Source organism: Streptomyces sp. NBC_00076 (genome assembly GCF_045041235.1).
Lineage (GTDB): Bacteria > Actinomycetota > Actinomycetes > Streptomycetales > Streptomycetaceae > Streptomyces.
The window spans coordinates 2,620,803-2,677,912 of sequence record NZ_CP108242.1; the positions used below are offsets into that span (position 1 = coordinate 2,620,803).

At 69.9% G+C, this 57,110-nt stretch carries 49 protein-coding genes and 1 tRNA gene (1 of these 50 only partly in view); 23 read left to right on the forward strand and 27 right to left on the reverse strand.

Annotation, left to right across the window (positions count from 1 at the left end; translation table 11 throughout):
• Positions 1-208 precede the first annotated feature (208 nt).
• From OHA64_RS11990 to OHA64_RS12000, 3 genes are all read right to left on the reverse strand, one after another.
• A complete protein-coding gene (locus OHA64_RS11990) occupies positions 209-676 on the reverse strand; it encodes a DoxX family protein (RefSeq protein ID WP_405611987.1) in 468 nt (155 codons plus the stop codon).
• 155 nt (positions 677-831) lie between these two features.
• Positions 832-1,509: a class I SAM-dependent methyltransferase gene (locus OHA64_RS11995; RefSeq protein ID WP_405611989.1), complete on the reverse strand. Its 678-nt coding sequence runs from the start codon at positions 1,507-1,509 to the stop codon at positions 832-834.
• 121 nt (positions 1,510-1,630) lie between these two features.
• The gene (locus OHA64_RS12000; RefSeq protein ID WP_405611991.1) at positions 1,631-2,530 is read right to left on the reverse strand and encodes an acyltransferase domain-containing protein; all 900 of its coding nucleotides are present in this window, start codon (positions 2,528-2,530) and stop codon (positions 1,631-1,633) included.
• A 97-nt stretch (positions 2,531-2,627) separates the two neighbouring features.
• Here OHA64_RS12000 and OHA64_RS12005 point away from each other — a divergent pair, with 97 nt between their 5' ends.
• Complete coding sequence (locus tag OHA64_RS12005) at positions 2,628-2,894, forward strand: DUF6343 family protein (protein WP_405611993.1); 267 nt, start codon at positions 2,628-2,630, stop codon at positions 2,892-2,894.
• Between the two features lie 111 nt (positions 2,895-3,005).
• Here the strand turns inward: OHA64_RS12005 and OHA64_RS12010 are convergent, their stop codons facing one another.
• The 4 genes from OHA64_RS12010 to rpsA all read right to left on the reverse strand — a co-directional run bounded on the left by OHA64_RS12010 (position 3,006) and on the right by rpsA (position 6,890).
• Positions 3,006-3,386 carry a tetratricopeptide repeat protein gene (locus OHA64_RS12010; protein ID WP_405611995.1) on the reverse strand — a complete coding sequence of 127 codons (381 nt, stop codon included), beginning with the start codon at positions 3,384-3,386 and terminating at the stop codon, positions 3,006-3,008.
• A gap of 50 nt (positions 3,387-3,436) precedes the next feature.
• Entirely contained in the window at positions 3,437-4,054 is a 618-nt protein-coding gene (gene coaE, locus OHA64_RS12015; RefSeq protein WP_405611997.1) for a dephospho-CoA kinase, read from the reverse strand.
• Between the two features lie 55 nt (positions 4,055-4,109).
• On the reverse strand, positions 4,110-5,048 hold the full coding sequence (locus OHA64_RS12020; RefSeq protein WP_356766967.1) for a PAC2 family protein: 939 nt from the start codon (positions 5,046-5,048) through the stop codon (positions 4,110-4,112).
• A gap of 324 nt (positions 5,049-5,372) precedes the next feature.
• Positions 5,373-6,890, reverse strand: coding sequence for a 30S ribosomal protein S1 (gene rpsA / locus OHA64_RS12025; protein WP_405612000.1), 1,518 nt, complete (start codon positions 6,888-6,890; stop codon positions 5,373-5,375).
• A gap of 319 nt (positions 6,891-7,209) precedes the next feature.
• Between rpsA and OHA64_RS12030 the strand changes: the two genes are divergently transcribed.
• Entirely contained in the window at positions 7,210-8,079 is an 870-nt protein-coding gene (locus tag OHA64_RS12030) for a class I SAM-dependent methyltransferase (RefSeq protein ID WP_405612002.1), read from the forward strand.
• A gap of 80 nt (positions 8,080-8,159) precedes the next feature.
• Positions 8,160-10,805, forward strand: coding sequence for an ATP-dependent helicase HrpB (gene hrpB, locus OHA64_RS12035; protein WP_405612004.1), 2,646 nt, complete (start codon positions 8,160-8,162; stop codon positions 10,803-10,805).
• On the opposite strand, the gene OHA64_RS12040 is transcribed toward hrpB, so the two are convergent.
• The 3 genes from OHA64_RS12040 to OHA64_RS12050 all read right to left on the reverse strand — a co-directional run bounded on the left by OHA64_RS12040 (position 10,795) and on the right by OHA64_RS12050 (position 13,856).
• Positions 10,795-11,790 carry a DUF3068 domain-containing protein gene (locus tag OHA64_RS12040; RefSeq protein WP_405612006.1) on the reverse strand — a complete coding sequence of 332 codons (996 nt, stop codon included), beginning with the start codon at positions 11,788-11,790 and terminating at the stop codon, positions 10,795-10,797. The genes hrpB and OHA64_RS12040 overlap by 11 nt on opposite strands.
• 21 nt (positions 11,791-11,811) lie before the next feature.
• Positions 11,812-11,946 carry an SPW_0924 family protein gene (locus OHA64_RS12045; protein WP_405612008.1) on the reverse strand — a complete coding sequence of 45 codons (135 nt, stop codon included), beginning with the start codon at positions 11,944-11,946 and terminating at the stop codon, positions 11,812-11,814.
• A gap of 137 nt (positions 11,947-12,083) precedes the next feature.
• Positions 12,084-13,856, reverse strand: coding sequence for a lytic transglycosylase domain-containing protein (locus tag OHA64_RS12050; protein WP_405612010.1), 1,773 nt, complete (start codon positions 13,854-13,856; stop codon positions 12,084-12,086).
• A 396-nt stretch (positions 13,857-14,252) separates the two neighbouring features.
• On the opposite strand from OHA64_RS12050, the gene OHA64_RS12055 reads away from it, so the two are divergent.
• On the forward strand, positions 14,253-15,107 hold the full coding sequence (locus OHA64_RS12055; RefSeq protein WP_405612012.1) for a DUF4184 family protein: 855 nt from the start codon (positions 14,253-14,255) through the stop codon (positions 15,105-15,107).
• Between the two features lie 444 nt (positions 15,108-15,551).
• On the opposite strand, the gene polA is transcribed toward OHA64_RS12055, so the two are convergent.
• Complete coding sequence (gene polA, locus OHA64_RS12060) at positions 15,552-18,278, reverse strand: DNA polymerase I (RefSeq protein ID WP_405612014.1); 2,727 nt, start codon at positions 18,276-18,278, stop codon at positions 15,552-15,554.
• A 256-nt stretch (positions 18,279-18,534) separates the two neighbouring features.
• Between polA and OHA64_RS12065 the strand changes: the two genes are divergently transcribed.
• From OHA64_RS12065 to OHA64_RS12100, 8 genes are all read left to right on the forward strand, one after another.
• Positions 18,535-20,829: an FdhF/YdeP family oxidoreductase gene (locus OHA64_RS12065; RefSeq protein ID WP_405612016.1), complete on the forward strand. Its 2,295-nt coding sequence runs from the start codon at positions 18,535-18,537 to the stop codon at positions 20,827-20,829.
• A gap of 47 nt (positions 20,830-20,876) precedes the next feature.
• The gene (locus OHA64_RS12070) at positions 20,877-21,365 is read left to right on the forward strand and encodes a PaaI family thioesterase (protein WP_405612018.1); all 489 of its coding nucleotides are present in this window, start codon (positions 20,877-20,879) and stop codon (positions 21,363-21,365) included.
• Between the two features lie 39 nt (positions 21,366-21,404).
• Entirely contained in the window at positions 21,405-21,860 is a 456-nt protein-coding gene (locus tag OHA64_RS12075; protein WP_405612020.1) for a hypothetical protein, read from the forward strand.
• Between the two features lie 569 nt (positions 21,861-22,429).
• A complete protein-coding gene (locus tag OHA64_RS12080) occupies positions 22,430-23,644 on the forward strand; it encodes a branched-chain amino acid ABC transporter substrate-binding protein (RefSeq protein ID WP_405623947.1) in 1,215 nt (404 codons plus the stop codon).
• A gap of 113 nt (positions 23,645-23,757) precedes the next feature.
• Positions 23,758-24,687 (forward strand): branched-chain amino acid ABC transporter permease, encoded by a 930-nt coding sequence (locus OHA64_RS12085; RefSeq protein ID WP_405612022.1) that lies wholly within the window; start codon positions 23,758-23,760, stop codon positions 24,685-24,687.
• A 5-nt stretch (positions 24,688-24,692) separates the two neighbouring features.
• Positions 24,693-26,513 carry a branched-chain amino acid ABC transporter permease gene (locus OHA64_RS12090; RefSeq protein ID WP_405612024.1) on the forward strand — a complete coding sequence of 607 codons (1,821 nt, stop codon included), beginning with the start codon at positions 24,693-24,695 and terminating at the stop codon, positions 26,511-26,513.
• Between the two features lie 5 nt (positions 26,514-26,518).
• A complete protein-coding gene (locus OHA64_RS12095; protein WP_405612026.1) occupies positions 26,519-27,379 on the forward strand; it encodes an ABC transporter ATP-binding protein in 861 nt (286 codons plus the stop codon).
• Positions 27,376-28,092, forward strand: coding sequence for an ABC transporter ATP-binding protein (locus OHA64_RS12100; RefSeq protein WP_405612028.1), 717 nt, complete (start codon positions 27,376-27,378; stop codon positions 28,090-28,092). The genes OHA64_RS12095 and OHA64_RS12100 overlap by 4 nt, the downstream gene beginning before the upstream one ends.
• Before the next feature lie 77 nt (positions 28,093-28,169).
• Here OHA64_RS12100 and OHA64_RS12105 read toward each other — a convergent pair whose 3' ends face one another.
• On the reverse strand, positions 28,170-28,826 hold the full coding sequence (locus OHA64_RS12105; RefSeq protein WP_405612030.1) for an ANTAR domain-containing response regulator: 657 nt from the start codon (positions 28,824-28,826) through the stop codon (positions 28,170-28,172).
• A 98-nt stretch (positions 28,827-28,924) separates the two neighbouring features.
• Here OHA64_RS12105 and OHA64_RS12110 point away from each other — a divergent pair.
• Positions 28,925-29,008, forward strand: a tRNA-Leu gene (locus tag OHA64_RS12110).
• A gap of 81 nt (positions 29,009-29,089) precedes the next feature.
• Positions 29,090-29,878, forward strand: a complete 789-nt coding sequence (locus OHA64_RS12115) for a helix-turn-helix domain-containing protein (protein WP_405612032.1) — start codon at positions 29,090-29,092, stop codon at positions 29,876-29,878.
• 4 nt (positions 29,879-29,882) lie between these two features.
• Here OHA64_RS12115 and pyk read toward each other — a convergent pair whose 3' ends face one another.
• Both pyk and OHA64_RS12125 read right to left on the reverse strand, forming a co-directional pair.
• Complete coding sequence (pyk, locus tag OHA64_RS12120; protein ID WP_405612034.1) at positions 29,883-31,313, reverse strand: pyruvate kinase; 1,431 nt, start codon at positions 31,311-31,313, stop codon at positions 29,883-29,885.
• 226 nt (positions 31,314-31,539) lie between these two features.
• Positions 31,540-32,256, reverse strand: a complete 717-nt coding sequence (locus OHA64_RS12125) for an SIMPL domain-containing protein (protein ID WP_405612036.1) — start codon at positions 32,254-32,256, stop codon at positions 31,540-31,542.
• Positions 32,257-32,394: 138 nt separating this feature from the next.
• Here OHA64_RS12125 and OHA64_RS12130 point away from each other — a divergent pair, with 138 nt between their 5' ends.
• Complete coding sequence (locus OHA64_RS12130; RefSeq protein ID WP_405623949.1) at positions 32,395-34,224, forward strand: bifunctional metallophosphatase/5'-nucleotidase; 1,830 nt, start codon at positions 32,395-32,397, stop codon at positions 34,222-34,224.
• A gap of 59 nt (positions 34,225-34,283) precedes the next feature.
• On the opposite strand, the gene OHA64_RS12135 is transcribed toward OHA64_RS12130, so the two are convergent.
• The 6 genes from OHA64_RS12135 to OHA64_RS12160 all read right to left on the reverse strand — a co-directional run bounded on the left by OHA64_RS12135 (position 34,284) and on the right by OHA64_RS12160 (position 41,873).
• Positions 34,284-35,705, reverse strand: a complete 1,422-nt coding sequence (locus OHA64_RS12135; protein WP_405612038.1) for a lysine N(6)-hydroxylase/L-ornithine N(5)-oxygenase family protein — start codon at positions 35,703-35,705, stop codon at positions 34,284-34,286.
• Positions 35,702-37,060 carry a pyridoxal phosphate-dependent decarboxylase family protein gene (locus tag OHA64_RS12140; RefSeq protein WP_405612040.1) on the reverse strand — a complete coding sequence of 453 codons (1,359 nt, stop codon included), beginning with the start codon at positions 37,058-37,060 and terminating at the stop codon, positions 35,702-35,704. Before OHA64_RS12140 ends, OHA64_RS12135 begins: the two co-directional genes overlap by 4 nt.
• A 228-nt stretch (positions 37,061-37,288) precedes the next feature.
• Complete coding sequence (gene pepN / locus OHA64_RS12145) at positions 37,289-39,790, reverse strand: aminopeptidase N (RefSeq protein ID WP_405612042.1); 2,502 nt, start codon at positions 39,788-39,790, stop codon at positions 37,289-37,291.
• A gap of 56 nt (positions 39,791-39,846) precedes the next feature.
• Positions 39,847-40,428 carry a two-component system response regulator gene (locus OHA64_RS12150; RefSeq protein ID WP_405612044.1) on the reverse strand — a complete coding sequence of 194 codons (582 nt, stop codon included), beginning with the start codon at positions 40,426-40,428 and terminating at the stop codon, positions 39,847-39,849.
• Positions 40,429-40,629: 201 nt separating this feature from the next.
• Entirely contained in the window at positions 40,630-40,971 is a 342-nt protein-coding gene (locus OHA64_RS12155) for a chorismate mutase (RefSeq protein ID WP_405612046.1), read from the reverse strand.
• An 11-nt stretch (positions 40,972-40,982) separates the two neighbouring features.
• Positions 40,983-41,873, reverse strand: coding sequence for a helix-turn-helix domain-containing protein (locus tag OHA64_RS12160; protein ID WP_405612048.1), 891 nt, complete (start codon positions 41,871-41,873; stop codon positions 40,983-40,985).
• 152 nt (positions 41,874-42,025) lie between these two features.
• Between OHA64_RS12160 and OHA64_RS12165 the strand changes: the two genes are divergently transcribed.
• On the forward strand, positions 42,026-43,786 hold the full coding sequence (locus OHA64_RS12165; RefSeq protein ID WP_405612050.1) for a glycoside hydrolase family 35 protein: 1,761 nt from the start codon (positions 42,026-42,028) through the stop codon (positions 43,784-43,786).
• 143 nt (positions 43,787-43,929) lie between these two features.
• Positions 43,930-44,808, forward strand: a complete 879-nt coding sequence (locus OHA64_RS12170; RefSeq protein WP_405612052.1) for a hypothetical protein — start codon at positions 43,930-43,932, stop codon at positions 44,806-44,808.
• 69 nt (positions 44,809-44,877) lie between these two features.
• Here the strand turns inward: OHA64_RS12170 and OHA64_RS12175 are convergent, their stop codons facing one another.
• A complete protein-coding gene (locus OHA64_RS12175; protein ID WP_405612054.1) occupies positions 44,878-45,783 on the reverse strand; it encodes an SDR family oxidoreductase in 906 nt (301 codons plus the stop codon).
• A 1-nt stretch (position 45,784) separates the two neighbouring features.
• Positions 45,785-46,525, reverse strand: a complete 741-nt coding sequence (locus OHA64_RS12180) for an SDR family oxidoreductase (RefSeq protein ID WP_405612056.1) — start codon at positions 46,523-46,525, stop codon at positions 45,785-45,787.
• 54 nt (positions 46,526-46,579) lie between these two features.
• Here OHA64_RS12180 and OHA64_RS12185 point away from each other — a divergent pair, with 54 nt between their 5' ends.
• From OHA64_RS12185 to OHA64_RS12200, 4 genes are read left to right on the forward strand one after another with little or no spacing between them, the layout of a single operon-like run.
• On the forward strand, positions 46,580-47,338 hold the full coding sequence (locus tag OHA64_RS12185) for an enoyl-CoA hydratase family protein (protein WP_405612058.1): 759 nt from the start codon (positions 46,580-46,582) through the stop codon (positions 47,336-47,338).
• Positions 47,339-48,175: a CoA transferase subunit A gene (locus OHA64_RS12190; protein ID WP_405612060.1), complete on the forward strand. Its 837-nt coding sequence runs from the start codon at positions 47,339-47,341 to the stop codon at positions 48,173-48,175.
• The gene (locus OHA64_RS12195) at positions 48,172-48,915 is read left to right on the forward strand and encodes a CoA-transferase subunit beta (RefSeq protein WP_405612062.1); all 744 of its coding nucleotides are present in this window, start codon (positions 48,172-48,174) and stop codon (positions 48,913-48,915) included. The genes OHA64_RS12190 and OHA64_RS12195 overlap by 4 nt, the downstream gene beginning before the upstream one ends.
• The gene (locus OHA64_RS12200) at positions 48,915-49,964 is read left to right on the forward strand and encodes an NAD(P)H-dependent flavin oxidoreductase (protein ID WP_405612064.1); all 1,050 of its coding nucleotides are present in this window, start codon (positions 48,915-48,917) and stop codon (positions 49,962-49,964) included. Before OHA64_RS12195 ends, OHA64_RS12200 begins: the two co-directional genes overlap by 1 nt.
• 2 nt (positions 49,965-49,966) lie before the next feature.
• Here the strand turns inward: OHA64_RS12200 and OHA64_RS12205 are convergent, their stop codons facing one another.
• Genes OHA64_RS12205 through OHA64_RS12215 form a run of 3 tightly spaced genes read right to left on the reverse strand, consistent with a single transcriptional unit; the run spans position 49,967 to position 52,607 of the window.
• The gene (locus OHA64_RS12205; RefSeq protein ID WP_405612066.1) at positions 49,967-51,124 is read right to left on the reverse strand and encodes an acetyl-CoA C-acetyltransferase; all 1,158 of its coding nucleotides are present in this window, start codon (positions 51,122-51,124) and stop codon (positions 49,967-49,969) included.
• Positions 51,125-51,159: 35 nt separating this feature from the next.
• Positions 51,160-51,795: a TetR/AcrR family transcriptional regulator gene (locus OHA64_RS12210; RefSeq protein ID WP_405612068.1), complete on the reverse strand. Its 636-nt coding sequence runs from the start codon at positions 51,793-51,795 to the stop codon at positions 51,160-51,162.
• 26 nt (positions 51,796-51,821) lie between these two features.
• The gene (locus OHA64_RS12215; RefSeq protein ID WP_405612070.1) at positions 51,822-52,607 is read right to left on the reverse strand and encodes an SDR family oxidoreductase; all 786 of its coding nucleotides are present in this window, start codon (positions 52,605-52,607) and stop codon (positions 51,822-51,824) included.
• Positions 52,608-52,666: 59 nt separating this feature from the next.
• Here OHA64_RS12215 and OHA64_RS12220 point away from each other — a divergent pair, with 59 nt between their 5' ends.
• Complete coding sequence (locus OHA64_RS12220) at positions 52,667-53,806, forward strand: acyl-CoA dehydrogenase family protein (protein WP_405612072.1); 1,140 nt, start codon at positions 52,667-52,669, stop codon at positions 53,804-53,806.
• Positions 53,806-54,831, forward strand: coding sequence for an acyl-CoA dehydrogenase family protein (locus tag OHA64_RS12225; protein ID WP_405612074.1), 1,026 nt, complete (start codon positions 53,806-53,808; stop codon positions 54,829-54,831). The genes OHA64_RS12220 and OHA64_RS12225 overlap by 1 nt, the downstream gene beginning before the upstream one ends.
• On the opposite strand, the gene OHA64_RS12230 is transcribed toward OHA64_RS12225, so the two are convergent.
• Complete coding sequence (locus tag OHA64_RS12230) at positions 54,819-56,477, reverse strand: cytochrome bc complex cytochrome b subunit (RefSeq protein ID WP_405612076.1); 1,659 nt, start codon at positions 56,475-56,477, stop codon at positions 54,819-54,821. The two genes, OHA64_RS12225 and OHA64_RS12230, sit on opposite strands and share 13 nt — an antisense overlap.
• A gap of 70 nt (positions 56,478-56,547) precedes the next feature.
• Positions 56,548-57,110 carry the 3' portion of a vWA domain-containing protein gene (locus OHA64_RS12235; protein WP_405612078.1) on the reverse strand. Its footprint extends 163 nt past the window's final position, so only the last 563 of its 726 coding nucleotides appear in the window; its start codon lies beyond the right edge, outside the window — the gene reads right to left on this strand; its stop codon occupies positions 56,548-56,550.

Sequence of the window (57,110 nt, forward strand, 5' to 3'; positions counted from 1 at the left end):
TCACCGGCGGCGATCTGACGACGAACGTGACCGTCAGGCACAGCGAACAGCGACCCGGCGGAGCAACCCCAACAACAGCGGCGACGGTGGCTTCCGGGGAAGAGAAGACCCGGACACCACCGCCACCGCCGTCACCGTCGCCGTACGGTCGTCGCACAGCCGCGGCTCGCCCCCCCCAGATCACGGGGATCGCGGGGCTCACCCTGCCTCACGCCTGTCGTCGCACCAGCCGCAGCAACCGCGTGTTGCTGTCCCGCCGCGCCCAGGCGATCAAGGCGAGCGGCACGATCAGGATCAGCGGTGTCGCCGCGTTCTCTCCGCCGAAGACGGTGACCTGCACGACGAACGCGCCCACCATCAGCGCACTCAGCGCCACGGCCGCCACCGACTGGAGCACCGGGATCAACAGCGCGATTCCCCCGGCCAGTTCGAGGACACCGATGGTGTACATCCCCGCACTGCCCCAGCCCATCTTGTCGAAGCCCTCGACTGCCGACGGGTGCGCGATCAGCTTGGGCAGCGCGCTCGCGATCACGTAGAAGAGGGCGAGGACCACCTGAAGGCTGCGCAGGGCGATCCGGGCACGGCGCCCGCGGGCGGTCGGGGACTCGGCGACGACTGTGCCGGAGGTGGCGGCGGGGGTGACGGCGGGGACGGGGGCGGTGGTCTCGGACATCGGGTTCTCCTGTGGGAAGCGGTTCGTTGTGCTGTCACAGGGATAGACCGAGCCGTACTCCGAAACTCATCGCTGTACCGTGCCCCGAACCCCTGTGCAGTGCCCCGAAAGCCTTCGCCGTCTCGCGCGCGAACTCACCGCCGCTGCCCCCGAACTCACCGCCGCACGGCACGCACCCAGATCCGGTCCTCCGTCAGATACCTGTCGACCTTCAGTCCGGCCTCCGCGAGCGCCTCCTCGAACTGTTCCTTCGTCAGCGGACGGGCCCGGAACGTCTGGGTCCAGCTCGCGTCCGGAAACTCGTACTCCGCGTGGACCGCGTTGACCCCGTCGCCGAGCGGCTCCGAGGAGGCGATCCGTATGGTGAAGCCGGAGGGGTCGATCCGTTCGCGCGGCACGTTCGTGTGGTAGTCCTCGCCCTCCCGCTGGATCAGCACGCAGCCGTCCGGTGCGACATGTCGGACGCAGGTACGCAGCAGCCCCTGCCGCACCCGGACGTCTCCGGTGTGCACGAGGAACGACGCGAGCGTCACCACGTCGAACGTCTCGCCCAGGTCGAGGTCTTCGATGGGGCTGCGTATCGTGCGCGCGCCTTGGACGCGCTCCAGCATCTCGGCGGACTCGTCCACCGCGGTGACCGTGAAACCCCGCTCCAGCAGGGGGTGGGTCATGCGCCCGACGCCGCTGCCCAGTTCCAGGATGCGCGCCCCCGCCGGCACGGCACCGGCGATGATGTCCGGCTCGGGCCCCACCGGAAGCCGTGCGTAGAGCTCGACCGCACAGCCGTCCGGAGTGATCGCCCCGGGGCCGGTCCCCTCATGTCCCGCTCGCATTTTCAGCTCCATGCCCGCCCAACGGCCCGCATGGGCACGGCCGTTCCCGCCTCGCACACATTCACCCGTCCGAGTGGCGCTCAGGGGCATCGGCACCAACTCGCCCTCACCGTGCGGTGGTTCACATCGGGAACCAGCCGTGCCCGATGTACCAGTGCCCGCCGGCCCGCAGGTGGTCGCCGACGGCCCGTTCCACGGACGTCCGCCGCGGCAGGCTCTCGACCGGCAGCTCCGGGTCACCGAACACGAACTGGACCGGTTCCGTGTCCGCCGGCGCCGTGTCTTCGCGGGCGACCCGGAAGCGCTCCTGGAACCGGACGACGTTCGAGTCCTCGGGCAGGTAGCTCCGCAACTGCGGGTCGAGCAGCCAGGAGTGGCAGAGCACGGTCCGGTACGTCTCCTCGGGGTAGTGCCGCGCGAAGAACTCGCCGGCCCGCGCCAGCGAACGGTCGCAGGCGGCGGGTGACAGCGGGCCACGGAAGTCGGGAACATGCAGGTTCAGACAGGGCGTGCCAGGGGCCACGTCCAGTCCGGCCGCCGCGAGCACCGGAGCCGTACGCTCCCCGTGCCGCGCCCGTTCGAACTGCAACCGGCCCAGTTGGTACAGCTCACCCCGGAAGTGGTGGATGAGCCACCGCGGGGCCTGCACCCCGGCTCGTCCGTGCCGCCTGCGGTACACGGCCATGTTCCGCCCGAGGTCGGCGAGGGTGCGCCGGGAGACCTCGGCGGGGATGCCCCGCTCACGGTGGTGGGCGCGGGTGTGGGGAAGCGCCGCCACGAACACGTACGCGGGGAAGCAGCGCCGCAGGGCGCCCGAGGCCCAGTCGAGCTCCGGCACGTCGACCGCGGCGCCGATCTCCCCCATGTCACGGACGAGTTCCTCGACCGACGCCTCCAGGAACCGTCGCAGCTCCGGGTCGTCGGTGACCCTGCGGCCCATCCGGACGAGGTCGTTGATGTCCTCGTGCGGAACGGCCAGGTCCAGCAGCACCTCGGCCAGCTCATCGGCATCCGGAAGCACGCGACGACCCCCTGTTCGGACCTTGTGGTGAACGGTTCGGACGCGGTGGTGCACGCCCGTTCCGAAGGGTACGTTGCAGAGAGGAACGGTGATCGGTATGCGTACGGGCAGTGAGCCGACGACCGCGCGCAGTGCGCTGCGAGCGCGGTTCTGGCTGAGCGTGTGGGGTGTCGTCTGGGCGCTCTTCGGTACGGCCGCGTTCGCGCTGGCCGGGCGGCCCGGGTGGGCGATCGCGTGCGGGGTGCTGTGGCTGGTGATCACCGCCGACCTGGCCCTGATCGTCAGGCACATGCGCCAGGGGCCGCACTACCAGCCGGGCCCCGACATCCCGCCGTACCGGCCCCCGGGCAAGGGGCGCCGTTAGCGAAACGGACCGCTGCCTGACTGGCCCCCACGGGACGTCACTGCGGGGCACGTCCACGAGTCCCGCAGCAGACGGAGCCGTGCCGTGTCCGCGCAAGTGTGCGCGCACGCATTACGCCTCGAAGCGTGCCGCCTTCAGGAACTCCGGCTTCGGGTCCAGCGCGGCGGCCAGCCGGAAGTGACGCCTGGCCTCCTCGGGCCGGCCCTGACGCTCGTAGGTCCGGGCGAGCGCGAAATGCGCGAACGCGTTGTCCGGCTCACGCTCCAGGACGATGGTGAACTCCAGCTCCGCGGGTCTCAGTTGTGCGGCGGCGAAGAAGGAACGCGCGCGCAGCAGCCGGGCCGCGGTGTTCTCGGGGTGCGCGGCGATGACACCGTCGAGCAGCTTCACCGCGCCCCGTGGGTCCCGCGCGGCGAGCAACTGCTCGGCGGCACGGAAGTCGATGACATGCGTCTCCGGAGTACGTCCGGTCGATCCGCTGGTCTCGGGCACGGCTGAGTCCTTCCCTCACTCCAAGGGTTCAACGCCCGGGCGGGGGGCCGCTATTCCTGAGGGCCCTGGGCCGCGTGGGCTCTGCGGACGAGGTCGGCCCACACGTCCAGGACCCTTCGCCGCAGGTCTTCCAGGGCGACGTCGTTGTCGATGACGATGTCCGCGATCTCCAGGCGCTTCTCCCGCGTTGCCTGGGCCGCCATGCGCGCGCGTGCGTCCTCCTCGGTCATGCCGCGCAGCCCGACGAGGCGGTCGAGCTGGGTCTCGGGGGCGGTGTCGACGACGACCACGACGTCGTACAGCGGCGCGAGGCCGTTCTCGGTGAGGAGCGGGACGTCGTGGACGACGACGGCGTCCTCGGCGGCGGCGGTCTCCAGTTCGCGGGAGCGGACGCCCACCAGGGGGTGGACGATCGAGTTCAGGACGGCGAGCTTCTCGGGGTCGGAGAAGACGATCGAGCCGAGCCGGGGCCGGTCCAGGCCTCCGTCGGGCGTGAGTACGTCGGTGCCGAAGGCCTCGACGACCGAGGCCAGGCCCGGCGTTCCCGGCGCGACGACCTCGCGCGCGATGCGGTCGGCGTCGACCAGCACGGCACCGCACTCCACGAGCAGCCGTGACACCTCGCTCTTACCGGCACCGATTCCGCCGGTCAGGCCCACCTTCAGCATGAGCGGTAGCTTAGGGCCTGGCACCGACAACGCACCCCTTGGGCCTCGGCCCGGTTCAGCCGTCGCCCTCCCGCTCCGCCAGGAACTTCTCGAACTCGAGGCCGATCTCGTCCGCCGAGGGGATCTCCACGGGTTCGGCGAGCATGTTGCCGCGGGACTCGGCGCCGGCGGCGGCGTCGTACTGGTGCTCAAGGCCCTGGACGAGCGCGACGAGTTCCTCGTCGCCCTCCTGGACCTGGCGGTCGATCTCGGTCTGCGTGCGGTGCGCGTCCGTGCGCAGGGCGTGCGCGATGCCCGGAAGGACCAGACCGGTTCCCGCCGTGATGGCCTCCAGGACGGTCAGCGCCGCGTCCGGGTACGGGGAGCGGGCGATGTAGTGCGGGACGTGCGCGGCGACACCCAGGACGTCGTGGCCGGCCTCCATGAGGCGGTATTCGACCAGGGCCTCGGCGCTGCCTGGCACCTGCGCCTCCTCGAAGGGGCTGCGGTGGCCGGGGACGAGCTCCGTGCGGTTGCCGTGCGGGGTGAGGCCCACCGGGCGGGTGTGCGGGACGCCCATGGGGATGCCGTGGAAGTTCACCGACAGGCGGACGCCGAGCCGCTCCACGATCTGCTGGACGGCCGCGGCGAAGCGTTCCCACTCCACGTCCGGCTCTGGCCCGGACAGCAGCAGGAAGGGCGCACCGGTGGCGTCCTGGACGAGCCGCACGTCGATGGTGGGCTCCTCGTACTCGGCCCAGCTGTCGCGCTTGAACGTCAGCAGCGGGCGGCGTGCGCGGTAGTCCACGAGCCGGTCGTGGTCGAAGCGGGCGACGACCTGGTGGGGCAGCGAGTCGAGGAGCCGGTCGACGATCTGGTCGCCGGTCTCGCCCGCGTCGATGTAGCCGTCGAAGTGGTAGAGCATGACTAGTCCGGCCGACTCCTGGGCGAGCGCCATGTCTACGACGGCGAGGCCCTTCGGCTCCCATGCGTACAAACCCTGCGGATCAAGCACTGTGACCGCTCCTCCTCGTGTTCGTACTCAACAACGCGGCGCAGGACATGGGCATTCCCGTCCGAGGCCCTGATCAGGCACCTCGGACCGGGTTTTCATGAGACGAGGGCGAGGCCAACTCCCCGAGCCGCGCGGGGAACCGGGCGACAAGCCCCCGCCGACCACGGCCGGCACGACGAACTCGCGCCGTGCCAGACCTGCTCCTGACCTGCTCCTGAACTACCCCGCGAGGGCCGCACGACGAGCCCGCCCCGGGCAACGCTGAAGGGCCGCACCTCGAAAGGTGCGGCCCTTCAGTTACCGGTCAATCCCAGCGGAGAGCGTTCAGCTCTGGCCGCCGGCCAGCTTCTCGCGCAGCGCGGCAAGCGCCTCGTCCGAGGCCAGCGCGCCGGACGTGTCGGCACCCTCGGAGGAGTACGAACCGCCACCGCCGCCGCCGCCACCGGAGCCGGACGCCGCCGGAGCCGCGGCTTCGCCGCCACCCTCGGCAGCGGCCTTCTCGTCCGCCTCACGGGACTTGATGACCTGCGCCTGGTGCTGCTCGAAGCGCGTCTGCGCCTCGGCGTACTGGGTCTCCCACACCTCACGCTGGGACTCGAAGCCCTCGAGCCAGTCGTTGGTCTCGGGGTCGAAGCCCTCGGGGTAGATGTAGTTGCCCTGGTCGTCGTACGACGCGGCCATGCCGTACAGCGTCGGGTCGAAGTCGACCGTGGACGGGTCGGCACCAAAGGCCTCGTTGGCCTGCTTCAGCGAGAGGCTGATGCGACGACGCTCGAGGTCGATGTCGATGACCTTGACGAAGATCTCGTCGTTGACCTGGACGACCTGCTCCGGGATCTCCACGTGGCGCTCGGCCAGCTCGGAGATGTGGACCAGACCCTCGATGCCCTCGTCCACGCGGACGAACGCACCGAACGGAACCAGCTTCGTGACCTTGCCGGGCACGACCTGGCCGATCTGGTGGGTGCGGGCGAACTGCTGCCACGGGTCTTCCTGGGTCGCCTTCAGCGACAGGGAGACGCGCTCGCGGTCCATGTCCACGTCGAGGACCTCGACGGTGACTTCCTGGCCGACCTCGACAACCTCGGAGGGGTGGTCGATGTGCTTCCAGGACAGCTCGGAGACGTGGACCAGACCGTCGACGCCACCCAGGTCCACGAAGGCACCGAAGTTGACGATCGAGGAGACCACACCGGAGCGGACCTGACCCTTCTGGAGGGTCGTGAGGAACGTCTGGCGGACCTCGGACTGGGTCTGCTCCAGCCAGGCACGGCGGGACAGGACCACGTTGTTGCGGTTCTTGTCCAGCTCGATGATCTTCGCCTCGAGCTCCTTGCCCACGTAGGGCTGGAGGTCGCGAACGCGGCGCATCTCGACCAGGGAGGCCGGGAGGAAGCCACGGAGGCCGATGTCGAGGATGAGACCACCCTTGACGACCTCGATGACGGTACCGGTGACGATCCCGTCCTCTTCCTTGATCTTCTCGATGGTGCCCCAGGCGCGCTCGTACTGGGCGCGCTTCTTCGAGAGGATCAGGCGGCCTTCCTTGTCCTCCTTCTGGAGAACAAGGGCCTCGATCTCGTCACCGACGGCGACGACCTCGTTCGGGTCGACGTCGTGCTTGATCGAGAGCTCGCGGCTCGGGATAACACCTTCGGTCTTGTAACCGATGTCGAGCAGGACCTCGTCCCGGTCGACCTTCACGATGACGCCGTCGACGATGTCGCCGTCGTTGAAGTACTTGATCGTCTCGTCGATCGCGGCGAGGAAGGCTTCCTCGTTACCGATGTCGTTGACCGCAACCTGCGGGGTCGTTGCGGTGGTCTCGGTGCTGCTCGTCATGTGGGAAAGGGCTCCGGTACGGACATTGAAGTCGTAGGTACTGCTTACGCCGGGAGCCCGTTTCGCTCTGAAGAAGCCGGACAGCCTAGGAAGCGCCACACCAGAAAACTCTGGCGGCGCCTCGACAACCGAGGGGACATACAACAGATGCGAGCGCAGCCTGCTACGTCTGAGGAGCGCAAGCTCGCAGCGCAACTTGTAGCATACGGGGGCAGCCGGACAGGGTCAATGCGCGAAGGCGCACACCCGGGGCGGATCGCCGCATACCCGGCACAAATCCTGTCTCACGAGGCCACGCGGGCCCGATGACGTCCCAGTCGTGGCGTCACCGCGACAGCCGGGGCGGGCGGGCCCGCACATTAATACGAGGGAGCCGATCATCCAAGAGCCCGAAGCGTCCGAGCCGGAAGCCACCCGGCGCACGGCCGGTGTCACGGAGAGTTCCCGGGCCAACCGGGGCTGGTGGGACCGCAACGCGGACGAGTACCAGGTCGACCACGGCACGTTCCTCGGGGACGACCGTTTCGTGTGGTGTCCCGAGGGCCTCGACGAGGTGGAGGCCGAGCTGCTCGGTCCGCCGGAGGAACTCAAGGGCCGGGACGTCCTGGAGATCGGCGCCGGCGCGGCCCAGTGCGCGCGCTGGCTGGCCGCCCAGGGCGCCCGTCCGGTCGCCCTGGACCTCTCCCACCGCCAGCTCCAGCACGCGCTGCGCATCGGCGGCTCCTTTCCTCTGGTGTGCGCCGACGCGGGCGCGCTGCCCTTCGCGGACGGCTCCTTCGATCTGGCGTGCTCGGCGTACGGGGCGCTGCCGTTCGTCGCCGACCCGGTGCTGGTCCTGACGGAGGTGCGCCGGGTGCTGCGTCCCGGCGGCCGCTTCGTCTTCTCGGTGACCCACCCGATCCGCTGGGCGTTCCCGGACGAGCCGGGCCCCGAGGGGCTGTCGGTCGCCTCCTCGTACTTCGACCGCACTCCCTACGTCGAGCAGGACGAGGAAGGGAACGCGGTGTACGTCGAGCACCACCGGACGATCGGCGACCGGGTGCGGGACGTGGTGGCCGGGGGCTTCCGCCTCGTCGACCTGGTCGAGCCGGAGTGGCCGGCCTGGAACACGTCCGAGTGGGGCGGCTGGTCACCGCTGCGCGGGAACCTGATCCCCGGGACCGCGATCTTCGTCTGCGAGCGGGACTGAGCGCCCGCGTGCGCGCGTAGGAGGGGACGGAACGCACGCGCGCGTGGGGAGACTTTTCACGGGCGTACGACACTGGGGGCGTGATCCGTTACGACGCTCTGGACGCCCTCCCCGTACGTGGGGCCCTGCCCGGCCTGAACGACGCCCTTGAGGGGCACGGCACCGCCGTGCTCGTCGCGCCGCCCGGTACCGGCAAGACGACGCTGGTGCCGCTGGCCCTGGCGGGGCTGCTGGGCGAGGGGTCCGCGCGGCGGGTGGTCGTGGCCGAGCCCCGCCGGATCGCGGCGCGGGCGGCGGCGCGACGGATGGCGTGGCTGCTGGGCGAGAAGGTCGGCGACAGCGTCGGGTTCACCGTGCGCGGGGAGCGGGTCGTCGGGCGCCGCACGCGCGTGGAGGTCGTCACGACGGGGGTGCTGCTGCAGCGGGTGCAGCGGGACCCGGAGCTGGCCGGTGTCGACGTGGTGGTGCTGGACGAGTGCCATGAGCGGCATCTGGACGCGGACACGGCGGCGGCGTTCCTGTGGGACGTGCGCGAGACGCTGCGGCCGGAGCTGCGGCTGGTGGCCGCGTCCGCGACGACCGACGCGGACGGCTGGGCGCGGCTGCTGGGCGGGGCGCCGGTGGTCGAGGCCGCCGGTGTCTCGTATCCGGTGGAGGTGGTGTGGGCCGCGCCGGTGCGTCCGGTGCGGCCGCCGCACGGCATGCGGGTCGATCCTGCGCTGCTGACGCATGTGGCGTCGGTGGTGCGGCGGGCGCTGGCCGAGCGGGAGGGGGACGTGCTGTGTTTCCTTCCCGGGGTGGGCGAGATCGCGCGGGTCGCCGGGCAGCTGGGTGGTCTCGGTGCGGTCGACGTGCTCCAGGTGCACGGGCGGGCGCCGGCGGCCGTACAGGACGCGGTGCTGGCTCCCGCTCCGCGGCGTCGGGTGGTCCTCGCGACCTCGGTGGCCGAGTCCTCGCTGACGGTTCCCGGGGTGCGGGTGGTCGTCGACTCGGGGTTGGCGCGGGAGCCGCGGGTCGATCACGCGCGCGGGCTGAGCGCGCTGACGACGGTGCGGGCGTCGCAGGCGGCGGGGCGGCAGCGGGCGGGGCGGGCCGGGCGTGAGGCGCCGGGGGCGGTGTACCGGTGCTGGGCCGAGGCGGAGGACGGGAGGTTGCCGCGCTTCCCTTCCCCGGAGATCAAGGTGGCCGATCTGACGGCGTTCGCCCTACAGTCGGCGTGCTGGGGGGACCCGGACGCTTCCGGGCTGGCGCTGCTGGATCCGCCTCCGGGCGGGGCGATGACGGCGGCGCGGGGCGTGTTGACGGCGATCGGAGCGGTCGACTCCGCCGGGCGGGCCACGGAGCGGGGCCTTCGGCTGGCACGGCTGGGGCTGCATCCCCGGTTGGGGCGCGCGTTGCTGGACTCGGCCGAGGTGGTGGGGGTGGAACGAGCGTCCGAGGTGGTCGCGTTGCTGAGCGAGGAGCCACCTCGCGAGTACGGGGACGACCTGGCGGCCGCCGTGCGGTCCGCGCGGCGTGGAGGCGACGCCTACGGAGGGCGGTGGCGTGCGGAGGTCCGACGGCTGCGTGCCCTCGCCTCTGAAGCCACGAAGGCCACGGGGGCTACGAAACCCATGGAAGCCGAAGAAGCCGCAGACGCTCCGGAGACGAGGCACGCCAGGGAAGCCACAGGAGCTCAGGGAACTACGAGCGCCTCGAGGTTCGCCCCGCCCCACCGGGTTCGTCTTCCGGTGGATCCACCGATGAACGCCGGGGAGGACGGTCTTGTCGGGTTCGTCGCCGCGCTGGCGTTCCCGGAGCGGGTCGCCAAGGCCGACGGCGCTTCCTACCTCATGGTCTCCGGCACCCGCGCCGAGGCCGGCGAGGGCACCGCCCTGCGCGGCGCCCCCTGGATCGCCGTAGCGGTCGCCGACCGGCCCGTCGGCAAGGGGCACGCGCGCGTGCGGCTCGGGGCCGCCGTGGACGAGGGCGTGGCCCGGCTGGCGGCGGGCTCACTGGCCGACGTGCGGGACGAGGTGCACTGGGCCGACGGGGATGTCGTCGCGCGGCGGGTGGAGCGGCTGGGGGCCGTCGAGCTGACGGTGCGTCCGCTGCGCAACGCCGATGCCGGACTCGTACGGAAGGCGCTTCTTGAGGGGCTGCGGCTCGAAGGGCTCGGCCTGTTGCGGTGGTCGGCCGAGGCGGTCGCCCTGCGGCAGCGGCTGGCCTTTCTGCGGCTGCGCCTCGGGGAGCCGTGGCCCGACATGTCCGACGAGGCGCTGCACGCGCGCGTGGACGAGTGGCTGGAGCCCGAACTGGGCCGGGCCCGGCGGCGCGCCGACCTCGCGCGGATCGACGCCGGTGCGGGGCTCGCGCGGCTGCTCCCCTGGTCCTCCGGTGACGCCGCCCGGCTCGACGAGCTCGCACCCGAGCGGATCGCCGTACCGAGCGGGTCCAGGATCCGGGTCGACTACGGGGATCCCGCACAGCCCGTGCTGGCCGTGAAGGTGCAGGAGATGTTCGGGCTGCAGGAGTCGCCCCGGGTCTCGGGGATGCCGTTGCTCGTGCACCTGCTGTCCCCCGCCGGACGGCCCGCCGCCGTCACGGCCGACCTCGCGTCCTTCTGGAAGGACGGCTACAAGGGCGTACGGGCGGAGTTGCGCGGCCGGTATCCGAAGCATCCGTGGCCCGAGGACCCGGCCGCCGCCGAGCCGACGCGGCACACCAACGCCCGGCTCAGGCGGTGACCGGCTCCGGTTCGGTCGTCTCGGCCGGGGCCGGGTCGCCCGGACGTCGGCCGCGGGCCTCCAGATACAGCGACAGCGACAGCAGCAGGACGCCCAGGGCGAGGAAGCCCCAGGGCAGGTACGAGGTCAGCAGCAGGACGAGGGTGCGGTTGGACTTGACCAGGTCGACGGTGCTTTCGATGTAGTCCTCGCGCATCTTCACGTGGCCGGCGAACGCCGTCACCTTCTCCCGGCCGCCCAGCAGGGTGCCGCCGCGCAGTTCCTCCTTGTGGATCTCCTCGCCGTAGACGGGGGCGCCGGTCAGCGGCTCGACCCAGAACTTGCGGACCGTGGTGTACCAGCGGGTGGTGCCGGTCTTGGCAACCGTCTCGGGGGTGATGCCCGCGACGGGCATGACCTTGGGGAACGCCACCTTGGTCCAGGGGATGGTCTGCTCGAAGTAGTAGACCTCGACGCCCCGGAAGTCCTGGGTGCCCCGGTAGTGGATGGGCGACGTGACGCGGGCCTGCGCGTCGAAGTACTCGTAGTCCCGTTTCTCGGTCAGGAACGGCCACTTGAACTCGATGCCCTCGCGTTTCACCGGGTCGCCGTCGACCATCTCGCCGGTGGCGTGGACGGGTTCCTGGCTGTGGGCGTCGAAGATGTACCGCTCGGTGATCTTGGAAACCATCTTGCCGTCGGGACCCTGGACATAAGAGAGGCCGTCCCAGACGACGACGTCCTTGCCCGCGGTCTGCTCGATCCGCTCGGAGGCCTCCACGTTGCCCTTGAGCGTCTGCACGATGGTGACCTTGGGGACCTTCTTCTCCTTCATTCCGTCGTTGTAGTCGAGGAGGGTCGCGTCCTTCGCCTCCAGCACCATCTCCTGGTACTGGTTCGCCGGGATCTTGGCCAGGCGCGGGAAGGCGTACCAGCGCAGCAGCGGGGACAGCGCCGCGAAGAACACGGCGAGGGCGAGCAGGACGAGACTGGTCTTACGGCGCATCTCGGTCTCCCTCCCGGGGCGTTACGGGCGTGCGGGCACCGTCGTCAGCATCGGTTTCGGGGACGTTTTCCCGGTCGGGGAACCCATGGCCGTGATGGTCAGGACCAGGGCGAGCGCGACGGCGAGGCCGGTCGCGGCGGCGATCAGTGCGCGCATGCCTGCCTCCGGGCGAGCTGGAACTGATGCATCGTCAGGTCCGGCACCGTAGCAACGGGCGGGTGAGATGAGAACACCGCGCACACACAACGGCGGCGCCCGTCCGAAGAGGGGCGCCGCCGTGAGGGTCGTAGACGCTACGCGCTGGGACTGGCCGATGCGCTGTCCGAACCGCTTGCGGACGGGGACGGGCTCGGTGAGGACGTCTCGGCCGCCGCGACGGTGAGCGGGACGTTGATCGCCGCGCCGCCCGGGGTGGTGATGCGGAGCATGTACGTGCCGGCGGTGTCGTCGGCGTACAGCTTCGGCAGTTTCAGCAGGCCGTCCTTGTCCGTCTCAAGGCCCGTGAGGGTGCGTACGGTCTTGCCGTCCGCGTCCTTGAAGTAGGGGCCCTTGTCGTTCTCGGTGGGGTCGAGAGCCGACTTGATCAGGGTGGCGGTGGCCGCGACCTGGTCGGCGACCTTGCCCTTGTAGGTGGCCTTCACCTCGACCTGGTCGGCGAACTCGCCGCCCGGGGTGCAGGTCAGCGCGGTGTCGCTGGTGCGGGTGAGGGTGTCCGCGGTGCGCTCGGTGACGGTGGCCTTGTAGTCGAGGGCACTGATGGTGCGGCCGACGACGGTGGCGCGGACGGTGAAGTCCCCCGTCTTCTCGCCCGCCTTCAGCGCGGGCGCCACGGCCACGCCGGTGTTGTTGGTGACGACCGTGGCGACGCTCTCGCCGCCGGTGAAGGTGGTGTCGGTGTCGCCGACGACACTGAAGCGGACGCGGACCTTGGCCACGGCTACGCCGAGCTTGGTCTCGGCACGGGTGCTGATCTTCTGGGTGAACGCGTCACCGGCGGCCGCGGTGAGCTTGGCGGTGCCCGCGTCCTCCAGGTGGTCCACCGTGTCGGTGGGGGTCGGGGGGGTGGTGGGCGGTGTGGACGGCGGCGTCGTGGCCGGCGGCGTCGTGGCCGGCGGCGTCGTGGCCGGCGGCGTCGTCGCGGGCGGCGTGGGGCTCTGAGTGCCGCCACCGGGCCTGTTGCCGGGCCTGGTCGGCTCGCCCGAGGCCGGCGGGGACCACTCGGGGGTCGACTCGCTGCGGCCGTCGCTGCGGTTGCCGGGAACGGTGCCCGTGCCGTCCGGGATCTCGTGGGTGCCCTTGCGGTAGTACTCCAGCCACGTGCGGACCGTGTTCAGGTAGTCCTGCGAGTGGTTGTAGCTGAGGACCGCGCTGTCGAGGTCGGCGTCGGTGGACAGGTCCCAGCCGAAGCGGCACAGGTAGTGGCCGGCCGCGAGCGCCGCGTCGTAGACGTTGTTGGGGTCCTTCGTGCCGTCGTCGTTGCCGTCGCGGCCCGCCCACGCCCAGGTGGACGGGATGAACTGCATGGGGCCGACGGCCTGGTCGTAGGCGCTGTTGCCGTCGAAGGCACCGTTGTCGGTGTCCTTGATCAGCGCGAAGCCGTTGCCGTCGAGCTGCGGTCCGAGGATCGGCTTGAGCGTAGTGCCGTCCGCCCCGACCTTGCCGCCGCGGGCCTGGCCCGACTCGACCTGGCCGATGGCGGCGAGGAGCTCCCAGGGCAGGTTGCAGCCGGGCTTGGACCCCCGCAGTTCGGCGGCGGCCTTCTTGTAGGCGTCGAGGACGGTCGCGGGAACGCCGGCGGTGGTGTCCTGGGGGGCGGGCGTGCCGACGGTCGGCGAGGGGTTCGGGCTGTTGAGCGGCGGCAGGTCCGTGTAGTAGGGCGAGTTACCGGTCGCGCCGTCGTCGGCGGTCGCGTCGGGTGCGGTCTCCGCGCCGGTGGTGGCTGGTCTGCCCTGGTCGCCGGCCGTCACCCCCGGGGCCTGAGAGGCGGACAGAGCCGCGACCGCGGCCGCGGCCACGGCGGTGGTTGCCGCCCCCTTGCGCAGCCTCCTGCCGAATTGCGCCGCCATAGAGTGAGCCCCTCCCGTGGACGCCGAGCGCCCGTCTTCGTCTGCCGGTATCGCCACGTCGTTGCCGTCAGTCGTTCTCAAAAGCTGTTGTCAAAAGCCGTTGTCAAAAGCCGTTGTCGACAGTTGCTCTCGATCTGTTGTGACGAACGGCCCGTGGTGCGGGTTGCCCTCGTTCCGCTTTTGCGTGCTTTGTCCGCGTGTTCGGCCGCGCGCCGACGCGGCGACCCAGGCGACCCTACGACAACTTCCTTTCCGCGGGCACCCGTTCGTGCCCGACTTTCACCAGTTGGCCACGTGCGGTGGCGCCCCGTTGCCTGCGCGCCATGTCCCGCATACTTGGCTTCGCTGATCACCGGGCCCACCCGCCCCTGCCAACGTCTGCCGCGAGGAGCCCAGTTGCCGTTCACTTTGAGCCACGCGGCGGCCGTCCTGCCCGCCGTACGCGGCGACGGGAGCGGCCGCGGGTCACTGGTACCGGCCGTACTGGTGGCGGGTTCCTTCGCGCCCGACTTGACCTATTACGCGGCGAGTGCGGTGTCCGGGGCCATGGAGTTCGGCGAGGTGACCCACTCGTTCCCCGGCGTCTTCACGATCGACGTGCTGCTCGCCTGGGCGTTGGTCGGGCTGTGGCTGCTGGTGCGTGAACCACTGGTGGCACTGCTGCCACGGGCACGGCAGAGCCGCGTGGCGGAGCTTCTGCGCTGCGGGGCGCCACGCGCGCGGGTGGGGCGGTCCGCGGTGCTGTGGTGGTACGTCTCCGCCGCGCTCGGCGCGCTGACCCATGTGGTGTGGGACGCGTTCACGCATCTCGACCGGTGGGGGATGCGGCTGTTCCCCGTCCTGGGACGGGAGGTGGCGGGCTCCCCCTTGTACTGGTATCTGCAGTACGGCGGCTCGGCGGTCGCCGCCGTCGTCATCGCCGTGTTCGTGGTGCACGCGCTGCGGCAGTCGTCCGGTACGGCCCCGGTGGTGGGGGTCGCGGCTCTGTCGGTACGGGACCGCTGGTGGGCCGGTGCCGTGATCGGCGGCTGTGCGGTGGTCGCGGCGGCGCAGCGGCTGACGCGCTGGTGGGACTACTGGGGGTCCACGGCGAAGCCCTGGGAAGTGATTCCGACGCTGTGCTTCGGAGCGGGCGCGGGGCTCGTCCTCGGCCTGCTGCTGTACGCCGTGGGAGTCAGGGTGTGGCGCCCGGTCCGGGTCGCTCACGATCCGGGAACAGCGGCCGGAGAGCGGAGCAGGTCCGCTCGCTGACGGCGGTGAACACCGTGGAAGCGGGCAAGGGTCCTGACCGTGGCGGCAGGCCGGGGTCAGGGCAACGGCGTACGACAGTGCCGAGGCGCAACGGGGACGAGCCCTGCACCGGCCGACGCGCACGCCCCAAGCCCCCGGCCGACGCACGACCCAAGTCCCGGGCCGACGCACGCCCCACGACCCGTCCGACACGCACCCCAACACCCGTCCGGGGCCCGGCACACGACCGGGCCTGGCTGCGCCCCAGCCCACGCTGCCGTGGGACGACGTGCGCAAGGCCGCGGCCTCCCGGCTGCCGTGGGACGGCGTACGCGAGGCCGCTGCCTCCCTGCACACGACCGAGCCCGGACCCGGCAACCCGCGCCCAGGACGGGCCCCGTCGCACCCGCGCGCCGGGGGCCGATTGCCGCCGGCCCCCTGCTCGGTTCCGCGACTCTCCGGGCCCTAGTGGGCCGCCGATTCCCAGTCGGCGCCGGCGCCCACCGACACGCCCAGAGGGACGGTGAGCTCGACAGCGGCCGCCATTTCCCGGCGGACCAGTTCCTCCGTGGCCGCCCCTTCGCCCGGGGCGATCTCCAGGACGATTTCGTCGTGGACCTGGAGGAGCATCCGGGACTTGAGGCCGGCCTCGCGCAGGGCCTTGTCCACGTTCAGCATGGCGATCTTGACGATGTCCGCCGCGGTGCCCTGGATGGGGGCGTTGAGGGCCATCCGCTCAGCCGCCTCACGCCGCTGGCGGTTGTCGCTGTTGAGGTCGGGGAGGTAGCGGCGGCGCCCGAAGAGTGTCGCCGTGTAACCCGTCGCCCGCGCCTCGTCGACCGCCCTGCGCAGATAGTCCCGTACCCCGCCGAACCGCTCGAAGTACGCGTCCATCAGGGCACGGGCCTCCGCCGCCTCGATGTTCAGCTGCTGGGAGAGGCCGAACGCCGACAGGCCGTACGCCAGTCCGTACGACATCGCCTTGATCTTGCGCCGCATCTCCGCGTCGACCGCGGTCGGCTCGACCGCGAAGACCTGCGCGGCGGCCGTGGTGTGCAGGTCCTCGCCGGAGGTGAACGCCTCGATCAGGCCCGCGTCCTCGGAGAGGTGGGCCATCACCCGCAGTTCGATCTGGCTGTAGTCGGCGGTCATCAGCGACTCGAAGCCCTCGCCGACGACGAAGCCACGGCGGATCGCCCGGCCCTCGTCCGTGCGGACCGGGATGTTCTGCAGGTTCGGGTCGGTGGACGACAGGCGGCCGGTCGCGGCAACCGTCTGGTTGAAGGTGGTGTGGATACGACCGTCCGCCGCGATCGCCTTGATCAGGCCCTCGACGGTGACGCGCAGCTTCGCCTGCTCGCGATGCCGGAGCATTATCACCGGCAGTTCGTTGTCGGTCTGGGCGGCCAGCCAGGCCAGCGCGTCGGCGTCGGTGGTGTAGCCCGTCTTGGTCTTCTTCGTCTTCGGCAGTCCCAGTTCACCGAAGAGCACCTCCTGGAGCTGCTTGGGCGAGCCCAGGTTGAACTCGTGACCGGCCGCCGCGTGCGCCTCCTTCACGGCCTGCTGCACGGCACCCGCGAACATCTGCTCCATGGCCTCCAGGTGGGCCCGGTCGGCGGCGATGCCGTGCCGCTCCAGCCGGGCCAACAGCACGGAAGTGGGCAGCTCCACGTCACGCAGGAGGCCCGCCGCGCCGACCTCCTCGAGGCGGGCCTCGAAGGCCTCACCCAGGTCGAGGACGGCACGGGCCTGGATCATCAGGGCCTCCGCCTCGGCACCGTCGTCCGCGCCGAAGGTGAGCTGGCCGTCGGCCGCGGCGGCGGGGGCCAGCTCACGGTGCAGGTACTCCAGGGACAGCGCGTCCAGGTCGAAGGAGCGGCGGCCCGGCTTGACCAGGTAGGCGGCGAGTGCCGTGTCCATGCCGACGCCCGCGATCGTCCAGCCGTGTTCGGCGAAGACCCGCATCGCGCCCTTGACGTTGTGGAAGACCTTGGGCCGGCCGGCGTCGGCGAGCCACGCGGCGAACGCCGTCTCGTCGGCCTCGTCCAGCTGGGACGGGTCGAACCACGCCGCCGCTCCCCCGGCCGCGGCGAGCGCCACCTCGGCCACCGAACCGGTGCCCAGCGCCCAGGTGTCGACGGTGGCCACACCGAGGACCTCGCCTGAGTGCTCGGTGAGCCACGGAGCCAGCTCACCGGTGCCGAGCACCGAGCCGTCGAGCTCCACACCGCTCTCGACGACCGGCGTCGACTCGGCCTCCTCGGCGCCGGGGTCGACGGCGAGCAGCCGTTCACGCAACGACGGGTTGCGGATCTCCAGGGTGTCCAGGACCACCGCGACCGCCTTGCGGTCGTACGGAGCGCGCTCCAGGTCGGGGACCGTCCTGGGCAGCTCGACGGTACGGACCATCTCGGTCAGCCGCCGGTTCAGCTTGACGGCCTCGAGGTGCTCGCGGAGGTTCTGCCCGGCCTTGCCCTTGACCTCCTCCACGCGCTCGACCAGCTCCGCGAAGGAACCGAACTGGTTGATCCACTTCGCGGCCGTCTTCTCGCCGACGCCCGGGATGCCCGGCAGGTTGTCGGACGGGTCGCCGCGCAGGGCCGCGAAGTCGGGGTACTGCGCGGGCGTCAACCCGTACTTCTCGAAGACCTTCTCCGGAGTGAACCGGGTCAGCTCCGAGACGCCCTTCGTCGGATACAGCACGGTCGTGTGCTCGCTGACCAGTTGGAAGGAGTCACGGTCGCCGGTGACGATCAGCACCTCGAAACCCTCGGCCTCGGCCTGCGTGGCGAGAGTGGCGATGATGTCGTCCGCCTCGAAGCCGTCGACGGCGAAGCGCTGCGCGTGCATCGCGTCGAGCAGTTCACCGATCAGCTCGACCTGCCCCTTGAACTCGTCCGGGGTCTTGGAGCGGTTCGCCTTGTACTCCGTGAACTCCTCGGAGCGCCAGGTCTTGCGGGAGACGTCGAACGCCACCGCGAAGTGAGTGGGCGCCTCGTCACGCAAAGTGTTGGCCAGCATCGACGCGAAGCCGTAGATCGCGTTCGTCGGCTGGCCCGTCGCGGTCGTGAAGTTCTCCGCGGGCAGCGCGAAGAACGCACGGTAGGCCAGCGAGTGCCCGTCCATGAGCATCAGGCGGGGGCGCGCGCCGTCGGCGGTCTTGTCGGTCTTCTTCGATGCTGTTTCTGCCACGACCCCGATCCTGCCACGTGCCACTGACAGTGCGGCCCGCCCGCCCCCGACGGCCGCCCCCGAGACGGCGCCGCCCACCGCGATCGTCGCTCGTGCCGCCGCCTCGCCCGGCCTCGATCGTTGTCACAGGCTCGTGCGAGTATTTCGGAGAAGTGCTGGGGTCCGGGACACCACCCGGAAAAGACACCGCACAGGTGTACGCGGCCAGGAAATCCCAGGAAATCCCAGGGAACCCAGGGAACAAGGAGAGCGCGCGATGGCAACGAAGCCGCCCAAGGCAGATCCCGTCCAGGACGCGCCGCAGGTCGCCGAGCCGAAGCACGCGGCCGCGGGGATCCCGGCCGTCGGACACAGCCTGCGCATGGCGCAGCAGCAGATGGGCGTCAGGCGCACCGCGCTGACCCTCCTGCGCGTGAACCAGAAGGACGGCTTCGACTGCCCGGGCTGCGCCTGGCCGGAGCCGGAGCACCGGCACGCGGCGGAGTTCTGCGAGAACGGCGCGAAGGCGGTCGCCGAGGAGGCCACCCTGCGCCGGGTCACCCCCGAGTTCTTCGCCGCGCACTCCGTCGCCGACCTCGCGACCAGGAGCGGCTACTGGCTGGGACAGCAGGGCCGGCTCACCCACCCCGTGTACCTCCCCGAAGGGGGAACGCACTACGAGCCGGTGACCTGGGAACGGGCCTTCGACATCGTCGCCGAGGAGATCACCGCCCTCGCCTCCCCCGACGAGGCCCTCTTCTACACCTCCGGCCGCACCAGCAACGAGGCCGCCTTCCTCTACCAGCTCTTCGCGCGCGAACTCGGCACCAACAACCTGCCGGACTGCTCCAACATGTGCCACGAGTCGTCCGGCTCGGCCCTGTCCGAGACGATCGGCATCGGCAAGGGCAGCGTCCTGCTGGAGGACCTCCACAAAGCAGACCTGATCATCGTCGCCGGCCAGAACCCGGGCACCAACCACCCGCGCATGCTCTCCGCTCTGGAGAAGGCCAAGGAGAACGGCGCCCGGATCATCAGCGTCAACCCGCTGCCCGAGGCCGGCCTGGAGCGCTTCAAGAACCCGCAGACCCCCAAGGGCCTCACCGCCGGCGCCGCACTCACCGACCTGTTCCTGCAGATCCGCATCGGCGGCGACCAGGCCCTCTTCCGCCTCCTCAACAAGCTGATCCTCGACAGCGAGGGCGCGGTCGACGAGGAGTTCGTACGCGAACACACCCACGGCTACGAGGAGTTCGCGGCGACCGCCCGCGCCGCCGACTGGGACGAGACACTCACCGCGACCGGCCTGTCCCAGAGCGAGATCGAGGAAGCCCTGCGCATGGTCCTCGCCTCCGAGCGCACCATCGTGTGCTGGGCGATGGGCCTCACCCAGCACAAGCACTCCGTGCCGACCATCCGCGAGGTCGTCAACTTCCTTCTCCTGCGCGGCAACATAGGCCGTCCGGGCGCGGGCGTGTGCCCGGTGCGCGGCCACTCGAACGTGCAGGGCGACCGCACGATGGGCATCTTCGAACGCCCCGCCCCCGCGTTCCTCGACGCCCTGGAGAAGGAGTTCGGCTTCGCACCGCCCCGCGAGCACGGCTACGACGTCGTACGGGCCATCCGCGCCCTGCGCGACGGCGAGGCGAAGGTCTTCTTCGCCATGGGCGGCAACTTCGTCTCCGCCTCCCCCGACACCGACGTCACCGAGGCGGCCATGCGGCGCGCCCGGCTGACCGTGCACGTGTCGACCAAGCTCAACCGCTCGCACGCCGTCACGGGCGCGCGCGCCCTGATCCTGCCGACGCTCGGCCGCACCGAACGCGATCTCCAGGTCGACCCGAACGGGAAAAGCACCGCGCAGTTCGTGACCGTCGAGGACTCCATGGGCATGGTGCACGCCTCCCGAGGCCGCCTGGATCCCGCGAGCACCCATCTGCTGTCCGAGCCGGCGATCGTGTGCCGCCTCGCCCGCCGGGTGCTCGGCGAGAACAGCAAGGTCCCGTGGGAGGAGTTCGAGAAGGACTACGCCACCATCCGCGACCGCATCGCCCGCGTGATCCCCGGCTTCGAGGACTTCAACGCGCGCGTCGCACACCCCGGGGGCTTCGCGCTCCCCCACGCCCCCCGCGACGAACGCCGCTTCCCGACCGCCACCGGGAAGGCCAACTTCACCGCCGCGCCGGTCGAGTACCCGAAACTGCCGAAGGGCCGCCTGCTCCTGCAGACCCTGCGCTCGCACGACCAGTACAACACCACGATCTACGGCCTCGACGACCGCTACCGGGGCATCAAGAACGGCCGCCGGGTGGTGCTGGTCAACCCCGACGACGCGCAGTTGCTCGGGGTGACCGACGGGGCGTACGTCGATCTCGTGAGCGAGTGGCGGGACGGCGTGGAACGGCGGGCTCCCGGCTTCCGGGTCGTGCACTACCCCACCGCGCGCGGGTGCGCCGCCGCGTACTACCCCGAAACCAACGTCCTCGTGCCGCTGGATGCCACGGCGGACACCAGCAACACCCCGGCCAGCAAGTCCGTCGTCGTACGTCTGGAACAATCGGCGACCGACTGAGCGTTTGCTCAGCCACCAGGTTGGCATGACGAACGGAGCCGGGCCCCATGGGTGAGCAGCAGCACGTGAAGTTCCCGCAGGAGGTCATCGACGAGTACGCCGCACTCGGCGTCGACCTGCAGGCACTGTTCTCCGCGGGACACCTCGGCACGCGCATGGGCGTGGAGATCGTGGAGGCGTCGGCGCAGCGCGTCGTCGGGACCATGCCGGTGGAGGGCAACACCCAGCCGTACGGACTCCTGCACGGCGGCGCCTCCGCGGTGCTCGCCGAGACACTCGGATCCGTGGGGTCCATGCTCCACGGAGGAAGCTCCAAGATCGCGGTCGGCGTCGATCTCAACTGCACCCACCACCGAGGCGCGCGCTCCGGACTGGTGACCGGAGTGGCCACACCCGTGCACCAGGGGCGGTCCACGGCCACGTACGAGATCGTGATCAGCGACGAGGACGGACGACGGGTGTGCACCGCACGCCTGACCTGTCTGCTGCGGGACGTACGGCCCGCCGACGAAACCCGGATGCGCGCGACCGACTGAGCCCTGGCCCGACCCCCCATACCGGCCTAGCGTCGAAACATGACCGCGGGAGGAACCCCAAGGACGGCGGCACTACTCGGATTCGGCCTCGGACTGGCGCTCCTGACGGGCGGCCTGCTCACCGGATGCGGCGACTCCAGCGCACCCGACGGGGCGCCGGGCGAAGCGCCGAGCGGGATGGCGGGCGTGCCGGGCGGCGCCACCACCGGAACCCGCTCCCCCACTCCCGAGACCACGTCGCCACAGGACCTGTGCACCCGGATCGTCACGTACTGGTCCCGCCGCCAGTTGAAGGACGACACCTACGGCGACTACCAGTCGATGGGCCTGTCCAACGGCCAGTACGAGATCCTCATGGACGCCGTGGACGCCGCCCGCGCCGAGTGGAAGCGCGGCGACACCAAGGCCGCCGAACGGTCGATCGACCGCACGGCACGCACCGGCTGCGAGAAGTGGTACCGCAACGGCGGCCCCGGCAAAGGCCCATGGCAGTGAACGGTGCCAGGCGATCCGTGATCCGTGATCGGCAATCGGCGCCGTGACCGGTGACCGGTGACAGACAACCGGTGACCGGTGATCGCCGCGCACGTCACGGAATGCGCGCATGTACCGGCAAACGCCGGACCCACTTCCCTGAGCGTAACTCTACGTAATACGCGCGCAACGAAGGCCCCTGACCCCACCGCGGTGGCCCCTCGCACCCACACCACCCCACACATCGCCCGCGCCATCGACATCAGCTATTTCCTGTCATCACCAAAAGCCCAGAACGCTACTGAAACCATCACGGCCCACCCTGCGGGTTCTCAACATGCGGACTGGTCGAATCCGCACAAATTCCACGCAATCACCCAACTGCGTACCGCTCTGCATTACGTCGTGTCATAACAAGAGCGTCACAGCCTTGGCCAGACACTCCTCCGCGTTCCCCCCACCCGCTTAGAGTCACGCCCAGTCACCGCGCCAGCGGATTCGAAGTCATTTCGACCCCAGCGCCCGACTCGGTGCGTTCCACGGGGAGCCGCCGTGCCAGGGAAAGGACCTGATTCGTGCGTCAACGTTCGATCATCGCTATCACCGCCGCACTCGCGGCGGGATCGCTGACACTCACCGCCTGTGGCTCGCGTGACGACGACGGCAAGAGCACCAGCGGCGACAAGACCACAGTTGTGATCGGTGTCGACGCCCCCACCACCGGCGACCTGTCGGCGCTGGGCCTCGGCATCAAGAACTCCGCCGACCTGGCCGCCAAGACGGCCAACAAGGACGAGTACGTCAAGGGCGTCGAGTTCAAGATCGAACCCCTCGACGACCAGGCCCAGCCCTCCGTCGGCCAGCAGAACGCCCAGAAGTTCATCAGCGACAAGGACGTCCTCGGCGTCGTCGGCCCGCTGAACTCCAGCGTCTCCCAGCAGATGCAGAAGCCGCTCAGCGACGCCGGACTGACCCAGATCTCCCCCGCCAACACCGGCACGGAACTCACCCAGGGCGACGGCTGGAAGACCGGCAAGTCGGTCCGCCAGTTCAAGACCTTCTTCCGCACCGCCACCACGGACGAGATCCAGGGCGCCTTCGCCGCCGAGTACCTGTACACCAAGGCCGGCATCAAGAAGACGTACCTGATCGACGACCAGAAGACCTACGGCGCCGGCCTCGCCGCCTCCTTCAAGGCGAACTACACCAAGCTCGGTGGCAAGATCGTCGGAAGCGACCACATCAACCCCGACGACCGCGACTTCAACGCCGTCGTCGCCAAGATCAAGAAGACCGGCGCCGAAGCCCTCTACTACGGCGGCGAATACCCCGCCGCCGCCCCCCTGAGCCAGCAGCTCAAGGACAGCGGCCAGAACATCCCGCTCATGGGCGGCGACGGCATCTACTCCGGCGAGTTCCCCAAGCTCAACAAGAAGGCCGACGGCGACCTCGCCACCAGCGTCGGCAAGCCCGTCGAGCAGCTCCCGTCCGCCAAGGAGTTCATCGCGAACTACAAGAACGCGGGCTACAAGGACGCCTACGAGGCCTACGGCGGCCTCACCTACGACGCCACCTGGTCCATCATCGAAGCCGTCAAGCTGGCAGTCGAAGGCAACGACGGCAAGCTCCCCAGCGACGGCCGCAAGGCAGTCCTCGACGCCATGGCCAAGGTCAAGTTCGACGGCGTCACCGGAGCCATCTCCTACGACGAGTTCGGCGACACCACCAACACCCTCATGACCGCCTACAAGGTCAAGAACGGCGCGTGGACGCCCGAATACAGCGCCGCCCCCAAGGTCGGCTGAACGAAGCCCAGTAACCAGCCCTCCCAACGCACACATTGATCCAGGCCGCGCGGGAGCGCCCACCAGCGCTCCCGCGCGGCGCCATATCCGAACCACTCCACGGAGGCCCTGCGGTGAACGAACTGCCGCAACAGCTGGCCAATGGACTCATCCTCGGCGCGATGTACGGACTCATCGCGATCGGCTACACGATGGTCTACGGCATCGTCCAGCTCATCAACTTCGCCCACGGCGAGATCTTCATGGTCGGGGGCTTCGGGGCCCTCACCGTCTATCTCTGGCTCCCCGAAGGCTTCGCCCTCGGCGCCGCAGTACCCCTCATGATCCTCGGCGGCATCCTCGTATCCGTCGCCGTCGCCACCGCCGCGGAACGCTTCGCCTACCGGCCCCTGCGCACCGCACCACGCCTGGCACCCCTCATCACCGCCATCGGCCTGTCCATCGTCCTGCAACAGGTCGTCTGGATGTGGTACCCCGACGCCAAGAAGGACCGCCCCTTCCCCCAGTTCGACGGCGGCCCCTTCGACGTCTTCGGCGCCAACATCCAACGCGGCGACCTCTTCGTCCTCATCGCCGCACCCCTCTGCATGATCGCCCTCGGCCTCTTCGTCACGAAGACCCGCTCCGGCCGCGGCATGCAGGCCACAGCCCAGGACCCCGACACCGCCAAGCTGATGGGCATCAACACCGACCGCATCATCGTCATGGCCTTCGCCATCGGCGCCGCGTTCGCCGCCATCGCCGCCGTCGCCTACGGCCTCAAAAACGGCCAGGTCGGCTTCCGCATGGGCTTCCTCATGGGCCTCAAAGCCTTCACCGCCGCCGTCCTCGGCGGCATCGGCAACATCTACGGCGCCATGCTCGGCGGCCTCGTCCTCGGCGTCGCCGAATCCCTCGCCACCGGCTACATAGGCGACATACCCGGCATGGACCTCTTCGGCGGCGGCGCCTGGAAGGACGTCTGGGCCTTCGTCCTCCTCATCCTCGTCCTCCTGATCAGGCCACAAGGCCTGCTCGGCGAACGCGTCGCGGATCGGGCGTGATACCCATGACCACCAACACGAACACCGCCACCAGCACCACCACCAAGGCGCCCCACGCGACCCCCCTGATCCCGCTGCCGCCCACCGCGGCACGCGCCATCACCGTCGCCGGCTCCGCCACCGCCCTCGTCGGCACCTTCCTCGCCTGGACCTGGACCGAGGAATTCCCCGGCAACCTCACCGTCACCGGCTACCCCGGCGGCCTGCAGATCCTCACCCTCGTCGGAGCCATCCTCACCCTCCTCTTCACCCTCTCCGGCCAAGGCATCCGAGGACTGAACTGGCTCACCCCCGGCGGCACCAACAGCCCCGTCCGCCTCCTCACCCTCGGCGTCCTCGGCACCACCGGCTACTCCATGGGCGCCATCAGCGACGAACTCGGCGGACTCGTCAACCTCGAACCCGGAGCCTGGGTCTCCGGCATCGGCTCCCTCATAGCCGCCATAGGCGCCTTCGGCCTCCCCGCCGACCAGCCCTACGACGACAACGACCCCACACCAGGCCTGTGGGGCAGGATCCGCCACACCCTCGCCGCCCCCGACCCCAGCCGCGCCAAGGACCTCCCCAGCTGGGCCGAGATCCTCATCATCGCGGCCGGCTTCGGCGCCGGACTGTACGTCTTCGCCTACGGCATCGGCACCGAATACTCCGAACTGTTCATCGGCTTCCTCATCATCGCCGCGTTCGGATTCACCGCCCTCACCCGAGCAGGCCTCCTCAAACGCCTCTCCACACTGACGGCCAAACACCGCAACGTCACCCTCACGGCAGCCTTCGTCGCCGCGATCTGCTTCCCCTTCACCCAGGGCAACGACCAGTTCGCCCTCATCGGCGCGAACATCCTCATCTTCGCCACCGTCGCCCTCGGCCTCAACGTCGTCGTCGGACTCGCCGGCCTCCTCGACCTCGGATACGTCGCCTTCCTCGGCGTCGGCGCCTACGCCGCCGCCCTGGTCTCCGGCTCACCCCAGTCGACCATCGGCGTCCACTTCCCGTTCTGGGCAGCAGTCCTCACCGGAGCCCTCGCCTCACTGATCTTCGGCGTCGTCATCGGCGCCCCCACCCTGCGGCTGCGCGGCGACTACCTCGCCATCGTCACCCTCGGCTTCGGTGAGATCTTCCGCATCACCATGAACAACCTCAACGGGAACAGCGGCCCCGACGTCACCAACGGCTCCAACGGCGTCCCGAACATCCCCGACCTGGAGATCTTCGGCTTCAACCTCGGCCTCCCCCACGACGTCCTCGGCCACGAACTCACCCGCAGCGGCAACTACTACCTGCTGATGCTGCTGTTCACCGCCATCGTCGTCATGGTCTTCCGCCGCTCCGCGGAATCCCGCATCGGCCGCGCCTGGGTCGCCATCCGCGAAGACGAGACCGCCGCCACCGCCATGGGCATCAACGGCTTCCGCCTCAAACTCCTCGCCTTCGCACTCGGCGCCTCCCTCGCCGGCCTCGCCGGCACCGTCCAGGCCCACGTGTCCTACAGCGTCACCCCCGAGCAATACCAGTTCGCCGGCCCCGTACCACCCAACTCCGCCTTCCTCCTCGCCGCCGTCATCCTCGGCGGCATGGGCACCATCAGCGGCCCCGTCATCGGCGCCGCACTGCTCTACCTCATCCCGGCCAAACTCCAGTTCATGGCGGACTACCAGCTGCTCCTCTTCGGCATCGCCCTGATGCTCCTCATGCGCTTCAGGCCCGAAGGCCTCGTCGCAGACCGCAGGAAACAGCTCGAATTCCACGAAACCGGACAACTCGACGTACCCAAGGACACCCCACTGCCCGAAGGTGCCACCGGCGTCGCCAAGACAGGGACGTGACCGCGATGACCACCACAACCACCGCCCCCACCACCGTCCTCGACGCCAGCGACGTCACCATGAAATTCGGCGGCCTCACCGCCGTACGCTCCGTCGACCTCACCGTCAACACCGGCGAGATCGTCGGCCTCATCGGCCCCAACGGCGCAGGCAAAACCACCTTCTTCAACTGCCTCACCGGCCTCTACGTGCCCACCAGCGGAACCGTGAAGTACAAGGGCACCGTCCTGCCACCCAAGCCCCACCTCGTCACCCAGGCAGGCATCGCCCGCACCTTCCAGAACATCCGGCTCTTCGCCAACATGACCGTCCTGGAAAACGTGCTCGTAGGACGCCACACCCGCACCAAAGAAGGCCTCTGGTCAGCACTCCTGCGACTCCCCGGCTTCAAAAAAGCCGAACAGGAATCCCGCGAACGAGCCATGGAACTCCTCGAGTTCACCGGCCTCGCCGCAAAAGCCGACCACCTCGCCCGCAACCTGCCCTACGGCGAACAACGCAAGCTCGAAATCGCCCGAGCACTCGCGAGCGAACCCGGCCTCCTCCTCCTCGACGAACCCACCGCCGGCATGAACCCCCAGGAAACCCGGGCCACCGAGGAACTCGTCTTCGCCATCCGCGACAAGGGCACCGCCGTCCTCGTCATCGAGCACGACATCCGGTTCATCATGAACCTCTCCGACCGGGTCACCGTCCTCGTACAAGGCGAAAAACTCGTCGAAGGCACCGCCGACATCGTCCAAGCCGACGAACGCGTCATCGCCGCCTACCTCGGCACACCCTTCGAAGGCGCACCAGGCACCGACGAAGTCGCCGAAGTCGAAGCCGCCGAAGCCCAGAACACCAGGGAAGGAGACGCCACATGACCGCACTGCTCGAGGTCGAAGACCTCAGGGTCGCCTACGGCAAGATCGAAGCCGTCAAAGGCATCTCCTTCAAGGTGAACGCCGGCGAAGTCGTCACCCTCATCGGCACCAACGGCGCCGGAAAGACCACCACCCTCCGCACCCTCTCCGGGCTCCTCCAACCCCTCGCCGGACACATCAAGTTCGACGGCAAATCACTCAACAAAACCCCCGCACACAAAATCGTCGCCCTCGGACTCGCCCACTCCCCCGAAGGCCGACACATCTTTCCCCGCATGACCATCGAGGACAACCTCCGCCTCGGCGCCTTCCTCCGCACCGACAAAGAAGGCATCGAAAAGGACATCCAGCGCGCCTACGACCTCTTCCCCATCCTCGGGGAACGCAGAAAGCAGGCCGCGGGAACCCTCTCCGGCGGGGAACAGCAGATGCTCGCCATGGGACGCGCCCTCATGTCCCGACCCAAACTGCTCATGCTCGACGAACCCTCCATGGGCCTCTCCCCGATCATGATGCAGAAGATCATGGCAACCATCCAGGAACTCAAGAGCCAGGGCACCACCATCCTGCTCATCGAGCAGAACGCCCAAGCCGCCCTCTCCCTCGCCGACCACGGCCACGTCATGGAAGTCGGCAAGATCGTCCTCTCCGGCAGCGGAGCGGACCTCCTCCACGACGAGTCGGTACGCAAGGCGTACCTCGGCGAGGACTGAGCGCCACACCGGGTATACGTCGAGGCCCGCACCCCCTTCCGGGGGCGCGGGCCTCGTCGGCGTACAGGGGCGAAACGTCAGCCCTTGTTGCCCTTCTTCTCGTCCGCATCCGCGATGACCGCCTCGGCCACCTGCTGCATCGACATCCGACGATCCATCGACGTCTTCTGAATCCACCGGAACGCCGCCGGCTCCGTCAGCCCGTACTCCGTCTGCAGAATCGACTTCGCCCGGTCCACCAGCTTCCGGGTCTCCAACCGCAGAGTGAGGTCCGCGATCTCGTTCTCCAGCTCCCGCAGCTCCGTGAAGCGCGAGACGGCCATCTCGATCGCCGGAACGACATCACTCTTGCTGAACGGCTTCACCAGATACGCCATCGCACCGGCGTCCCTCGCCCGCTCCACCAGGTCGCGCTGCGAGAACGCGGTCAGCATCAGCACCGGGGCGATGCGCTCCTCCGCGATCTTCTCGGCCGCCGAGATGCCGTCGAGCTTCGGCATCTTCACGTCCAGGATCACCAGGTCCGGCTTGTGCTCGCGGGCGAGCTCGACGGCCCGCTCACCGTCACCGGCCTCGCCCACGACGCTGTAGCCCTCTTCCTCCAGCATCTCCTTGAGGTCGAGCCGGATCAGGGCCTCGTCCTCGGCGATGACGACACGGGTCGTCAGCGGAGGCACGTGCGACTTGTCGTCGTCGGGCGCGTCTACGGGCTGGGGCGACTCGGGGGCGGTCACGGGGGCTCCTCGTTACGGGCCGGGCAGGTACTGCTGTTCATGCAGCCTACCTAGAGGCGGAGGGCTACGGTGACCCGGTACACTCACGGAAGTGCCAAGCCGGGTTGGCGGAATAGGCTTACGCGGATGTCTCAAACACATCTGTCCGAGAGGACATACGGGTTCGAATCCCGTACCCGGCACTTTGAAAGCGGATGTTCCCGTTCTCGTGAACATCCGCTTTTTGCTGCGCTCAGTCACGATCAGTGACGCAGAGTGCTCGTATGAACTTTCACGGCACTGAGGTACGACAGAAGGCCCTCACCCTCCTGCGCAGCGGCACGAAGAACGCCGAGGTCGCACGGCACCTGAACGTGCCGCTCGGCACCGTCGGCTACTGGAAGCATCTGGACCGAGCGAAACGCGGCGAATGCCCTGGCAAGCACGATCCCAAGTGCCCCCGCTGCGACGGACGGGACCTCGATGAACCCGCGTATAGCTACCTGCTGGGCCTGTATCTCGGCGATGGGCACATCAGTCACTACTCCGAGCATCGAGTGCCCAACCTCATGATCGCCTGCACCGAGTCGTGGCGCGGCCTCATGGACGACTGCGAGCAGGCCATGCGCGCAGTCTTCCCCGACAACTCCGTCTGCCGCGTCCGCAGGACCGGCTGCAGCAACGTAAAGGTCTACTCGAAGCACCTGCATTGCCTGTTTCCCCAACACGGCCCCGGCAAGAAGCACGAGCGCCTCATCGCCCTGGTCCCCTGGCAGCAAGCCATCGTCGATGCGCACCCTTGGGAGTTCATCCGCGGCCTCATCCACTCCGACGGATGTCGCATCACCAACTGGACCACCCGCCTCGTAGCCGGTGAGCGCAAGCGCTACGAATACCCCCGCTACTTCTTCGCCAACAAGTCGGACGACATCCGGAAGCTCTTCTCCGACACCCTCGACAAGGTGGGCGTCGAATGGACCACCCTTGCTCGCGGTAGCGACCCCTTCAACATCTCCATCGCCCGCAAAGCCTCAGTCGCACTCATGGACGCCCACGTAGGCCCCAAGCACTGACGCTCTACTTGTCGTCCTCGCCGATGTGATGCACCCGGACCAGGTTCGTCGAGCCTGAGACGCCGGGTGGGGAGCCGGCCGTGATGACCACGCTGTCGCCCTTTTCGCAGCGGCCGTACTTCAGCAGCAGCTCGTCCACCTGGTCGACCATCGCGTCCGTGGAGTCCGCCTGGGGGCCGAGGAAGGTCTCCACGCCCCAGGTGAGGCTGAGCTGGGAGCGGGTCGCCGGTTCGGGGGTGAACGCAAGGAGCGGGATCGGGGAGCGGTAGCGGGACAGTCGGCGGACGGTGTCGCCGGACTGGGTGAAGGCGACGAGGAACTTGGCGCCGAGGAAGTCGCCCATCTCGGCCGCGGCTCGGGCGACCGCGCCGCCTTGGGTGCGGGGTTTGTTGCTTTCGGTGAGGGGCGGGAGGCCTTTGGCGAGGAGGTCTTCCTCGGCGGCTTCGACGATCTTCGCCATCGTCAGGACGGTTTCGATCGGGTGTTTGCCGACGCTCGTCTCGCCCGAGAGCATCACCGCGTCGGTGCCGTCGATGACGGCGTTGGCGACGTCTGAGGCTTCGGCGCGGGTGGGGCGGGAGTTCTCGATCATGGAGTCGAGCATCTGGGTGGCGACGATGACCGGTTTGGCGTTGCGTTTGGCGAGTTTGATGGCGCGCTTTTGGACGAGTGGGACCTGTTCGAGGGGCATTTCGACGCCGAGGTCTCCGCGGGCGACCATGATGCCGTCGAAGGCGGCGACGATGTCGTCGATGGCTTCGACGGCTTGGGGTTTCTCCACTTTGGCGATGACGGGGAGGCGGCGGCCTTGTTCGTCCATGATGCGGTGGACGTCGTCGATGTCGCGGCCGCTGCGGACGAAGGAGAGGGCGACGATGTCGAAGCCGGTGCGCAGGGCCCAGCGGAGGTCGGCTTCGTCCTTGTCGGAGAGGGCGGGGACGGAGACGGAGACGCCGGGGAGGTTGAGGCCTTTGTGGTCGGAGACCATGCCTCCTTCGATCACCGTGGTGTGGACGCGGGGTCCGTCGATGGCGGTGACTTCGAGGCAGACTTTTCCGTCGTCGACGAGGATGTGTTCGCCGGGGGTGACGTCGGTGGCGAGGCCGGGGTAGGTGGTGCCGCAGGTGTGGCCGTTGCCTTCGGTGTTTGCTTCGACGGTGATGGTGAAGGTGTCGCCGCGTTCAAGGAGTACGGGTCCTTCGGTGAAGTGGCCGAGGCGGATCTTCGGGCCTTGAAGGTCGGCGAGGGTGCCGACGCTGTGGCCGGTCTCGTCGGCGGCCTTGCGTACGTGCCGGTAGCGCTCCTCGTGTTCGGCGTGGGTGCCGTGGCTGAGGTTGAAGCGGGCTACGTCCATTCCGGCTTCGACCAGGGCTTTGATCTGGTCGTACGTGTGGGTGGCGGGGCCCAGTGTGCAGACGATTTTTGCTCGGCGCATGAGGTGACCCTAGGGCTTACCGGTGGGTAGGGAATTGGGTGTGCATGACTACTCGACGACCTTTGGGTGACGGGGTATCGACAAGTGTTGAATTGTGCGGCGGGGTGCTCCGATGAGCATTCGGCGGGCGAATTCCTGTGCGATCACGGGGTGCCTTTCGGATGCCTTTCGGGTGCCTTTCCGCTGGTGATCCCGGCTGGGAGCACTGCTGGACGCACTGCCGGGGTCACAGCTGTGGGGGTGCCATGGTGAATCGGGCGTTGACCTGGGCGTGGACGTGTTGGCGTTGGGGTTCGAGGTCGAGTGGGGCGGCGGCGGTCTCTTGGGGGGCGCCGTAGGCCATGGAACGCATGCGGCCGCCGGCGGCTGCGGGGTAGGCGGGCGGGGTGTTCTCGGCGCCGATGTCGGCGAGTTCCACGAGGGCGGCGAGGGTGGTGCCGAGTGCTTCGGCGTATTCGCGGGCGCGTTGTACGGCTTCGCGTACTGCTTGTTGTCGGGCTGTGCGGTGGGCTGGTGAGTGGGGGCGTAGGGCCCACCAGGGGCCGTCGACGCGGGTGAGGTCGAGGTCGGCGAGGCGGGTGGTGAGTTCGCCGAGGGCGGTGAAGTCGGTGAGTTCGGCGGTGATGTGGACGCGGCCGTGGTGGGCGTGGATGCGTTCGCCGCGGCCTTCTTTGAGTTGCGGAGTGATGGAGAAGGCGCCGGTTTCGAGTCGCTCGACTGCTTCGCCGTAGGTCTTGATGAGGTTGAGGGCGGTGGTGTTGCGGCGGGTGAGGTCGTCGAGGGCGGCGCGGCGGTCTTTGCCGCGGGAGGCGACGGTGATGCCGATGCGGGCGATCTCGGGGTCGACTTCGAGGTGGGCTTCGCCGCGGACGGCGATGCGGGGGGCGTCGGGAGTGCCGTAGGGGACGGCGGGTTGGGGGTCGTCGGGTGTCGGGGTGGTCATACGTCCCACTCTGTCACTTCTTACCTGCGTGGGGATGTGGCTGGTCATCGGATCGAAACCTGTGGGGGCTATTGCGTTGCGGCGTGTACGGGTCAGAATCTACGCGCGTTGTTGACCATTGCCGGAGGGGATCGAGCCATGCCGTTGAATCGTCGGAAGTTTCTGAAGAAGTCGGCTGTGACGGGTGCGGGGGTGGCGTTGGCCGGTGCGGCGGCGGCTCCGGCGGCGGAGGCCGCGGAGGCCGCGGAGGCTTCGGATGCGGAGAAGGGGTATGGGCATCGGCCGGTGAAGCGGTATGCGCTGACGGTGATGGGCACGACGGATCTGCATGGTCATGTCTTCAACTGGGACTACTTCAAGGACGCGGAGTACGCGGACGCGCAGGGCAACGCGCAGGGTCTGTCACGGATCTCGACGCTGGTGAACCGGGTCCGTGAGGAGAAGGGCCGTCGGAACACGCTGTTGCTGGACGCGGGCGACACGATTCAGGGCACGCCGTTGACGTACTACTACGCGAAGGTGGATCCGATCACCGCGGACGGTGGTCCGGTGCATCCGATGGCGGCGGCGATGAACGCGATCGGGTATGACGCGGTGGCGTTGGGCAACCATGAGTTCAACTACGGCATCGAGACGTTGCGCAAGTTCGAGGAGCAGTGTGATTTCCCGCTGCTGGGGGCGAACGCGTTGGACGCGAAGACGTTGAAGCCGGCGTTTCCGCCGTACTTCATGAAGACGTTCCATGTGAAGGGTGCGCCGCCGGTGAAAGTGGCGGTGCTGGGGCTGACGAACCCGGGGATCGCGATCTGGGACAAGGCGTATGTGCAGGGGAAGTTGACGTTCCCGGGTCTTGAGGAGCAGGCGGCGAAGTGGGTGCCGCGGCTGCGGTCGATGGGTGCTGACGTGGTGGTGGTGTCGGCGCATTCGGGGTCGTCGGGGACGTCGTCGTACGGTGACCAGTTGCCGTATGTGGAGAACTCGGCGGCGTTGGTGGCGCAGCAGGTGCCGGGGATCGACGCGATTCTGGTCGGGCATGCGCATGTGGAGATTCCCGAGCTGAGGGTGACCAACGCGCAGACGGGCAGGTCGGTGGTTCTGTCGGAGCCGTTGGCGTATGCGGAGCGGTTGTCGTTGTTCGACTTCGAGTTGGTCTTCGCGAAGGGTCGTTGGTCGGTCGAGTCGGTGAAGGCGTCGGTGCTGAACTCGAATTCGGTGGCGGACGATCCGAGGATCACGAAGCTGCTGAAGGACGATCACGATGTCGTGGTGGCGTATGTGAATCAGGTGGTCGGTACGGCGACGGAGACGTTGACGACGGTGGAGGCGCGGTACAAGGACGCGCCGATCATCGACTTGATCACGAGGGTGCAGGAGGACGTGGTCCGGGCGGCGTTGGCGGGTACGGAGTACGCGTCGGTGCCGGTGATCGCGCAGGCGTCGCCGTTCTCGCGGACGTCTCAGATCCCGGCGGGTGAGGTGACGATCCGGGATCTGTCGAGTCTGTATGTGTACGACAACACGCTGGTCGCGAAGTTGATGACGGGTGCGCAGGTCAGGGCGTATCTGGAGTATTCGGCGCAGTATTTCGTGCAGACGGCGGCGGGTGCGGCGGTGGATGTGGAGAAGCTGACGAACGCGGGGGGTCGTCCGGACTACAACTACGACTATGTGTCGGGGTTGTCGTACGAGATCGACATCGCGCGGGCTGTGGGTTCGCGGATCAGGAATCTGTCGTACGGGGGTGTCGCGTTGGACGATGCTCAGCAGTTCGTGTTGGCGGTGAACAACTACCGGGCCAATGGTGGTGGTGCGTTTCCGTATGTGGCGTCGGCGAAGGAGCTGTGGTCGGAGTCGACGGAGATCCGGACGCGGATTTCGGAGTGGGTGACGGCGAAGGGTGTGCTGGATCCGAAGGACTTCGCGTCGGTGGACTGGAAGTTGACGAGGGACGGTACGCCGGTGTTCTAGGGGTCCGGGGGTTGTGTGCGTGAGGGACGGTGGGAGGTTCTCCCGTCGTCCCTCTTCTTTTACCGGCCGTCGATGAGTGGTGTGAGGGCTCGAAGTGCCTGCCGTGCGTGCGGGACCTGTGGGTGTTGGTGGAGGCCGAAGGTGGTGAAGGCGGTGCGGGTGGGCAGGCGGTAGGGCTCTTTCGGGGTGAGGGTGTTGAGGATGGTGGCGCTGCGCCAGGCGGCGAGGCCGAGGTCGGGGGTGCCGATGCCGTGGGTGTGGCGTTCGGCGTTCTGGACGTAGACGGCGCCGGTGACGACGGGGTCGAGGACGAGGCGGAACTGTTCGTCGATGCGGGGGCGTTCGCGGTTGTCGCGCCGTAGGTAGGGGTCGAGGCCGGCGAGGATGCGGTCGAGGGGGCGTTCGCGGTAGCCGGTGGCGAGGACGACGGCGTCGGTGGTGAGGCGGGAGCGGGTGTTTTGCTGGGTGTGTTCCAGGTGGAGTTCGATCTGGGTGGTGGCGATGCGGCCGGCGGTGCGGACGTGGACGCCGGGGGTGAGGACGGCGTCGGGCCAGCTGTCGTGGAGGGTGCGGCGGTAGAGCTCTTCGTGGATGGCGGCGATGGTGTCGGTGTCGATGGCTTTGTGGAGCTGCCATTGGGTGGTGATGAGGCGGTCGCGGGCGCTTTCTGGGAGGGCGTGGAAGTAGCGGGTGTAGTCGGGGGTGAAGTGTTCGAGGCCGAGCTTCGAGTACTCCATGGGGGCGAAGGCTTCGGTGCGGCCGAGCCAGTGGAGGTTTTCTTGGCCGGTGGGGCGGTTGCGGAGCAGGTCGAGGAAGACTTCGGCGCCTGATTGTCCGGAGCCGATGACGGTGACGTGGCCTGCGGCGAGGAGGGTGTCGCGGTGGTCGAGGTAGTCGGCGGCGTGGTGGACGGGGACGCCGGGTGTCTCGACGAGGGGTTTGAGTGGTTCGGGGATGTAGGGCTCGGTGCCGATGCCGAGGACGACGTTCCTGGTGTAGGTCCGGCCGAGGGCTTCGGCTTCTCCGTCGGTGTCGAGTTGGGTGAAGTCGACTTCGAAGAGGTCGCGTTCGGGGTTCCAGCGGACGGCGTCGACCTGGTGGCCGAAGCGCAGCTGGGGGAGGTTGTCGGACACCCAGCGGCAGTAGGCGTCGTATTCGGCGCGGTGGATGTGGAAGCGCTCGGCGAAGTAGAAGGGGAAGAGCCGGTCTCGGGCCTTGAGGTAGTTGAGGAAGGTCCAGGGGTTGGCGGGGTCGGCGAGGGTCACCAGGTCGGCGAGGAAGGGGACTTGGATGGTGGCGCCGTCGATGAGCAGGCCGGGGTGCCAGTCGAAGGTGGGGCGTTGTTCGTAGAAGACGGTGTCGAGGTCGGGGAGGGGGTGGGCGAGGGCGGCGAGGGAGAGGTTGCTGGGGCCGATGCCGATGCCGACGAGGTCGCGGGGTGCTTCGGGTTGGTGGTGTGGGGGGTGGGGCGTCGGGGTCATCGGGGGGTGGTTCCTTCCACGAGTTTCAGGAGGCCGGTGAGGTCTTCGGGCCTGGTGTGGGGGTTGAGGAGGGTGGCCTTGAGCCAGAGTCGGCCGTCGAGGCGGGCGCGGCCGAGGACGGCTCTGCCGTCGTGGAGCAGTTGTCGTCGTATGCGGGCCACGGTGTCGTCGGTGGCGCCGGTGGGCCGGAACAGGACGGTGCTGATGGTGGGTTGGTCGTGTAGTTCGAGGCCGGGGTGGTCGTGGACGAGGGCGGCGAGGGTGTGGGCGTGGTCGCAGACCTGGTCGACGAGGGTGGCGAGGCCGGTGCGGCCGAGGGTCTTGAGGGTGACGGCGATTTTGAGGACGTCGGGTCGGCGGGTGGTGCGCAGGGAGCGGCCGAGGAGGTCGGGGAGGCCGGTTTCGGTGTCGTCGTGGGCGTTGAGGTAGTCGGCGTGTTGGTTGAGGGCGGTGAGGTCGTGGGGGTTCTTGACGGTGAGGAGGCCTGCGGCGATGGGTTGCCAGCCGAGTTTGTGCAGGTCGAGGGTGATGGTGTCGGCGGCTTCGAGGCCGGTGAGTTTGGTTCGGTGCCGGTTGCTGAACAGGAGCCCTCCGCCGTAGGCGGCGTCGATGTGGAGGCGGGTGCGGTGGGCGGCGCAGCGGGCGGCGATGTCGGGGAGGGGGTCGATGAGTCCGGCGTCGGTGGTGCCTGCGGTGGCGGCGACGAGCAGGGGTCCTGGGACGGTGGTGAGGGCTTCGTCGAGGGCGGCGGGGTCGAGGGTGCCGGCGGGGGCGGGGACGACCACGGGTTCGGGCAGGCCGAGGAGCCAGGCGGCGCGGGGCAGTGAGTGGTGGGCGTTGGCGCCGTGGACGAGCCGGATGCCGGGGCCGTGTGTTTCGCGGGCGAGGAGGAGGGCGAGTTGGTTGGATTCGGTGCCGCCGGTGGTGATCAGGGCGTCGGTTGCGCCTGTTTCCCGGGCGAGGGCCGAGGTGACCAGGTTTTCCAGTTCGGAGGCCGCGGGGGCTTGGTCCCAGGAGTCGAGGGAGGGGTTGAGGGCGGAGGCGGCGAGGTCGGCGGCGGTGGCGACGGCGAGGGGTGGGCAGTGCAGGTGGGCGGCGCAGCGGGGGTCGGCCGGGTCGGCGGCGCCTTCGGTGAGGGTGTGGACGAGGCGTCGTAGGGCGTCGGGGTCGCCGTCGGTCGGGAGGATGTCGCCGACGGCGTCGCGTACGCGTTCGGCGACGGCTGTGGGTCCGCCGGCGGGCAGGGGGCCGCCGCGGGCCTGGGTGCCGGAGTGCAGTGCGTCGAGGACGGTGTAGAGCAGTGGCCGCAGGGCGTGGGGGGCGTGGTGGCCTGAGGCGAGCGGCGGTGTGCTCATCGTTGTCCTCCGTGGCGCTGGGTGGGGCGAGTTCCAGCTTGAGCGCGGTGGCCGGGGCGCGCCCGGGGAGTTCAACGATCCAGACCCGAATGGGGGTACTCCCGTACGGGGAAAACGTGTTGGGCTCGGTTCGGCCGTGGAGGTCGTCCGAGGGGTGGTGTGTTGTGAGGTTGATCGTCCTCGGTGCTGCGGAGGCTGGGGAGGACGATCAGCCTCGGGGGGTGGGTGCTAGTGGTCCCTGACTCGCAATGCCCGTGTGAGGTCGTCGAGTTGGTCGGCGAGTTTGCGGCGCAGGGCGGGGGTGGGGGCCGTGTCGCGCAGGCATTCCTCGCCCTGGTGCAGGGTGTGGGTGTCGACGGCGTGGGTGGGGAAGGCCCAGCGGCCGGCTGCGTCGGCGATGGCGGGGCCTCGGCGGGCGGCGACGGCGACGGCGTCCGGGAAGTAGCGGGGTACGTACTCCTGTACCAGGTCGGCCTGTTCGGGCTGCCAGAAGCCCTGGGCGGTGGCGGTGAAGAGGTAGTTGGAGAGGTCGTCGGTGGTGAACATCGACGCCCAGGCCTTCGCTTTGGTGTCCGGGTCGGGCAGGGCGGCGCGGCAGCGGGCGGCGCCTTCCTGGCCGGTGGCGCTCGGGTCGCGTTCCAGTTCGGCGGCGATGGCGGTCTCGTCGGTGGCGCCGAGGACGGCGAGGCGGGCGAGGACGCGCCAGCGCAGTTCGGGGTCGAGTTCCGGGCCTCCGGGCACGGTGCCGTCGGTGAGCCAGGCGGCGATGGTGTCGGGGTGGGCGGCGACGTCGATGTGGTGGCGTACGGCGATCAGGCGCAGGCCGGGGTGGTCGCCGTCCTCGGTGCGGCGGATGAGGTCGCGGCACAGGGCGGTGAGGGTGGCGAGGGCGGCGGGGCGTTCCTCGGGGGTGAGGTAGCGGTCGGTGATCTGGGTGGAGGCGAAGGCGAGGACGCCCTGGACGAGGGCGAGGTCTGTTTCGTGGGGGAGGTGGGTGCGGGCGGCTTCCAGGTAGGCGGTGGGTGGGAGTTCGGCGTCGCGGACGGCGTCCCTGAGCGCGTTCCAGACGACGGCGCGGGTGAGTGGTTCTGGTAGGCCGGCGAGGGCGGCGCCGGCGGTGCGGAAGGAGTCGGTGTCGAAGCGGATCTTGGCGTAGGTGAGGTCGCCGTCGTTGAGGAGGAGCAGGGCGGGGCGCTTGCCGATGGGGTGTGGCCCGCCGGATTCGGTCTGCGGGATGTCGAGGTCGAGGCGTTCGCGCAGGGCGAGGTGGTGGCCTTCGCCGGCGGCGTCGCGGTCGTAGAGGCCTACGGCGATGCGGTGGGGGCGGCTGCCGGTGTGTTCGACGGTGAGGGTGCAGGTGCCGGCGTCGGTGGTGATGCGGGGGGTGAGGGTGTCGACGCCGGTGGTGCGCAGCCAGGCGTCGGCCCAGGCGTGGACGTCTCGGTCGGTGTGGGCGGCGAGGGAGTCGATGAAGTCGGCGAGGGTGGCGTTGGCGAACTTGTGGCGGGTGAAGTGGGTGTTGATGCCGGCCAGGAAGTCCTTCTCGCCGAGCCAGGTGACCAGTTGCCTGAGGGCGGAGGCGCCCTTGGCGTAGGAGATGCCGTCGAAGTTGAGGAGGGCGGAGGCGGTGTCGTCGACGTTCTCGGGGGCGACGGGGTGGGTGGTGGGGCGTTGGTCGGCGTCGTAGCCCCAGGCTTTGCGGGCGACGCCGAAGTCGGTCCAGGTGTCGGTGAAGCGGGTGGCTTCGGTGAGGGTCTGGTAGCCCATGTACTCGGCGAAGGACTCGTTGAGCCAGATGTCGTCCCACCAGCGCAGGGTGACGAGGTCGCCGAACCACATGTGGGCCATTTCGTGGGCGATGACCATGGCGCGGGTCTGGCGTTCGGTGTCGGTGACGGCGGAGCGGTAGACAAACTCGTCGCGGAAGGTGACGAGTCCGGGGTTCTCCATGGCGCCGGCGTTGAACTCGGGGACGAACGCCTGGTCGTAGGAGTCGAAGGGGTAGGGCTCCTCGAACTTCTCGTGGTAGCGGTCGTAGCACTGGCGGGTGATGTCGAGGAGTTCGTCGGCGTCGGTGTCGAGGTACGGGGCGAGTGAGCGGCGGCAGTGGATGCCGAAGGGCAGGCCGCGGTGTTCGGTGCGTACGGAGTGCCAGGGGCCGGCGGCGACGGCGAGGAGGTAGGTGGAGATGAGGGGGGTGGGGGCGGCTTGCCAGCGGCCTTCGCCGAGGTGTTCGGTGATGCCGTTGGCGAGGACGGTCCAGTCTTCGGGGGCTGTGACGGTGAGGTCGAAGACGGCTTTGAGGTCGGGCTGGTCGAAGGCGGCGAAGACGCGTTGTACGTCGTCCATGAAGAGTTGGGTGTAGACGTAGGTCTCGCCGTCGGTGGGGTCGGTGAAGCGGTGCATGCCTTCGCCGGTGCGGGAGTAGCGCATGCTCGCGTCGACGCGCAGTTCGTGTTCGCCGGGGTTGAGGTTTTTCAGGGAGAGCCGGTTCTCGTCCAGGGTTTCCGGGTCGAGGGGGTGTCCGTCGAGGGTGACGGAGCGCAGTGCGGCGGGCTTGACCTCGACGAAGGTGTCCGTGTGGTCCTGGTCCGGGCGGACGGTGAACCTGATGACGGTGCGGGAGTCGAAGGTGTCGTCCCCGGCGGTCAGATCGAGGTCGATCGTGTAGCGGTGGACGTCGATGAGCCTGGCACGGGTCTGCGCTTCGTCGCGCGTCAGTACGGACATGCAGGCCATGCTGCCTGATGGCGTTGGCAAGGCACAGGGGCGGATCGGTACGCGCCCTATGTCCGGTCCTGTTCGAGCTCCCCGGTGTGCGCCCCTTGTGGGCGCGGGACTGGAACCCGGGCGTCCGGGTGGGGCGGGGTGGGGTGGGTCGGGGTGGGGCGTGGCGGAGTTGGGCGGGCCGCGGTTTCGTCGGCTGCGGTGTGGTCCTTGGCGAGGGCGCGTAGTGCGCGGACCTCGTGTTCGAGGGCGCGGTGGCGCTGGTGGGTGTCGAACAGGTAGCGGACCTTGGTGCGCAGGGCCCAGGGGTCGACGGGTTTGGTGAGGAGGTCGGCGACGCCGAGTGCGAAGGCGGCGGAGGTCAGTTCGTGGTCCGGGTCGAAGCCGGTGAGCAGGAGGACGGGGATGTGCCGGGTCTGTTCGAGGCGCCGCAGGTAGCGCACGACGTCGAGGCCGCTGACGCCGGGCATGCGCACGTCGAGCAGGAGGAGGCCGACCTGGCCCCGTAGTACCTGTTTGAGTGCCTCGTCGCCGCTGGTGGCGCGGCCCAGCAGGTAGCCCAGGGGGGCCAGGGCGCTTTCCAGCGCGTACAGGGTGTCCTCGTGGTCGTCGACGATGAGGATCCTGGCATCCGACGGCATGGCCCGACGTCCCTCCCTTGTGGACAGACCAGCTTATGTCCGATGAGCTGACGGGGAGTGCTCGTCAGCTGACAAGGAGTGCACAGCGCAGCATGCCGCTTGGGGGCCCTCGTGTCACGTCCTCGGGGGGTCCGTTCAGGCCTGTAGAAGGTCGGTCCGAGGCGGGTTGAGGACGGTTCGAGGCGGTTCGAGGTGGTTCGCCTACCGTGTCGAGCCGTTCACGGTGTCCTCGGCGATGCTCTCGTGGTGCCTGATCACCTCGGCGATGATGAAGTTCAGGAACTTCTCGGCGAACGCCGGGTCGAGTTTCGCGTTCTCGGCGAGGGTGCGCAGTCGTTCGATCTGCCGGGCCTCGCGGTCCGGGTCGGCGGGCGGGAGTTGGTGGCGTGCCTTGAGGTGGCCGACCTGTTGGGTGCACTTGAAGCGTTCGGCGAGCATGTGGACGACGGCCGCGTCGATGTTGTCGATGCTGTCGCGCAGCCGGGCGAGTTCCTCGCGGACCGCGGGGTCGACGTCGCCGGTTCGGGTGTTGCTGGTGGTCATGGGCGACCACATTACGGGGCGTGCGGGCGTTCGATCATGGGTGGATCGTCGGGGTCGGGGACCTGGTTGCTCCAGCCGCCGGGGACGGTGCGGCCCTGCTGGGCGCGGAAGCGGACGGGGGCCATGCCGACGCGGCGGGTGAACAGGCGGGAGAAGTAGGCGGGGTCGTCGTATCCGACGCGGCGGGCGACGGCCGCGACGGGCAGTTCGGTGGCGGCGAGGAGTTCCTTGGCGCGGCCGAGGCGGATGCCGAGCAGGTAGTCCTTGGGGCTGCAGCCGGCGCCGCGGCGGACGGCGGTGCGCAGTTCGGCGGGGGTCATGCCGTGCCGTGTCGCATGGTCGGCGACCGACAGCGGCAGGCAGGCGTCACGGGCGAGGGCTTTGAGGACCTGGTCGCCGTCGGGGGCGAGGTCGGCGCGGGCGCGGCGCAGGGCGACGAGGAGTTCGTGGACGGCGGCTCCGGTCTCCACCTCCAGGAGGGGGTTGTCGCGGCGGGCGGCGCGGGCGATGCGGGTGACGACTGCGCGCGGGGCGGTGGCGTCCGTCAGGGGCACCACGGGGCGGTCGGGTTCGATGTAGCCGAGTTCGGTGTACGTGGCGGTGGCGGGCCCGGTGAAGTCGACGAAGCCCTCGTCCCAGCCGGTGCCCGGGTCGGGTGCGTAGTGGTGCGGGACGCCGGGGGTGAGCCACAGCAGCGCGGGTGCGGTGACGGTCGTACGGCGGCCGTCGGGGCCCAGATACCAGCCGGCGCCGGCGCTGATGACGACGGCCACGTGGTGGTCGAGGGTGCGGGGGCCGACGGTGGGCAGGGGGCCGTGCTGCAGGCCGACGCCGAGGCAGACGAGGCCGAGCCGGTGCTGGGCGGGGCCGGGCGTGAGAAACCGCATCCAGGTGTGGTACATCCGCGGGCCTCCCGGGTCCCTGTGCTCCCGCTGTTCGTCCGAGCGGCGCCGTGTCGTCCGGCGGCCCTCGCGTCGAGGCGGCCGTTTTCGTCCAAGCAGCGCCGATCTTTGTCCATGGACGTGATCACCGCCAGGGGGTGAGGGTGGAGCGCATGAGTGAGTTCAGGGTGGGGGACGGGGACTTCCTGCTGGACGGGCGGCCGGTGCGGCTGCTGTCTGGTGCGCTGCACTACTTCCGGGTGCATGAGGCGCAGTGGGGGCATCGGCTGGCGATGCTGCGGGCGATGGGCCTCAACTGCGTGGACACGTATGTGCCGTGGAACCTCCACGAACCGCGCCCCGGCGGGTTCCGGGACGTGGAGCGGCTGGGCCGGTTCCTGGACGCGGTGCGGGAGGCGGGCCTGTGGGCGATCGTGCGGCCGGGGCCGTACATCTGTGCGGAGTGGGAGAACGGGGGGCTGCCGCACTGGGTGACGGGTGCGCTGGGCACGCGTGTGCGGACCCGCGACGAGGGATTTCTGCGCCCGGTGGAGCGCTGGTTCCGGCGGCTGCTGCCTCAGGTGGTGTCCCGGCAGGTCGACCGCGGCGGTCCGGTGCTGCTGGTGCAGGTGGAGAACGAGTACGGCAGTTACGGCTCGGACGCGGGGTACCTGGGCCGGCTGGCCGATCTGCTGCGCTGCGAGGGGGTGACGGTGCCGTTGTTCACCTCGGACGGCCCGGAGGACCACATGCTCACCGGTGGTTCGCTGCCCGGCGTGCTCGCGACGGTGAACTTCGGCTCCCACGCGCGCGCGGCGTTCGAGACGCTGCGCCGGCACCGGGGGTCCGGGCCGCTGATGTGCGCGGAGTTCTGGTGCGGCTGGTTCGACCACTGGGGCGGGGAACATGCGGTACGGGACGCGGCGGACGCCCAGGCGGCACTGCGGGAGATCCTGGAGTGCGGGGGCTCGGTCAATCTGTACATGGCGCACGGGGGCACGAACTTCGGGGGCTGGGCGGGGGCGAACCGGGGCGGCGGCGATCTGCACGACGGTCCGCTGCTGCCGGACGTGACCTCGTACGACTACGACGCTCCGGTCGACGAGGCCGGGTGCGCGACGGACAAGTTCTGGCTCTTTCGCGAGGTCCTGGCCGCGTACGCGGACGGCCCGCTGCCCGATCCGCCTCCTGCGCCCGCGCGGCTGGGTGCCCCGGCCGCGGTGGATCTGACCGGGTGGGCGTCGCTCGGTGCCGTGGTCGACGCCCTCGGGGGCCCGGAGACCTCGTCTCCCGTGCCGCCCACCTTCGAGGAGCTGGATGTCGACCGGGGGGTCGTGCGGTACGAGGTGACGGTGCCGGGGCCGCGGCAGCCGTACCCGCTGTCCGTGCGTGGGCTGCGGGACGTGGCGGTGGTGTACGTGGACGGGGAGCGGGCCGGGACGCTCACCGAGGACGACGACCGTCTCAAGGAGCCCGTCGCCGGGTACGCGCGCGTGGAGCTGTGGGTGGAGTCCCTGGGGAGGGTGAATTACGGTCCCCGGATCGGCGAGCCCAAGGGGATCACCGGGGGGCTGCTGCACGAGCGGCAGTATCTGCACGGGGTACGCGCGCGTGGGCTGCGTCTGGACGCGCTGGACGATGTCACGGGGGTCGCCCTGGGTGCGCTTCCCGGGGACTGCGGCCCGGGCCTGTACCGGGGCACGGTCACGGTCCGGGGTGCCGGGGACGCCTGTCTGGAGCTGCCGGGCTGGACGCGTGGGTTCGTGTGGATCAATGGCTTCAACCTCGGCCGTTACTCGTCGGCGGGTCCTCAGGAGACGCTGTACGTGCCCGGGCCGGTGTTGCGGGAGGGCGTCAACGAGGTGTGGGTGCTGGAGTACGAGGGGGCGTCGGCGGGAGGGGTGGTGCGCGCTCCCGCGCTGAGGGCGCGGTGACCTCGGCGGGCCTGACGGCCGGGGCGGGCCTCGGCGGTTTCGAGGACCGGTAGCGGCCGGCAGCCGCGCCGAACGGACCGGAGAGGTTCCGGCCGCGTGCCCGTACAGTGGAATCGGGTTCAGGGCGTCTTGGGGGTACGGGCGTGGCGAACGACGGACCGGTCGAGCACGGCTATCCGCACCTGGAGACGGTGCGGGACGCCATCACCGCTTTGTACAAACGGTTGTCGTACGACACCGTGCAGACGTTCGCGACCAGCGTGGCCCCCGCCGACGTGGCGTTCTGCGACACCGACGACCTGTATCTGGGGGCGCAGCGGGTGGCCCGCGAGCTGGTGCGGCACTACCGGCTGCCGGACGCGCGGCTGGTCGTGAGCTTCCGGGAGATGCGGCACGCGGCGAACGTCGAACTCACCGCCGGGCCGGAGTACTTCGTCGAGCTGAACGACCGGTTCCGCACCCATCGCCGGGACATCGGCGCGGCCCTCGCGCATGAGGTGATGCACGTCTATCTGCACCGCCTGGACCTGTCGTTCCCCGGCACCCGCGAGAACGAGATCCTCACGGACACGGCGGCGACCTACCTCGGTGCCGGCTGGCTGCTCCTGGACGCGTTCCGTCAGGACGCGGCGTCGTCGCAGAAGCTCGGGTATCTCACGCCGGAGGAGTTCGGTTACGTCCTCGCCAAGCGGGCCCTCGTCTTCGGTGAGGACCCTTCGGTGTGGTTCACCAGCCCGCAGGCCTACACGGCGTATGTGCGGGGCATGGCGCTGGCCCGGCAGGACGAGCAGCAGCCGCCGCTGACGGCGGCGGGGTGGACGGGGCGGCGGCGCTACGCCCGCGACCGGCGCCACGCGCCCGGTCCGCAGCCCGGTGTCCCCTACGCCTTCACCCCCGACGGCGGTGGGCTGCGGGTGTCCTTCCCCTGCCCGACCTGCCATCAGCGGATCCGGGTGCCGGTACGGGGGAGGGTGAGGGCGCGGTGTGCGTTGTGCCGGACGGTGCTGGAGTGCGACACGTAGGGTGCGCGGGCGAGGACGAGTGGTGCGGCCCCGTGGGCTCGGGAACGAGTGGTCGGGAGCGGCGTCCGTTCAAGCCCCGTACACCGCGCCCGGCACCTCCGCCTCGGCCAGCAGTTTCAGCGTCGCCTCGCCCGCCTCTCCGGGGCTCCACCGCGTGCCCTTGTCGGCGGTGGGTCCCGGGCGCCAGCCCTCCATCACCGTGATCCGGCCGCCCTCCGCCTCGAAGACCCGTCCGGTGACCCCGGCGCTCGCCGGGGAGCCCAGCCAGACGACCAGGGGGGAGACGTTCTGGGGGGCCATGGCGTCGAAGCCGGCGTCGGGCGCGGTCATGGTGGCGGCGAAGGTGCGTTCCGTCATCCGGGTCCGGGCCGCGGGGGCGATGGCGTTGACCTGGACGCCGTAGCGGCGCAGCTCGGCCGCGGCCACCAGGGTCAGTCCGATGATCCCGGCCTTCGCGGCGCTGTAGTTTCCCTGCCCCAGCGAGCCCAACAGCCCGGCGCCGCTGCTGGTGTTGACGATCCGCGCCTCGGGTGTGCGTCCCGCCTTGGTCTCGGCGCGCCAGTGTGCGGCGGCGTGTTTCAGGGGCAGGAAGTGGCCCTTCAGATGGACCCGCAGGACGGCGTCCCAGTCGTCCTCGTCGAGGTTGACGAGCATCCGGTCGCGCAGGAAGCCGGCGTTGTTGACGAGGGTGTCGAGACGGCCGTACGTCTGCACGGCGGTCGCCACCAGGGACGCCGCCCCCTCGCTCGCGGCGATGTCGCCGCCGTGCGCGACCGCCTCGCCGCCGGCCGCGCGGATCTCCGCCGCGACCAGCTCGGCCGGGCTGTCGGCGCCGGGGGTGCCGTCGAGTCCGACGCCGAGGTCGTTGACGACGAGGCGGGCGCCCTCGGCGGCGAACGCCAGGGCGTGGGCGCGGCCGAGTCCGCGGCCGGCGCCGGTGACGACGACGACCCGTCCGTCACAGAGTCCGCTCATCTCACGTCTCCTTGTTGACAGTTGCCGCGTCCAGAAAGGCGGGCCGCTCCCCGCCTCCGTGGACGAGCAGGCTCGCCCCGCTGATGTAGGCGGCGGCGTCCGAAGCGAGGAAGACCGCCGCCGCTCCCACGTCCGACGGCTCGGCCAGGCGGCCGAGCGGGACCGTGCGGGAGACGGCCGCGATGCCCGCGTCGTCCCCGTAGTGCAGATGTGACTGCTCGGTGCGGACCATGCCGACGACGAGGGTGTTGACGCGGACGTCCGGCGCCCACTCGACGGCCATCGAGCGGGCGAGGTTCTCGAGCCCCGCCTTGGCCGCGCCGTACGCGGCGGCGCCGGGCGAGGGACGGCCGCCGCTGACGCTGCCGGTCATCACGATCGAACCCCTCGCCCGCTTGAGGAGGTCGTACGCGGCCAGGGACACCGTCAGCGGCGCGAGGAGGTTCAACTCCAGGATCCGGACGTGCCGTTCGGGTTCGGCCTCGGCGAGCAGGCGGTAGGGGGCGCCGCCCGCGTTGTTGACGAGGACGTCGAGGCGGGGCAGTTCGGCGAAGAACCGTCGTACGGCGTCACCGTCCCGTACGTCCAAAGGGGCGAACTCCGTGTTCGGCAGGGGGACTTGTGGTGGTCTGCGCGCACAGACCACGACCTCGGCACCCGCGGCCACGAAGGACCGCGCGATGCCGGCACCGACACCGCGGGTCCCGCCGGTGACGACCACGACCCTCCCGTTCAGCTCCATTCACCGCTACCCTTCACCTAACAAACGTTTGGTGGAAAGGTAGCTGATGCGCCCATGGGTGTCTCCACCTCGTCCCCGGAAAAGGGGCCCGGAAATAGCGGAATCGCCGTCGTCACAGTCGACTTCCCGCCGGTGAACGCACTGCCGGTGGACGGCTGGTTCGCGCTGGCCGACGCCGTGCGCACGGCCGGCCGCGAGCCGGAGGTCCGGTGCGTGGTGCTGGCAGCGGAGGGGCGCGGCTTCAACGCGGGCGTGGACATCAAGGAGATCCAGGCACGTGGGAAGGGCGCGCTGCTCGGCGCCAACTCCGGCTGCGCGGAGGCCTTCGCGGCCGTGTACGAGTGCGAGGTGCCGGTGGTGGCGGCGGTGCAGGGCTTCTGCCTGGGCGGCGGCATCGGTCTCGTGGGCAACGCGGACGCGATCGTGGCGAGCGAGGACGCCGCCTTCGGACTGCCCGAGCTGGACCGGGGAGCGCTGGGTGCGGCCACTCACCTGTCCCGGCTGGTCCCCCAGCACCTGATGCGGGCGCTGTACTACACCTCCCGCACGGCGACCGCGGCCGAGCTGCATGCGCACGGCTCGGTGTGGCGGGTGGTGCCGCGTGAGCAACTGCATTCTGCCGCAATGGAGTTGGCCCGTGAGATCGCCGCGAAGGACGGCAGTCTGCTCCGGCTGGCGAAGGCCGCCATCAACGGCATCGACCCCGTGGACGTGCGGCGCAGCTACCGCTTCGAGCAGGGCTTCACCTTCGAGGCCAACCTCAGCGGCGTGGCCGACCGCGTCCGCGACAACTTCCGGAAGGAAGGTGCGTAGGTGAGCGACAAGACGATGACCGCCGACGAGGCCGTCTCCCGGCTGGCGAGCGGCATGACCCTCGGCATCGGCGGCTGGGGCTCCCGGCGCAAGCCGATGGCCCTGGTCAGAGCGCTGCTCCGGTCGGACATCACCGACCTGACCGTCATCTCGTACGGCGGTCCGGACGTCGGCATGCTGGCCGCCGCCGGACGGATCCGCAAGCTGGTCACCGCGTTCGTCACCCTCGACTCGATCCCTCTCGAGCCGCACTACCGGGCGGCCCGGGAGCGCGGCTCGCTCGACCTGACGGAGATCGACGAGGCGATGTTCCTGTGGGGCCTGCACGCGGCCGCGAACCGGCTGCCCTTCCTGCCGGTGCGGGCCGGGATCGGCTCGGACGTGATGCGGGTCAACCCGGGCCTGCGGACGGTGACTTCGCCGTACGACGACGGGGAGACGTTCGTGGCGATGCCGGCGCTGCGGATGGACGCCGCCCTGGTGCACATGAGCCGCGCGGACCGGCAGGGCAACGGCCAGTACCTCGGCCCGGACCCGTACTTCGACGACCTGTTCTGCGAGGCGGCGGACACCGCGTACATGTCCTGCGAGCGGCTCGTGGACACGGCCGAGCTGACGAAGGAGGCCGCGCCGCAGACCCTGCTGGTCAAACGCCACACGGTCACGGGCGTGGTCGAGGCCCCGAACGGCGCCCACTTCACGTCCTGTGCCCCCGACTACGACCGGGACGAGGCGTTCCAGAAGCGGTACGCGACCACGCCGTGGGCTCAGTTCGCTGCGCGGTTCCTCGACGGGGACGAACAGGCCTATCAGTCGGCCGTCAGGGAGGAGACATGAGCGCCGTCACCCGCGCCGAGTACTGCGTGATCGCCTGCGCGGAGGCCTGGCGGGACGCGGGCGAGATCCTGGCGAGTCCCATGGGCGTGATCCCGTCCGTCGGCGCCCGGCTGGCCCGCCGCACCTTCGCGCCGGACCTGCTGCTGACCGACGGCGAGGCGATGCTCGTCGGCCCGGACGGCACCGTCGAGGGCTGGCTGCCGTACCGGCAGCACCTCACCCTGGTCGCCGGCGGACGCCGGCACGTGATGATGGGCGCAAGCCAGATCGACCGGTACGGCAACCAGAACATCTCCTGCATCGGCGACTGGGCGAGGCCGAAGCGGCAGCTGCTGGGGGTGCGGGGAGCCTCGGTCAACACCCTGAACAATCCGACCAGTTACTGGGTGCCCAGGCACTCCCGGCGGGTCTTCGTCGAGCGCGTCGACATGGTGTGCGGGGTGGGGTACGACCGCGCCGCCGAGCATCCGGGGACGGCCCGCTTCCACCGCGTCCCGCGGGTCGTCTCCGACCTCGGTGTCTTCGACTTCGCCACCCCCGACCACTCGATGCGGCTGGCCTCGCTGCACCCCGGCGTCACCGTGGACCAGGTCAGGGAGGCGACCGGCTTCGAACCGGCCGTCCCGGACGAGGTGCCGTACACCCGTGAACCGACGCCCGAGGAGCTGGCGTTGATCCGCGAGGTGATCGATCCGGCGGGTGCCCGCACTCGTGAGGTACCGGACCGGGAGGACGGCTGATGGAGACCGCACTGACCCGGCTGGTCGGCGTCCGGTATCCGATCGTGCAGACCGGGATGGGCTGGGTGGCGGGCCCCCGCCTGGTCGCGGCGACGGCCGGCGCGGGGGCACTGGGGATCCTGGCGTCCGCGACGATGACCCTCGACCAGTTGCGGGAGGCGATCCGCGAGGTGGCGGCCCGCACGGACGCGCCCTTCGGGGTCAACCTCCGGGCCGACGCGGCCGACGCCGGCGACCGGGTGCGGATCATGATCGAGGAGGGGGTGCGGGTCGCGTCCTTCGCCCTCGCTCCGTCTGCCGAGCTGATCGCCGAACTGAAGGGGGCGGGGGTCGTCGTCATCCCCTCCGTCGGCGCCCGGCGGCATGCCGAGAAGGTCGCCGGGTGGGGCGCGGACGCGGTGATCGTGCAGGGCGGCGAGGGCGGCGGACACACCGGGGACGTGGCGACGACGGTGCTGCTGCCGCAGGTGGTCGACGCGGTCGGGATACCGGTCGTGGCGGCGGGCGGCTTCTTCGACGGGCGGGGCCTGGTCGCGGCGCTGGCCTACGGTGCGGCCGGGGTGGCCATGGGCACCCGCTTCCTGCTGACCTCGGACTCGACGGTGCCGGACGCGGTGAAGGCGCGGTATCTGGCGGCGACGGTGCGGGACGTGACGGTGACGCGGGCGGTGGACGGTCTGCCGCACCGGATGCTGCGCACGGAACTGGTCGACGCCCTGGAGTCCTCCGGCCGCACACGCACGCTGCTGCACTCCGTGCGCCGGGCAGCGGGCTTCCGCAGGCTGTCCGGGCTCACCTGGCGGCAGCTGATCCGCGACGGCCTCGCCATGAAGCACGGCAAGGACCTGACCTGGAGCCAGGTGCTGCTCGCCGCGAACACGCCGATGCTGCTGAAGTCGGCGATGGTGGACGGCCGTACGGATCTCGGTGTCATGGCGTCCGGGCAGGTCGCCGGGGTGATCGACGACCTGCCGTCGTGCGCGGAGCTGGTGGAACGGATCATGAAGGAGGCTCAGGAGGTACGGGAGCGGCTGAGAACCGCTCCCTGAGCTCACACCCTCTCGATGATCGTCACGTTCGCCTGTCCGCCGCCCTCGCACATCGTCTGGAGGCCGAACCGGCCGCCGGTGCGCTCCAGTTCGTGCAGCAGGGTCGTCATGAGCTTGACGCCCGTCGCGCCCAGGGGATGCCCGAGAGCGATCGCACCACCGTTGACGTTGACCTTCTCCGGATCCGCGCCCGTCTCCTTCAGCCAGGCCAGCACGACCGGCGCGAAGGCCTCGTTGATCTCGACGAGGTCGATGTCGTCGATCGACAGGCCGGTCTTCTTCAGGGCGTGGGCGGTGGCCGGTATCGGCGCGGTCAGCATGCGGATCGGGTCCTCGCCGCGCACGGACAGATGGTGCACGCGCGCGCGGGGCCGCAGCCCGTGTTCACGCACCGCCCGCTCCGAGGCGAGCAGCATGGCCGCCGACCCGTCGGAGACCTGCGAGGAACAGGCCGCGGTGACGGTGCCGCCGTCGATGACCGGCTTGAGCCCGGCCATCTTCTCCAGCGAGGTGTCCCGGCGCGGCCCCTCGTCGACGCCGACCTGGCCGTACGCCGCGATCTCCCGCTCGAACCGCCCCTCGTCGACCGCCCTCAGCGCCCGCCGGTGCGAGCGCAGCGCGAACTCCTCCTGGTCCTGCCTGCTGATCCCCCACTTCGCGGCGATCATCTCGGCGCCCGCGAACTGGTTCACCGGCCGGTCCCCGTACCGCGCCCGCCAGCCCTCGCTGCCCGCGAACGGGCCCTGGGTGAAGCCGAGCGGCTCGGCGGCCTGCCGGGTGGCGAAGGCGATCGGGATCTGCGACATGTTCTGCACGCCGCCCGCGACCACCAGGTCCTGCGTCCCGGACAGCACGCCCTGCGCGGCGAAGTGCACGGCCTGCTGCGAGGATCCGCACTGCCGGTCCACCGTCACCCCCGGCACCTCCTCGGGCAGCCCGGCCGCCAGCCAGCAGGTCCGCGCGATGTCCCCGGCCTGCGGCCCCACGGCGTCGAGGCAGCCGAACACGACGTCCTCCACGGCGGCCGGGTCCACGTCGGCCCGCGCGACCAGCTCCTTGAGCACATGCGCTCCCAGGTCGGCCGGGTGGACCCCGCTCAGTCCTCCCCCGCGCCGCCCGACAGGCGTACGGACCGCTTCGACGATGTAGGCCTCGGCCATGACAACTCCCTCACAGGAAAGGGCATACGAAAGGGCTATGCGCGTACGGCGATCCCGTCCAGCACCATCGACAGGTACTGCCGGGCGATCTCCTCCGGGCTGTGCTGTCCGCCGGGCCGGTACCAGGACGCGGCGACCCACACGGTGTCGCGCACGAACCGGTAGGTGAGGCGGACGTCGAGGTCGGACCGGAACACCTCGGCGGCGACCCCGCGCTCCAGCGTGGACAGCCACGCCTTCTCGAACCGGCGCTGCGACTCGGCGAGGAACGCGAACCGTTCCTGCGCGACGAGCTGTTTGCTCTCCTTCTGGTAGATCGCGACGGCGGCGCGATGCCGGTCGATCTCCCGGAACGACTCGGTGACGAGGGCTTCGAGGGTTTCGCGCGGGCCGAACTCGGCGCCCAGGACGGTGCCGTAGCCGTCCCAGAGCTCGTCGAGGAAGGTCCGCAGGATCTCCTCCAGCATCGATTCCTTGGAGTCGAAGTGGTAGTAGAGGCTGCCCGCGAGCATGCCCGCGTGGTCCGCGATCTTGCGTACGGTGGTGGCGTTGTAGCCCTGGTCGGCGAAGACCTCGGCGGCGGTGTCGAGGAGTTCGCGGCGGCGGGCCCGAGGGGCGGCGGGCGCGGGTTTCCTGACGGCGGTCACCTGGGGCTTCTTCTTGGTCGGCACGGGTCCATTGTGGTCGCCCCCGCTCGTCAGGCGTGCTGACTGCTGACGGAGACGACCTCTCCGGTCAGGTACGAGGAGTAGCCCGACGCCAGGAACACGATCACGTTGGCCACCTCCCAGGGTTCGGCGTGCCGCCCAAAGGCCTCGCGCTGCGTCAGCTCCGCCAGCAGTTCGGGAGAGGTCACCTTCACCAGGTGGGGATGCATGGCGAGGCTGGGCGAGACGGCGTTGACGCGCACCCCGAACTCGGCCGCCTCGATGGCCGCGCACCGGGTCAGTGCCATCACGCCCGCCTTCGCGGCGGCGTAGTGCGCCTGTCCCGCCTGGGCGCGCCAGCCGACGACGGAGGCATTGTTGACGATCACGCCGCCGGTGTCCCTCATCCGCCGAAGGGCGGCCCTCGTGCATCGGAACGTGCCGTTCAGCGTCACGTCCAGGACGCGCGACCACTGTTCGTCGGTCATGTCGACGAGGGCGGACGTGCCGCCGAGGCCGGCGTTGTTGACGACCACGTCCAGTCGTCCGTGCTCTCGCAGTGCCTCGTCGAACAGTTCCCGCACCTGGCCCTCGTCGGTCACGTCGCACGGCATCGCGGACACCTGTTCCGCGCCGAACTCGTCGGCCAGCCGGGCCTGGTACTCCTTCAGCCGCCGCGCGTGGGCGTCGCTGAGCAGCACCCGCGCCCCCTCCTCCAGGAAGCGGCGGGCACTCGCGCCGCCGATCCCGGCGCCCGCGGCGGCCGTGATGACGGCGGTCCGTCCGCTCAGCAGCCCGTGCCCGGGCACGTACTCCGGAGTCTCGACGCCTGTCATGGGGCCACGCTAACCTACCAAACACTTGTTAGGGAAGTGCCGTCGAAGGGCTGCCGCCGATGGATCTCGCCTTCACGCAGGAAGAAGAGGCCTTCAGGGCCGAGGCCCGCACCTGGCTGAAGGCCCATGTGCCGCCCGCTCCCCTGCCCTCCCTGGAGACGGAGGAGGGCTTCGCCGCGCACCGCGTGTGGGAGGCCGAACTCGCCGCGGACCGCTGGTCGGTGGTCGACTGGCCGACGGTCTACGGCGGGCGGGACGCGGGCCTGGTCCGCTGGCTGCTCTTCGAGGAGGAGTACTACGCGGCGGGCGCGCCGGGCCGGGTCGGCCAGAACGGGGTCAGCCTGCTCGCGCCGACCCTCTTCGACCACGGCACGGAGGACCAACGCGCGCGCGTGCTGCCGCCCATGGCCACCGGCGAGGTGGTCTGGGCGCAGGCCTGGTCGGAGCCGGAGGCGGGTTCGGATCTGGCGTCGCTGCGGTCGAGAGCCGTCCGCACCGCCGGAGGCTGGCTGCTGTCCGGACAGAAGACCTGGTCCTCGCGGGCGGCGTTCGCCGACCGCGCGTTCGGCCTGTTCCGCAGCGACCCGCAGCCGGCCAAGCCGCACCAGGGACTGACCTACGTGATGTTCGACCTGCGGGCGCCCGGCGTCACCGTCCGCCCCATCCGCCGCCTCGACGGCAGACCCGCCTTCGCCGAACTGTTCCTGGACGAGGTGTTCGTGCCGGACGAGGACGTGATCGGCGAACCCGGTCAGGGGTGGCGGGTGGCGATGTCCACGGCGGGCAACGAGCGCGGGCTCACGCTGCGCTCCCCCGGCCGCTTCCTGGCGGGCGCCGGCCGGCTGTGCGCGCTGTGGCGGGCCCAGGGCAGCCCGGACGCCGTGCGGCATCGCGTGGCCGACGCCCTGATCGGCGCCCGCGCCTACCAGCTCTTCACGTACGCGGCCGCCTCCCGGCACCTCGACGGAGCGGTCCTCGGCCCGGAGTCCAGCCTCAACAAGGTGTTCTGGTCGGAGTACGACATCGCGCTCACCGAGACGGCCCTCGACATCCTGGACGCGGCGGGCGAGCCGGCCGACACGGAGTGGGCCGAGCGGTATGTGTTCGCTCTCGCCGGCCCCATCTACGCGGGCACGAACGAGATCCAGCGCGACATCATCGCCGAACGCCTGCTGGGCCTGCCGAAGGGACGCCGGTGATGCGGTTCCTCCCGACCACCGAACAACGTGCCTTCGCCGACTCCCTGACCGCCCTGCTGACGGCCGCCGACACCCCGTCCGTCGTACGGGACTGGAGTCGCGGCGACCGGACGGGCGGACGCGCGCTGTGGTCCCGTCTCGCCGAGGCGGGCGTCTTCGCCCTGGCGGTCCCGGAGGCGTACGAGGGGATGGGATCGCGGCCCGTCGAACTCGCCGTCGCCTTCGTGGAGTTGGGGCGGCACGCGGTGCCGGGGCCGGTGGTGGAGACGGTGACGGCGGCGACGCTGCTCGCGGCGCTGGACGACCCGGGCCCGGCCGAACGCCTGCTGCCCGCGCTGGCCTCGGGCAAGTCGGCGGCCACGGTGACCCGGGGCGGGTACGCGCTGGACGCGGACGCCGCGGACGTACGACTGAGGGTGTCGGGACCGGAGAGCGCGGCGGCACCGGCCCGAGCGGCGGAGTCCGCCGCCGAGCTGCGTCTGGCCCCCGCGCCGGGCCTGCCGCGTCCCTCCCTCGACCCCGCCCGCCGGCTCTTCCCCCTCCCGCCCGGCGGGGAGCTCCTCGCCGCGGGCCCGCAGGTCACCGCGGCCGTGGCGCACGCCCTGCGGATCGCCCGGCTCACCACGGCCGCCCAGGCCCTCGGTGTCGGCCTCGCGCTCCTCGACAGGACCGTCGCGTACGTCAGACAGCGCACCCAGTTCGGTGTCCCCATAGGCTCGTTCCAGGCCGTCAAACACCAGCTGGCGGACGCCAAGATCGCCCTGGAGTTCGCGCGGCCCCTCGTCCTCGGTGCCGCGCTGACCATGACCGGGCAGGACATCGCCGCCGCGAAGGTCACGGCGTGCGAGGCGGCGTACGCCACCGCCCGTACGGCTCTCCAACTGCACGGCGCGATCGGCTACACCGCGGAGTACGACCTGTCGCTGTGGCTGACCAAGGCCCGCGCCCTGCGCACCGCCTGGGGAAGCCCCGACGAGTGCCGGGCCGCCGTCCTCGGCAGCGGCGATCGCCCTCAGTGGTGGTGATCGCCGCTCGTGACCTCCCGGTACTCCTCCACCGTCGGCTTGTCGATCCGCGTCTCCGCACCGAACATCGCCCGCGCCAGCCGGGCCCGCACCCGCTGGGAGACCTTGACCTGCCGTCGTACCCCGCCCGCGTCCACGAGCGGACCGATCTCGTACGCCGGTTCCTGCTCGTGCTGGGTGAGGGTGAACAGCTGTCCCTGCGAAAGAGGTTCGTGGATCTCGACGTACTCGCCGTGCGGCAGCCGCTTGATGGTGCCGGTCTCCCTGCCGTGCAGCACCTTGGCCCGGTCCCGGCGCTGCAGACCGAGACAGACGCGCTGGGTGACGACGTAGGCGAGCACCGGCACCACGAACACCGACACCCGTACGAACCAGGTGATCGCGTTGATGGACAGATGCAGATGGGTGGCCACGATGTCGTTGCCGCCGCCGATCAGCAGCACCGCGTACAGGCTCAGCCAGGCCACTCCCAGGCCGGTGCGCACGGGCACGTTGCGCGGCCGGTCCAGGATGTGGTGCTCGCGTCTGTCGCCGGTGACCCATGCCTCGATGAACGGGTACAGGCCGATGGCGAGCAGGATCAGCGGAAACAGGGAGAAGGGGATGAAGACGCCCAGTTGAAGGGTGTGGCCCCAGGCGTTGATCTCCCATCCCGGCATCACCCGGATCAGTCCCTCGGAGAAGCCCAGATACCAGTCGGGCTGGGCACCCGTGGTCACCAGGTCCGGGCGGTACGGCCCGAAGGCCCACACGGGGTTGACGCTGGCGACGCCGCCCATGATCGTCAGAACGCCGAAGACCAGGAAGAAGAAGCCGCCGGCCTTGGCCATGTAGACCGGCAGGAAGGGCATGCCGACCACGGACTTCTCGTTGCGGCCGGGCCCCGGGTACTGCGTGTGCTTGTGGTAGAAGACCAGGATCAGATGGGCGACCACCAGGCCCAGCATGATCCCCGGCAGCAGCAGCACATGGATCGGGAAGAACCTCGGAATGATGTCGTGCCCCGGGAACTCCCCGCCGAAGAGGAAGAAGGACAGATACGTTCCGACGATCGGGACGGACAGGATGGCGCCCTGCGCGAAACGGACGCCGGTGCCGGACAGCAGGTCGTCGGGGAGCGAGTAGCCGGTCAGGCCGGTCAGGATGCCGAGGAACAGCAGCGTCCAGCCGAACATCCAGTTCAGCTCGCGGGGCTTGCGGAACGCGCCGGTGAAGAACACCCGCATCATGTGCACGAGCATGCCGGTGACGAAGACCAGCGCCGCCCAGTGGTGGATCTGCCGGATCAGCAGCCCGCCGCGCACGTCGAAGCTGATGTCGAGCGTCGACTCGTACGCACGGGTCATGATGACGCCGTTGAGGGGCTCGTACGAGCCGTTGTAGACGACCTCGACACCGCTCGGTTCGAAGAACAGCGTGAGGTAGATCCCGGTGAGGATCAGGACGAGGAAGCTGTAGAGGCAGACCTCGCCGAGCATGAAGGACCAGTGGTCCGGAAAGACCTTGCGCATGTTGGCCTTCGCCAACGCGTATAACCCGAGCCGTCCGTCGGCCCAGTCGGCGACTTTCTCCCCCTTGCCGGGAGCCTCCCCGCGCGCCGTGCCGGCCCGCCCCGCTCCCCCGTTCACCGATCGTGCGCCGTCCATCCTCGTCGCCTCCCCGTCGGATCAACCCCAGGGTTACACGACAGTACGGCCAAGCCAACGGGGCGGCCAGTCAGGTGGGCCGGACGATTCCCTGCTCCCGCGCCGCCCTCAGCCACTGCGGGAACTCGCCCAGAAGACGGTCGTACAACTCGGCGTCGGACATCCGCCGGGGGTCGGCTCCGGCGTGGAAGAACCCGGCGTTGTCGATGACCCTCCGGTCCGGCACCGCCAGGTCGTCGAGTCGGCGCAGGAAGTCGAACTGGCGGCTGCCCGGATCCCCGAAGCCGATGAACTGCCAGAACAGCGGCAGCCGTGCCGCCCGGCACACGTACTGTTCGGCAACGGACCTGCTGCTGGGCCCGCCGTCGGTCTGGAAGACCACGAACGCGGGGTCCTTCGAACCGCTGTCCAGATGGTGGTCGATGACGGCGTCCATCGCCACGTGGTAGTTCGTCCGCCCCATGTGCCCGAGGCCGGCCGCCAGCCGCTCGACGCACCCCCGGTGGTCGGCCAGGGAGATGTCCGCGACGACGTCGATGTCCGTGGAGAAGAACACCACCGGCACGGTTCCGTCGTCGTCGAGGTGCGCCGACAGCCCCAGCACCCGCTCCGCGAGCGCCTGCACGCTGCCGT

Excerpts from the sequence above, each read along its gene's own strand:
- OHA64_RS12115 (WP_405612032.1), top strand. The coding sequence starts at position 29,090 with ATGAACTTTCACGGCACTGAGGTACGACAGAAGGCCCTCACCCTCCTG.
- OHA64_RS11995 (WP_405611989.1), bottom strand. The coding sequence starts at position 1,509 with ATGCGAGCGGGACATGAGGGGACCGGCCCCGGGGCGATCACTCCGGAC.
- OHA64_RS12140 (WP_405612040.1), bottom strand. The coding sequence starts at position 37,060 with ATGAGCACACCGCCGCTCGCCTCAGGCCACCACGCCCCCCACGCCCTG.
- OHA64_RS12095 (WP_405612026.1), top strand. The coding sequence starts at position 26,519 with ATGACCACCACAACCACCGCCCCCACCACCGTCCTCGACGCCAGCGAC.
- OHA64_RS12205 (WP_405612066.1), bottom strand. The coding sequence starts at position 51,124 with ATGGCCGAGGCCTACATCGTCGAAGCGGTCCGTACGCCTGTCGGGCGG.
- OHA64_RS12125 (WP_405612036.1), bottom strand. The coding sequence starts at position 32,256 with ATGACCACCCCGACACCCGACGACCCCCAACCCGCCGTCCCCTACGGC.
- OHA64_RS12185 (WP_405612058.1), top strand. The coding sequence starts at position 46,580 with ATGGGTGTCTCCACCTCGTCCCCGGAAAAGGGGCCCGGAAATAGCGGA.
- coaE (WP_405611997.1), bottom strand. The coding sequence starts at position 4,054 with ATGCTGAAGGTGGGCCTGACCGGCGGAATCGGTGCCGGTAAGAGCGAG.
- OHA64_RS12045 (WP_405612008.1), bottom strand. The coding sequence starts at position 11,946 with ATGCGCGCACTGATCGCCGCCGCGACCGGCCTCGCCGTCGCGCTCGCC.
- OHA64_RS12165 (WP_405612050.1), top strand. The coding sequence starts at position 42,026 with ATGAGTGAGTTCAGGGTGGGGGACGGGGACTTCCTGCTGGACGGGCGG.
- OHA64_RS11990 (WP_405611987.1), bottom strand. The coding sequence starts at position 676 with ATGTCCGAGACCACCGCCCCCGTCCCCGCCGTCACCCCCGCCGCCACC.
- OHA64_RS12230 (WP_405612076.1), bottom strand. The coding sequence starts at position 56,477 with ATGGACGGCGCACGATCGGTGAACGGGGGAGCGGGGCGGGCCGGCACG.
- OHA64_RS12090 (WP_405612024.1), top strand. The coding sequence starts at position 24,693 with ATGACCACCAACACGAACACCGCCACCAGCACCACCACCAAGGCGCCC.
- OHA64_RS12005 (WP_405611993.1), top strand. The coding sequence starts at position 2,628 with ATGCGTACGGGCAGTGAGCCGACGACCGCGCGCAGTGCGCTGCGAGCG.
- rpsA (WP_405612000.1), bottom strand. The coding sequence starts at position 6,890 with ATGACGAGCAGCACCGAGACCACCGCAACGACCCCGCAGGTTGCGGTC.
- OHA64_RS12225 (WP_405612074.1), top strand. The coding sequence starts at position 53,806 with ATGCGGTTCCTCCCGACCACCGAACAACGTGCCTTCGCCGACTCCCTG.
- OHA64_RS12130 (WP_405623949.1), top strand. The coding sequence starts at position 32,395 with ATGCCGTTGAATCGTCGGAAGTTTCTGAAGAAGTCGGCTGTGACGGGT.
- OHA64_RS12180 (WP_405612056.1), bottom strand. The coding sequence starts at position 46,525 with ATGGAGCTGAACGGGAGGGTCGTGGTCGTCACCGGCGGGACCCGCGGT.
- OHA64_RS12065 (WP_405612016.1), top strand. The coding sequence starts at position 18,535 with ATGGCAACGAAGCCGCCCAAGGCAGATCCCGTCCAGGACGCGCCGCAG.
- OHA64_RS12220 (WP_405612072.1), top strand. The coding sequence starts at position 52,667 with ATGGATCTCGCCTTCACGCAGGAAGAAGAGGCCTTCAGGGCCGAGGCC.
- pyk (WP_405612034.1), bottom strand. The coding sequence starts at position 31,313 with ATGCGCCGAGCAAAAATCGTCTGCACACTGGGCCCCGCCACCCACACG.
- OHA64_RS12040 (WP_405612006.1), bottom strand. The coding sequence starts at position 11,790 with ATGCGCCGTAAGACCAGTCTCGTCCTGCTCGCCCTCGCCGTGTTCTTC.
- OHA64_RS12075 (WP_405612020.1), top strand. The coding sequence starts at position 21,405 with ATGACCGCGGGAGGAACCCCAAGGACGGCGGCACTACTCGGATTCGGC.
- OHA64_RS12135 (WP_405612038.1), bottom strand. The coding sequence starts at position 35,705 with ATGACCCCGACGCCCCACCCCCCACACCACCAACCCGAAGCACCCCGC.
- OHA64_RS12150 (WP_405612044.1), bottom strand. The coding sequence starts at position 40,428 with ATGCCGTCGGATGCCAGGATCCTCATCGTCGACGACCACGAGGACACC.
- OHA64_RS12195 (WP_405612062.1), top strand. The coding sequence starts at position 48,172 with ATGAGCGCCGTCACCCGCGCCGAGTACTGCGTGATCGCCTGCGCGGAG.
- OHA64_RS12175 (WP_405612054.1), bottom strand. The coding sequence starts at position 45,783 with ATGAGCGGACTCTGTGACGGACGGGTCGTCGTCGTCACCGGCGCCGGC.
- OHA64_RS12070 (WP_405612018.1), top strand. The coding sequence starts at position 20,877 with ATGGGTGAGCAGCAGCACGTGAAGTTCCCGCAGGAGGTCATCGACGAG.
- OHA64_RS12215 (WP_405612070.1), bottom strand. The coding sequence starts at position 52,607 with ATGACAGGCGTCGAGACTCCGGAGTACGTGCCCGGGCACGGGCTGCTG.
- OHA64_RS12155 (WP_405612046.1), bottom strand. The coding sequence starts at position 40,971 with ATGACCACCAGCAACACCCGAACCGGCGACGTCGACCCCGCGGTCCGC.
- OHA64_RS12160 (WP_405612048.1), bottom strand. The coding sequence starts at position 41,873 with ATGTACCACACCTGGATGCGGTTTCTCACGCCCGGCCCCGCCCAGCAC.
- pepN (WP_405612042.1), bottom strand. The coding sequence starts at position 39,790 with ATGTCCGTACTGACGCGCGACGAAGCGCAGACCCGTGCCAGGCTCATC.
- OHA64_RS12100 (WP_405612028.1), top strand. The coding sequence starts at position 27,376 with ATGACCGCACTGCTCGAGGTCGAAGACCTCAGGGTCGCCTACGGCAAG.
- OHA64_RS12200 (WP_405612064.1), top strand. The coding sequence starts at position 48,915 with ATGGAGACCGCACTGACCCGGCTGGTCGGCGTCCGGTATCCGATCGTG.
- OHA64_RS12050 (WP_405612010.1), bottom strand. The coding sequence starts at position 13,856 with ATGGCGGCGCAATTCGGCAGGAGGCTGCGCAAGGGGGCGGCAACCACC.